The 57,671-nt window shown below is 41.1% G+C and carries 47 protein-coding genes (2 of these 47 running past the window's edge); 20 read left to right on the top strand and 27 right to left on the bottom strand.

Annotated features, from left to right (window positions below):
• The 3 genes from HWV03_RS20505 to HWV03_RS20495 all read left to right on the top strand — a co-directional run.
• Positions 1 to 932, top strand: partial view of an ABC transporter permease gene (locus HWV03_RS20505; RefSeq protein WP_255546961.1) — the 3' portion only. It extends 277 nt beyond the left edge of the window; only the last 932 of its 1,209 coding nucleotides appear in the window; the start codon falls outside the window, past its left edge; the stop codon is at positions 930 to 932.
• Positions 925 to 2,091, top strand: a complete 1,167-nt coding sequence (locus tag HWV03_RS20500) for an ABC transporter permease (protein WP_255546960.1) — start codon at positions 925 to 927, stop codon at positions 2,089 to 2,091. The genes HWV03_RS20505 and HWV03_RS20500 overlap by 8 nt, the downstream gene beginning before the upstream one ends.
• Before the next feature lie 92 nt (positions 2,092 to 2,183).
• A complete protein-coding gene (locus HWV03_RS20495; RefSeq protein ID WP_045112363.1) occupies positions 2,184 to 2,693 on the top strand; it encodes an aminoacyl-tRNA deacylase in 510 nt (169 codons plus the stop codon).
• Positions 2,694 to 2,800: 107 nt separating this feature from the next.
• On the opposite strand, the gene HWV03_RS20490 is transcribed toward HWV03_RS20495, so the two are convergent.
• From HWV03_RS20490 to HWV03_RS20470, 5 genes are all read right to left on the bottom strand, one after another.
• Positions 2,801 to 3,634: a mechanosensitive ion channel family protein gene (locus HWV03_RS20490; RefSeq protein ID WP_211677721.1), complete on the bottom strand. Its 834-nt coding sequence runs from the start codon at positions 3,632 to 3,634 to the stop codon at positions 2,801 to 2,803.
• 195 nt (positions 3,635 to 3,829) lie between these two features.
• Positions 3,830 to 4,534 (bottom strand): phosphonate utilization transcriptional regulator PhnR, encoded by a 705-nt coding sequence (gene phnR / locus HWV03_RS20485; protein ID WP_211677720.1) that lies wholly within the window; start codon positions 4,532 to 4,534, stop codon positions 3,830 to 3,832.
• Between the two features lie 103 nt (positions 4,535 to 4,637).
• Entirely contained in the window at positions 4,638 to 6,359 is a 1,722-nt protein-coding gene (locus HWV03_RS20480) for a putative 2-aminoethylphosphonate ABC transporter permease subunit (RefSeq protein WP_211677719.1), read from the bottom strand.
• Between the two features lies 1 nt (position 6,360).
• Positions 6,361 to 7,467: a putative 2-aminoethylphosphonate ABC transporter ATP-binding protein gene (locus HWV03_RS20475; protein WP_211677718.1), complete on the bottom strand. Its 1,107-nt coding sequence runs from the start codon at positions 7,465 to 7,467 to the stop codon at positions 6,361 to 6,363.
• Between the two features lie 230 nt (positions 7,468 to 7,697).
• A complete protein-coding gene (locus HWV03_RS20470; RefSeq protein ID WP_211677717.1) occupies positions 7,698 to 8,705 on the bottom strand; it encodes a putative 2-aminoethylphosphonate ABC transporter substrate-binding protein in 1,008 nt (335 codons plus the stop codon).
• A gap of 277 nt (positions 8,706 to 8,982) precedes the next feature.
• On the opposite strand from HWV03_RS20470, the gene phnW reads away from it, so the two are divergent.
• The 3 genes from phnW to HWV03_RS20455 all read left to right on the top strand — a co-directional run bounded on the left by phnW (position 8,983) and on the right by HWV03_RS20455 (position 12,665).
• A complete protein-coding gene (phnW, locus tag HWV03_RS20465; RefSeq protein ID WP_211677716.1) occupies positions 8,983 to 10,089 on the top strand; it encodes a 2-aminoethylphosphonate--pyruvate transaminase in 1,107 nt (368 codons plus the stop codon).
• Between the two features lie 150 nt (positions 10,090 to 10,239).
• Positions 10,240 to 11,082: a phosphonoacetaldehyde hydrolase gene (gene phnX / locus HWV03_RS20460; protein WP_211677715.1), complete on the top strand. Its 843-nt coding sequence runs from the start codon at positions 10,240 to 10,242 to the stop codon at positions 11,080 to 11,082.
• Positions 11,083 to 11,210: 128 nt separating this feature from the next.
• Positions 11,211 to 12,665 (top strand): FAD-dependent oxidoreductase, encoded by a 1,455-nt coding sequence (locus HWV03_RS20455; protein ID WP_211677714.1) that lies wholly within the window; start codon positions 11,211 to 11,213, stop codon positions 12,663 to 12,665.
• Positions 12,666 to 12,768: 103 nt separating this feature from the next.
• On the opposite strand, the gene HWV03_RS20450 is transcribed toward HWV03_RS20455, so the two are convergent.
• The 5 genes from HWV03_RS20450 to acs all read right to left on the bottom strand — a co-directional run bounded on the left by HWV03_RS20450 (position 12,769) and on the right by acs (position 19,624).
• Positions 12,769 to 14,424, bottom strand: a complete 1,656-nt coding sequence (locus tag HWV03_RS20450) for an immunoglobulin-like domain-containing protein (protein WP_211677713.1) — start codon at positions 14,422 to 14,424, stop codon at positions 12,769 to 12,771.
• Positions 14,425 to 14,900: 476 nt separating this feature from the next.
• Positions 14,901 to 16,259: an acetyl-CoA carboxylase biotin carboxylase subunit gene (accC, locus tag HWV03_RS20445; RefSeq protein ID WP_211677712.1), complete on the bottom strand. Its 1,359-nt coding sequence runs from the start codon at positions 16,257 to 16,259 to the stop codon at positions 14,901 to 14,903.
• Between the two features lie 14 nt (positions 16,260 to 16,273).
• Entirely contained in the window at positions 16,274 to 16,732 is a 459-nt protein-coding gene (gene accB / locus HWV03_RS20440) for an acetyl-CoA carboxylase biotin carboxyl carrier protein (RefSeq protein WP_211677711.1), read from the bottom strand.
• Positions 16,733 to 16,745: 13 nt separating this feature from the next.
• On the bottom strand, positions 16,746 to 17,204 hold the full coding sequence (gene aroQ, locus HWV03_RS20435; RefSeq protein WP_211677710.1) for a type II 3-dehydroquinate dehydratase: 459 nt from the start codon (positions 17,202 to 17,204) through the stop codon (positions 16,746 to 16,748).
• A 473-nt stretch (positions 17,205 to 17,677) separates the two neighbouring features.
• A complete protein-coding gene (acs, locus tag HWV03_RS20430) occupies positions 17,678 to 19,624 on the bottom strand; it encodes an acetate--CoA ligase (RefSeq protein WP_211677709.1) in 1,947 nt (648 codons plus the stop codon).
• Between the two features lie 297 nt (positions 19,625 to 19,921).
• On the opposite strand from acs, the gene HWV03_RS20425 reads away from it, so the two are divergent.
• A complete protein-coding gene (locus HWV03_RS20425; RefSeq protein WP_211677708.1) occupies positions 19,922 to 21,064 on the top strand; it encodes a 3-phenylpropionate MFS transporter in 1,143 nt (380 codons plus the stop codon).
• 116 nt (positions 21,065 to 21,180) lie between these two features.
• Here HWV03_RS20425 and HWV03_RS20420 read toward each other — a convergent pair whose 3' ends face one another.
• From HWV03_RS20420 to HWV03_RS20405, 4 genes are all read right to left on the bottom strand, one after another.
• On the bottom strand, positions 21,181 to 21,972 hold the full coding sequence (locus tag HWV03_RS20420; protein WP_211677707.1) for an HAD-IIB family hydrolase: 792 nt from the start codon (positions 21,970 to 21,972) through the stop codon (positions 21,181 to 21,183).
• Positions 21,973 to 21,990: 18 nt separating this feature from the next.
• On the bottom strand, positions 21,991 to 23,274 hold the full coding sequence (locus tag HWV03_RS20415; RefSeq protein WP_211677706.1) for a TRAP transporter large permease: 1,284 nt from the start codon (positions 23,272 to 23,274) through the stop codon (positions 21,991 to 21,993).
• Positions 23,275 to 23,283: 9 nt separating this feature from the next.
• The gene (locus tag HWV03_RS20410; RefSeq protein ID WP_211677705.1) at positions 23,284 to 23,763 is read right to left on the bottom strand and encodes a TRAP transporter small permease; all 480 of its coding nucleotides are present in this window, start codon (positions 23,761 to 23,763) and stop codon (positions 23,284 to 23,286) included.
• Between the two features lie 117 nt (positions 23,764 to 23,880).
• A complete protein-coding gene (locus HWV03_RS20405) occupies positions 23,881 to 24,897 on the bottom strand; it encodes a C4-dicarboxylate TRAP transporter substrate-binding protein (RefSeq protein WP_211677704.1) in 1,017 nt (338 codons plus the stop codon).
• Positions 24,898 to 25,169: 272 nt separating this feature from the next.
• Here HWV03_RS20405 and HWV03_RS20400 point away from each other — a divergent pair, with 272 nt between their 5' ends.
• Together HWV03_RS20400 and HWV03_RS20395 are read left to right on the top strand one after the other, a co-directional pair.
• Positions 25,170 to 25,880: a glycerophosphoryl diester phosphodiesterase gene (locus HWV03_RS20400; protein WP_211677703.1), complete on the top strand. Its 711-nt coding sequence runs from the start codon at positions 25,170 to 25,172 to the stop codon at positions 25,878 to 25,880.
• Between the two features lie 4 nt (positions 25,881 to 25,884).
• Complete coding sequence (locus tag HWV03_RS20395; RefSeq protein ID WP_211677702.1) at positions 25,885 to 26,634, top strand: DeoR/GlpR family DNA-binding transcription regulator; 750 nt, start codon at positions 25,885 to 25,887, stop codon at positions 26,632 to 26,634.
• Between the two features lie 15 nt (positions 26,635 to 26,649).
• On the opposite strand, the gene HWV03_RS20390 is transcribed toward HWV03_RS20395, so the two are convergent.
• The gene (locus tag HWV03_RS20390) at positions 26,650 to 27,099 is read right to left on the bottom strand and encodes a protein-disulfide reductase DsbD domain-containing protein (RefSeq protein ID WP_211677701.1); all 450 of its coding nucleotides are present in this window, start codon (positions 27,097 to 27,099) and stop codon (positions 26,650 to 26,652) included.
• Between the two features lie 211 nt (positions 27,100 to 27,310).
• Here HWV03_RS20390 and HWV03_RS20385 point away from each other — a divergent pair, with 211 nt between their 5' ends.
• Together HWV03_RS20385 and cobA are read left to right on the top strand one after the other, a co-directional pair.
• Entirely contained in the window at positions 27,311 to 27,844 is a 534-nt protein-coding gene (locus tag HWV03_RS20385; protein ID WP_211677700.1) for an FxsA family protein, read from the top strand.
• A 206-nt stretch (positions 27,845 to 28,050) separates the two neighbouring features.
• Positions 28,051 to 28,854, top strand: a complete 804-nt coding sequence (cobA, locus tag HWV03_RS20380; protein WP_211677699.1) for a uroporphyrinogen-III C-methyltransferase — start codon at positions 28,051 to 28,053, stop codon at positions 28,852 to 28,854.
• A gap of 56 nt (positions 28,855 to 28,910) precedes the next feature.
• Here cobA and HWV03_RS20375 read toward each other — a convergent pair whose 3' ends face one another.
• Positions 28,911 to 29,525: a TetR/AcrR family transcriptional regulator gene (locus HWV03_RS20375; protein ID WP_211673238.1), complete on the bottom strand. Its 615-nt coding sequence runs from the start codon at positions 29,523 to 29,525 to the stop codon at positions 28,911 to 28,913.
• A 190-nt stretch (positions 29,526 to 29,715) separates the two neighbouring features.
• On the opposite strand from HWV03_RS20375, the gene HWV03_RS20370 reads away from it, so the two are divergent.
• Entirely contained in the window at positions 29,716 to 30,912 is a 1,197-nt protein-coding gene (locus tag HWV03_RS20370) for an efflux RND transporter periplasmic adaptor subunit (protein ID WP_211677698.1), read from the top strand.
• Positions 30,909 to 34,001, top strand: a complete 3,093-nt coding sequence (locus HWV03_RS20365) for an efflux RND transporter permease subunit (RefSeq protein WP_211677697.1) — start codon at positions 30,909 to 30,911, stop codon at positions 33,999 to 34,001. Before HWV03_RS20370 ends, HWV03_RS20365 begins: the two co-directional genes overlap by 4 nt.
• A 110-nt stretch (positions 34,002 to 34,111) precedes the next feature.
• On the opposite strand, the gene aspA is transcribed toward HWV03_RS20365, so the two are convergent.
• Entirely contained in the window at positions 34,112 to 35,563 is a 1,452-nt protein-coding gene (gene aspA, locus HWV03_RS20360; RefSeq protein WP_211677696.1) for an aspartate ammonia-lyase, read from the bottom strand.
• A gap of 281 nt (positions 35,564 to 35,844) precedes the next feature.
• Positions 35,845 to 37,221 carry an MATE family efflux transporter gene (locus HWV03_RS20355; RefSeq protein WP_255546959.1) on the bottom strand — a complete coding sequence of 459 codons (1,377 nt, stop codon included), beginning with the start codon at positions 37,219 to 37,221 and terminating at the stop codon, positions 35,845 to 35,847.
• 315 nt (positions 37,222 to 37,536) lie between these two features.
• On the opposite strand from HWV03_RS20355, the gene HWV03_RS20350 reads away from it, so the two are divergent.
• From HWV03_RS20350 to HWV03_RS20340, 3 genes are all read left to right on the top strand, one after another.
• The gene (locus tag HWV03_RS20350) at positions 37,537 to 37,827 is read left to right on the top strand and encodes a co-chaperone GroES (protein WP_045108838.1); all 291 of its coding nucleotides are present in this window, start codon (positions 37,537 to 37,539) and stop codon (positions 37,825 to 37,827) included.
• A gap of 66 nt (positions 37,828 to 37,893) precedes the next feature.
• Positions 37,894 to 39,531: a chaperonin GroEL gene (gene groL / locus HWV03_RS20345; RefSeq protein ID WP_211677695.1), complete on the top strand. Its 1,638-nt coding sequence runs from the start codon at positions 37,894 to 37,896 to the stop codon at positions 39,529 to 39,531.
• Positions 39,532 to 39,768: 237 nt separating this feature from the next.
• On the top strand, positions 39,769 to 41,763 hold the full coding sequence (locus HWV03_RS20340; protein ID WP_211677694.1) for a bifunctional metallophosphatase/5'-nucleotidase: 1,995 nt from the start codon (positions 39,769 to 39,771) through the stop codon (positions 41,761 to 41,763).
• 103 nt (positions 41,764 to 41,866) lie between these two features.
• Here the strand turns inward: HWV03_RS20340 and HWV03_RS20335 are convergent, their stop codons facing one another.
• Positions 41,867 to 42,964, bottom strand: coding sequence for an alkene reductase (locus tag HWV03_RS20335; protein ID WP_211677693.1), 1,098 nt, complete (start codon positions 42,962 to 42,964; stop codon positions 41,867 to 41,869).
• Positions 42,965 to 43,176: 212 nt separating this feature from the next.
• On the opposite strand from HWV03_RS20335, the gene HWV03_RS20330 reads away from it, so the two are divergent.
• Complete coding sequence (locus HWV03_RS20330; protein ID WP_211677692.1) at positions 43,177 to 44,103, top strand: LysR family transcriptional regulator; 927 nt, start codon at positions 43,177 to 43,179, stop codon at positions 44,101 to 44,103.
• A gap of 41 nt (positions 44,104 to 44,144) precedes the next feature.
• On the opposite strand, the gene acuI is transcribed toward HWV03_RS20330, so the two are convergent.
• From acuI to HWV03_RS20310, 4 genes are all read right to left on the bottom strand, one after another.
• Positions 44,145 to 45,128, bottom strand: coding sequence for an acrylyl-CoA reductase (NADPH) (acuI, locus tag HWV03_RS20325; protein WP_211677691.1), 984 nt, complete (start codon positions 45,126 to 45,128; stop codon positions 44,145 to 44,147).
• A 120-nt stretch (positions 45,129 to 45,248) separates the two neighbouring features.
• A complete protein-coding gene (gene acuR / locus HWV03_RS20320; RefSeq protein ID WP_211677690.1) occupies positions 45,249 to 45,884 on the bottom strand; it encodes an acrylate utilization transcriptional regulator AcuR in 636 nt (211 codons plus the stop codon).
• A gap of 154 nt (positions 45,885 to 46,038) precedes the next feature.
• On the bottom strand, positions 46,039 to 47,322 hold the full coding sequence (locus HWV03_RS20315) for an OmpP1/FadL family transporter (protein WP_211677689.1): 1,284 nt from the start codon (positions 47,320 to 47,322) through the stop codon (positions 46,039 to 46,041).
• Positions 47,323 to 47,955: 633 nt separating this feature from the next.
• Positions 47,956 to 48,303: a hypothetical protein gene (locus HWV03_RS20310; RefSeq protein WP_211677688.1), complete on the bottom strand. Its 348-nt coding sequence runs from the start codon at positions 48,301 to 48,303 to the stop codon at positions 47,956 to 47,958.
• 317 nt (positions 48,304 to 48,620) lie between these two features.
• On the opposite strand from HWV03_RS20310, the gene HWV03_RS20305 reads away from it, so the two are divergent.
• Positions 48,621 to 49,916: an NAD(P)/FAD-dependent oxidoreductase gene (locus tag HWV03_RS20305; protein ID WP_211677687.1), complete on the top strand. Its 1,296-nt coding sequence runs from the start codon at positions 48,621 to 48,623 to the stop codon at positions 49,914 to 49,916.
• Between the two features lie 74 nt (positions 49,917 to 49,990).
• Here HWV03_RS20305 and epmB read toward each other — a convergent pair whose 3' ends face one another.
• Positions 49,991 to 51,004, bottom strand: a complete 1,014-nt coding sequence (epmB, locus tag HWV03_RS20300; RefSeq protein ID WP_211677686.1) for an EF-P beta-lysylation protein EpmB — start codon at positions 51,002 to 51,004, stop codon at positions 49,991 to 49,993.
• 44 nt (positions 51,005 to 51,048) lie between these two features.
• On the opposite strand from epmB, the gene efp reads away from it, so the two are divergent.
• Together efp and epmA are read left to right on the top strand one after the other, a co-directional pair.
• Positions 51,049 to 51,615: an elongation factor P gene (efp, locus tag HWV03_RS20295; RefSeq protein ID WP_211677685.1), complete on the top strand. Its 567-nt coding sequence runs from the start codon at positions 51,049 to 51,051 to the stop codon at positions 51,613 to 51,615.
• Between the two features lie 204 nt (positions 51,616 to 51,819).
• Positions 51,820 to 52,794, top strand: a complete 975-nt coding sequence (gene epmA / locus HWV03_RS20290) for an elongation factor P--(R)-beta-lysine ligase (protein ID WP_211677684.1) — start codon at positions 51,820 to 51,822, stop codon at positions 52,792 to 52,794.
• 85 nt (positions 52,795 to 52,879) lie between these two features.
• Here epmA and mscM read toward each other — a convergent pair whose 3' ends face one another.
• The 3 genes from mscM to asd all read right to left on the bottom strand — a co-directional run.
• Positions 52,880 to 56,212, bottom strand: coding sequence for a miniconductance mechanosensitive channel MscM (mscM, locus tag HWV03_RS20285; RefSeq protein ID WP_211677683.1), 3,333 nt, complete (start codon positions 56,210 to 56,212; stop codon positions 52,880 to 52,882).
• Positions 56,213 to 56,283: 71 nt separating this feature from the next.
• Positions 56,284 to 57,141: a DMT family transporter gene (locus HWV03_RS20280; protein ID WP_211677682.1), complete on the bottom strand. Its 858-nt coding sequence runs from the start codon at positions 57,139 to 57,141 to the stop codon at positions 56,284 to 56,286.
• A 227-nt stretch (positions 57,142 to 57,368) separates the two neighbouring features.
• Positions 57,369 to 57,671 carry the end of an archaetidylserine decarboxylase gene (gene asd, locus HWV03_RS20275; protein WP_211673221.1) on the bottom strand. The gene runs 558 nt beyond the window's last position, so the window shows 303 of its 861 coding nt (coding positions 559-861); its start codon lies off the right edge, out of view; the stop codon is at positions 57,369 to 57,371.

Here is a 57,671-nt window from a genome sequence, read left to right as displayed (position 1 = left end):
CACTAATGCAGCGTGGTGAGGTGTATGCTGTCGTGTATATTCCGCGTGAGTTTGAAAAGCAAATTTATCTCGCGATGACCCCAGAAGTCAGTACTTTCTACAATGCGCAGTACGTGTTAATTGGTAAGTTGGTATCGTCAAATATGGCGAAGACCTTTGCCACGTTTACAGCACAAATTGATGCGGTTAAAACATTGGCGAGTGGGGGGAACCTAGCTGTGATTAAAGGGGCTGTCGCGCCGATATCAACGCAAGTTAACCCGCTTTATAATGCGTCAACTAATTATGTACCTTTCTTGGTCACAGCCGCTATTCCTGCGCTATGGCAAATCTTTATTTTGGTGTCGGTGCTGTTGGCATTTGGGTTGGAATATAAAAACAATACCCAAAATAACTGGTTTCAGCGTGCGGATGGTGCGGTCGTTAGTGCTGTGATTGGCAAGTTACTACCCTATACCTTACTTTCTGTTGTCCATGGTTTATTATTTTTAAGTTTCTTTTACGGTTATTTAAGTTTGCCCATGCATGGCAACTGGGGTTATTTATTATTAATTCTGGTTGCGGGGGTATTAGCAGGTCAAGCGATAGCATTATTTATCTTTACATTAACGATGGACCTGACCCAAGCAATTAGTATGGGCGCGGCCTATTCAGCCCCAGCATTTGCATTTATGGGAGTGACATTTCCAGCAGAAAGTATGCCGCAGCTAGCACAAATATGGCGTTCGTTATTACCGATTACGCATTATATGCAGTTGCAAATAGGGCAGGTTAATTACGGGCAAGGCTTTATGACCTTGTTACCGCAACTCACGTCATTAGGCTTCTTTGTATTGACGCTAGTTGTGGCAATATTTCGTATTAAGCGCCATCGTGAGCTCGCCGTTTTGAATAATATAAACAAGCCAGCAATGGGGCATGAAGATGAATAAATTCTTGGCACTTGTTGTACTCGAAATAAAAAGTATTTTTGCCGACCGTAGTATTTTGTTGACTATATTTGGTGGCATTATTATGTACTCGATCTTATATCCGTTACCGTATTCTCAGCAAGTATCAAGAAATGCTGAAATAGTGGTTATTGATTATGATCGCAGTTCGATGAGTCGCGAATTAATACGCATGGTTAATGCCAGTCCTGATACCCGTATTACTGGTCAAGTTGATTCTGTCAGGGATGCTGAAGCGTTAATTGAGCAAGGAGAAATTAAAGGGTTCTTAATTATTCCTGAACATTTCCGCCGTGATTTATTGATGAAAAAAGCGGTCACCTTATCGCTAGGTGGTGATGCTACTTATTTTATGACGTATTCGACCATCGCATCGGGGATCCTGAAAGCGGGCGGAACATTATCAGCGCAGATTAAAGTGGCGAGATTAACGGTTGATAAAGAAAATATCTTGTTAGCTAAGCAACAATGGCAGCCCGCTTCGTTAAACCTACAACCTGTGTTTAATCAGGTTAATGGTTATTTGGATTACGTGGTGCCAGCGGTGTTTATTCTGATCTTGCAGCAAACGTTATTAATTGGCAGTGGTATCTTATCTGGCAGTCAAAACGAACGTTCAAGGGCGAAAGAGCAAGGTTATTGGTTAACCGCATCACCGACATTGTTGTTACTGGCGCGTAGCTGCGTGTTCCTCAGTTTGTATCTGGTATTTAGTTTGTATTACTTTGGTTTTGCATTGGATATTTATGGTGTCAACCGCCTGGCGGCAGCATGGGATATCCTTAAGCTATTGGTCCCTTTCTTGTTGGCCGTAGTGTGTCTTGGGGTGGCCTTAGGGCAATTGTATAACCAAGCTGAAACGGCGACACAGGTTATTTTATTTAGCTCAATGCCGGTATTGTTCAGTAGTGGTTTTATTTGGCCTGTGAGTGAAATTCCAACTTGGCTCGTCGCAGTATCGCAATTATTCCCAAGTACCGCCGCTATTCAAGGTTTGTTGCAATTAAATCAAATGGGCGCCGATTTTGAGATGGTAAGACACTTTCAAACTCAGTTGTTAATTCAAGGGTTTGTCTATGCACTATTAGCCATTATTTTACTGCGTTACAAACAGCGTAAATATAGAATAAGTGCAGTTTAATATCATTCATTAAATAATGCGTGATTAACTCGCGTTGTGGCGATTTAGCTTCCATACTTTGCTTGTTGAAAGAGTATTTTATGGAGGCTGAAATGAGTATGGCAACCAAAGTTGGCCAGTTTTTGGCTAGTCACAATATTGATTTTAGTTTAGTTAAGCATCGTCACACCGCAAGTTCATTTAATTCTGCACTATCTGCACACGTTCCTAGTTCACAAGTCACTAAAGCGGTCATTTTACGCGACATTGGCGGCGATTATCTCATGGCGGTAGTACCTGCAAACAAGCATGTATTAATTGGTGAGATTAATCGGCAAACAGGAAAGCAGTATTATTTATTGGCAGAGCATGAATTAGCGACGCTATTTCAAGATTGTGAACCCGGGGCGATCCCCTCACTCGGGCAGATTTATGGTATGGATATGCTGGTGGATGATACGTTGTTTGAACAGGAACAATTGTTTATTGAATCGGGTGATCACATGAATCTGATCAATTTAGATAAACGCCAGTTTGGCAAAGCGGTGGGCAGTTTACCGCATAGCCATATTAGCGGATATAGCTTTAAAGAAGGACCGTTATTTGAACGTCGTGATCTTTGAGTGTTCAAGACTGCTAAAAAGATTCATAGCAATAAAAATGGGAGCCATATTTGGCTCCCATTTTTGTTTATAGTAAAGAACCTATAAAAATTATCTATCGCTAAACATTAGCTTGCTGGTGGTGTTGGATTACCTTGTATATGCAAGTCTAATTGTGGATAAGGGATCGCAATACCAGCAGCGTCAAGTGCAAGTTTAAGCTCTTCTTGCATGCTAAAATAAGCACCCCAGTAATCGCTAGTCCTAACCCAAGGGCGTACCGCGAAGTTCACTGATGAGTCTGCTAACTCTAGGATACCTACTGTGTAATCTGGATCTTGTAGGGTAAATTCGTTGTTTTTGATAACATTAATTAAAAGCGCTTTCGTTTGCTTAATATCTGCGTCATATGATACGCCAACCACAAGGTCTAAACGACGTTGGCCTAATGCAGAATAGTTAGTAATTGTACCATCCATGATTGCGGCATTCGGTGCGATCACAACTTTGTTATCTGGTGTGATTAAGCGTGTAGAGAAGATGGTAATTTCATCAACTGTACCTGCTACACCCGCAGCTTCAATGTAATCACCGATACGACAAGGACGGAAGATGACGATAAGTACCCCCGCGGCAAAGTTGGAAAGTGAACCTTGCAAAGCTAAACCGATGGCTAAACCTGCGGCACCGACAATCGCAACCAGAGAGGCTGTTTGCACCCCAAACTGGCTAAGGGTGGCGATGATGGTAAATATAAATACCAGCGTCCATGCCATGTTACTTATAAAAGAAGCTACTGTTTTATCTATATTACGTTTAAGCAGTAATTTTGAGGTCATTTTTTTCATTACGCCAGCAAGGTATTTACCGACGATAAAAATGACTAACGCTAATAATATTTTTGTGCCGTAAATAGCGGCAATCTCAGGGGCTTGCTCTAGTAGTTTTTCAAGATATTCCATGGATAAAATTCCTATCATTTAGAGTGTTAAATATGCGTGTACTTACATAGGGCATTCAATGACTATATTAGTCGAGCTTGATTGATATGTTACATTATTTTTAATCATTGACAAAGTACAGCCTATTTTACTCTTTAAAGCGCGATGTTTGATGCTTATATACGATGAATTATTGGAATAGTCTATTACTCATGTTTATTTCTGGCGAGTCGCTTGCGCTTCAATCGTTACCGCATCATGGCGCCAATACTCCAAATCACAATCAAGTAGCTGGCCATGTTGATCATGATTCACTCGCTCTATATACATGGCTGCGCAGCCTGACGTCGCACGTAATGGGGCGGCAGTGTCGGCAACTAATGACGATGAACGGATCCGATAATGGGTGCTTTGATAAAGCGTATCATAGTGTTGTTGATAAATATCGGTTAATGACGCCGATAAATCGTGGCTGAGTAAGTTTGGTAGTCGTTCAGGTAATACATAGTTCGTCACAAGAACAACCGGACGTTCTTCTAAATAACGGATGCGATGGATACGGATGACTTCAGTCTGTGGTGTTATTTGTAATAATTGAGCGATATGTTTATCGGCTGGTACTATGCTTGCACTGAGCAATTCTGTTTTCGGAATGCGCTGTTGGCTAAGAGCGAGATTGTGAAAATTGGTGGTATTGGTTGGATCATAACGTAATGGTTCTGGGGAAATAAACCAGCCGCGACGGTCTTCACGATATACCCGACCTTCAGATTCCAATAAAGACAATGCTTCGCGTAGCGTCACGCGGGTAGTATTGAATGCCTCTGCTAATTTGCGCTCTGACGTTAACTTTTGTCCTGAGGTTAATAATCCCGATTCGATTTGCTGTAGGATTTCTTCTTTAATTTTTAGGTATTGCACAAAAGCCTCTGATGCTAGTTCATTTATTTTATGCCGAACAAGTGGGGTCGAGCGATAAGCTACCTAGCGATGTCAGTGCCAGGCAGCAATAAATGGTCTGTTATTAATTTTGTTGACGCCAAGCCTGAGTTCGTTTATTGATAAACGATGCCGCAATTAAATGAATCACTTTAGCGATCGCCGCGGTGATTAAGATCATCACAGCCATCGCTGCCGCAGAACCTGTTTGTCCGGCATCATCCATATTTAATACTGACACTGATGCTGGAATTGTATCGGTTGCATACAAGAATACAACGGCTGATGTGGTGGTCAATGCATTGATAAACAGATAAGCTGCTATATCCATGATAGCTGGCGTACAAATTGGCAGCGTAATGACAAAGAATGATTTGTACTGTGGCATTTTTATCGATGCTGAAATCGCTTCTATCTCTGCCGGTAATTGTTTTAACGCCGTTAATGCTGTCATATGACCAACCGTGTAATAATGTACCACGGTATTAACCACCAGTAAGAGCATGGTTGCATATAGGCCATTTAGTGGGTTGTTTATGTCATTAAAAAAGAAGATATAACCCAAGCCTAATACGATACCTGGTACCGCCATTGGAATAATAGTGATCATTTGTAATAGTTGACGAATTGGGCCAAAACCACGGCCTTTTTCAATCACGTAGGCACCAATAAAAATAATTATAGTACCAATAACAGCAACCCAGCTTGCTAACGTTAATGAGTTAAAATAAGGCGACCAGCCATAGGTACTCACTTCACTAAAGTTATAATTGTTAAAGCTTAAGGTTAAGTTCCATGGCCAAAATGTGACAAATGATGCATATATTGCCATGCCGATAATGGTGATAATCGCCAAGCCTATCGAACTACAGAATAAGAAACAGATACCATCTCGTAATTTATCTGGTTTGGGTGTGTAAGCGACAGAGCGTGAATCAAATAGATTTTGTTGTTTACGCTGCACGTGACGATCAATGGCAAAAGCCAGTACTGCAGGTAATAACAGTAACACACTGGTTACTGCCCCCATGGCAAAATTTTGCTGACCAACGACTTGCTTGAAGATATCCGTTGCCAGCACGTTATAGCTGCCACCAATCACTTTGGGTACACCAAAATCACACACGACTAAGGTAAACACTAAAATGAGTGTGCTAATCACGCCGTATTTTGCTGCGGGTAGGGTCACCATGAAAAATGTTTTGATCGGATGATTTTTTAATACGGTTGCCGCCTCATATAAACGGGCATCGGAAGTGCGTAATGCCGTGGTTAAAATCATTAGCGCATGAGGGAAGGTCCAGAATGTCAGGCCGATGGTTATACCGACAATACCGTAAATGGATGCACCACCGAGTAGCTCTTTGGCAATGCCTTGATTACCGAATAAGTAAATTAAACTCAGTGCTGGTAATAATGATGGCGCTAAGATCGGCGCCGAGCCAATAATTTGAAATAAAGTTTTAAATGGCATGCAGCTACGTGTTAATGCATAAGCATAACTAAAGGCTAATACCCCAACAATCGTTGTTGTTACTAATCCCACCGTGACTGTATTTGCAATCGAGTTGAGCATAGCACTGGATGCAAAATACGCGGTGAAATTTGCTAAACCAATAAAATGACCATTAATATCTTGGACGCTTTTGGCAAACATGGTGAACATCGGCGCTAAAATGAAAAAGCCCATCAGCACAGTTAAGATAATTAAAATGCTGGCAAGAATGGCGCTATCTCGGCTAAACGCCAGTGTGAGTCTTTGTATATAATTTGGCGTAATCAGCTTTTTATTGATGATCGTATCCATATTAAGCCTCTACCGCTTGTGTGTTTACTGTGGTTGATGAGTTGCTTCGTTTACGTGGGAATATATGGGTGTAATTGTCGCTATAACGAATACGACGAAATTCGCCATTGTTTAAACCGAGCGCTCTAACTTCACGAATCGGTACGTCAACTTTAATTATAGGTGCATTCATATTGCCCGTTAGTTGGCACTCTGCTCGCACATAAGTCCCTTGGAATTCCATTGCTTTAACTTGTATGGGCAAACCTTGCGGATCATCACTAAATTGAATGTCTTCAGGGCGCACAGCTAAGTCAAACATGTCACCACGGTTTAACGTCTCTTTTGGTTTTGGTAGCAGGGTTTCAGCAATACGAATTTGCTGGCTGCTGATCACTGAACTGGCAATGAAATTCATGTTACCGACAAATTCAGCGACAAAACGTGATGCGGGTTTATCGTAAATTTCTTGTGGGGTACCCACTTGTTCAATCACACCGTGATTCATGACCACGATACGGTCTGCCATCGCTAAGGCTTCTTCTTGGTCATGGGTTACCATGATAGTAGTAATACCGAGTTTACGTTGTAGGGTACGGATCTCTTCACGTAAATGAGAACGCACTTGGGCATCCAGTGCTGAAAGTGGTTCATCTAACAGTAATAATCCCGGTGATAACGCTAATGCTCGAGCCAGTGCAACGCGTTGTTGTTGGCCTCCAGATAGTTGGTTCGGGTATTTAGGCGCAGAATCAGCTAAACCAATAATCCCCAACCAATGGTTAACAATGTCCACCGCTTCGGCCACTGACTTACCTTGGTTGTGTAAACCCACACTGATATTTTCGGCAACCGTTAAGTTGGGAAACAAGGCATAAGATTGAAATACAATACCGAAATTACGTTTTTCTGGCGGTAAGAAGGTAGTGTCTTTACCGTCTTGTAAAATAGATCCCGATGTTGCTAAATCTAATCCGGCAATAGCACGAAGTAGGGTGGTTTTACCGCAACCAGAAGGACCTAAAAAGCAGATGAACTCGCCTTGATTGATCTGCAAAGAAATATCGTTTAATGCGGTGAAATCACCGAATTTTTTAACAAGGTTATTGATGTTGAGATACGTGCTCATCTGACTACTCATAAGTTATTTGGACTATACCAGTATGGTAGGCAGCGTTAGTGACAGTTTGATGACAGTTAGATGACGGTTAGAGTGTTTTTGGTAGTCTTTACAATTATTTATAGTAATTCAGGATGGGTGTTTAATATTTTTTATGTGGATAATAATTGTCCATAAACGATAAAGCTAGGCATTATAAATAACGCCTAGCTTTGATGTTTAATTAGCTCGATTAATCATTATCTCGCTTCAGATTTTGAATCGAATTTTTCTGACCATGTATGCAGTACATCTTTACGATCATTAGCCATTTTACTAAAGTCCATTGCAACCATCGCTTCTTGTACGTTTGGATAGTTCTTTACGGCTTTACTGACGTCCTTATGACCGACTAATGCATAAGATTCATTATATAATTCATTGGCTTGTTTTGAGATTGACCAATCAACAACACGCTTGGCTGTTGCAGATGGTTTAACAAGGCCAACCGCTTCTGATTCCCAACCAATACCACCGGCAGGTAAGATCACGTCAAGTGGCGCGCCTTGGGTTTTTAGTTTTGCGCCACGTAATGCCATCGATACCCCGATCGCTACTTCGCCCATGCCTGCTTGTACACAAGGCTTTGAACCTGAATGGGTGTAATGTGCAATATTGTCATCCAGTTTGGCCATATACTTCCAACCTTTATCTTCACCCATGGTTTGTAACCATGCCGATACTTGCATATAACCTGTGCCCGATGATGCTGGGTTTGGCATCGCAATATGACCCTTGTAGACAGGCTTAAGCAGGTCATCCCATGATGTCGGTTTAGGTAGGTTGTACTGTTTTGCTACGTATTCGTTAAAGCAGATGGCATTAAACCAAGCATCATTACCATACCAAGCTTTGTTTTCTTCTGGGTCAATCATGCTAGTTCGCAGGTTTTCGACGCCTTTTGGTGAATAAGGTTTCAGGATACCGGATCTTTTAAGCAGTGCCATTGATGACCCTGCCAGTCCCCAAACAACTTCTGCACGCGGGTTATTTTTTTCGGCAAGTAATTTTGCCGTCATGATACCTGTTGAATCTCGCACCCATTTTATTTCGATATCAGGGTTAGCTTTTTCAAAGGCGATTTTGTATTTCGCTAACACATCAGTTTCAAATGCGGTGTAAACCACCACTTCTTCTGCGGCAAATACTGGTGCAGTGAATAAGGCGCCTAAGGCAGCGATAGAACCTATAATCCAACGTTGTTTCATTCGTGTAACTCCAAAAATTATTAACGGTTGATTCTGGTCTGCACCAGATTTGTTGAGTTCGATGATAGAGTTGTTTTGTGACAGAAATATGATCAACTTATTTAAATTCAATTAATTAGGATGTTTCATCTCTTTTTATATTTGCGTTTTTGTCCCGGTGTTTTTCTAAAACTCGTGAGTATGAACCTTTTATGAATTCTGCTGTTGGGCTATTTACCAAGCTAGTCATCCACTGCTAGAGTTCTCATCAACTGGTATAGTCCAAATGGAAGCAGAGATGAAAAATGAATATTTATTACTAACACCGGGTCCACTTTCTACTACAGCAAGTGTACGAGAAGCCATGCTAAAAGATTGGTGTACTTGGGATGATGAATATAACAAAGACATTGTTGAAGTTATCCGCGCTAAGTTAGTTCAACTAGCAACCCAGCAAGCGGGTTATACCAGTGTATTGATGCAAGGAAGTGGCACTGCATCGGTAGAAGCGACAATCGGCAGTATTATTCCTACTGATGGCAAACTGCTGGTGGTTGATAACGGTGCTTATGGTGCCCGTATAGCCCAGATTGCAGATTATTTAAATATTGCCTGTGACGTGATTGCACCGGGTGAAACTGCGCAACCCAGTATCGCTGAAGTGGAAGCGAAATTAATCGCCGATGACAGTATTACCCACGTCGCGATTGTGCACTGCGAAACGACAACTGGCATGCTTAATCCTATTGATGATGTAATCAAAATGGCTAAACAACATGGCAAGATCGTGATCTTGGATGCGATGTCGAGCTTTGGCGGTATTCCATTGGATGTGGCTGAGTTGGGGGTTGATTTCCTGATCAGTTCAGCCAACAAGTGTATTCAAGGTGTACCGGGTTTTGGTTTTGTGATTGCACGCCAAAGTGAACTGGAAAAATGCAAAGGGCTAGCACGTTCGTTATCATTAGATCTTTATGACCAATGGCATTGTATGGAAACAAATGGTGGCAAGTGGCGCTTTACCTCACCAACCCACACTGTGCGTGCATTTTACCAAGCGTTATTGGAACTTGAAGAAGAAGGCGGTATTGCGGCGCGTCATCAACGTTACCAAGAAAACCAAACGACCTTAGTCGCAGGAATGGCGAAGCTGGGTTTTGATACGCTACTTGATGCGTCCTTACATTCACCAATTATTACCTCGTTCTACTCTCCAGCACACAGAGATTACCAATTTAAAGAATTTTACAACCGTCTGAAAGAGCAAGGCTTTGTTATCTATCCTGGTAAGGTATCAAACGCTGACTGTTTCCGTATTGGTAATATTGGTGATGTACATCCAAGTGATATCCAGCGCTTGTTAGTGGCGATGGAAACTGCTAAATATTGGGAATTGAGTGCATGAGTGAAGTGATTACTAACTTAGAGGTTAATACACCGTTGATCGCTGTCTGCATCGCAGTGTTGTCGTGCTTAACTGCATTGTTAGTAGATCAGGTGTCATGAAAAACTGTAACAAAATCATTAATAAAAGCTTACTTTGGAAAATATTATTATGTCTAACATCGTACAAGATCAATCCGTAAAACTGAGTCATGTTCAATCCGTTATTTTTGATTGGGCGGGCACTATTGTTGATTTCGGTTCATTTGCACCAACCACTATTTTTATTGCGGCATTTAAAGCGCAATATGATTTTGATATTAGTCTAGCGGAAGCGCGTGTACCTATGGGACTAGGTAAATGGGATCACATTAAAGCAGTATCTGAATTACCTGACGTTGCAGCGCGTTGGCGAGCACAGTTTGGCTCGACGATTAGTACCGCTGATATTGATGCGATTTACGAAACATTTATGCCGCTACAGATAGCGAAAGTTGGTGAACATGCCGATCCCATCCCACATGCGCTCGATGTTGTGAATGGCTTAAAACAGCAAGGCGTTAAAATTGGCTCATGTTCTGGTTACCCTCGTGTTGTTATGGACAAGCTAATTCCGGTTGCTGCAGAAAAAGGCTACGTGCCTGATTGTGTTGTCGCCACTGATGACTTACCAGCAGGCGGTCGTCCAGCACCTTATATGGTACTTAAGAATGTGATTGATATGGCTGTTACCGATGTTGGTACGTGTATTAAAGTAGATGATTCAGTTCCGGGCATTGAAGAAGGGCATAATGCAGGTATGTGGACAGTTGGTTTATTGCTATCGGGTAACGAGGCCGGTCTGACGTTAGCGGAATACCTTGCAGCAGATGAAGCCACATTACACTTGTCGCGTGAAAAAGCCCGTGATCGCTTCACGCCATTTAAGGCCCATTATCTGATCGATACCATTGCTGACCTGCCGCAAGTAGTTGCTGATATTGATGCACGTTTAGCCGCCGGCGAACGTCCATAATCGTTCATTTAGCCTTATAACCTGTCGCTTGTAACCATTAAGCCTCAGGGGTGTGGTTAAAGTTAATAGCTAGTCATAGGGCTAGCTATTTTTCGTTACATGAAAATAAAAGTACACAGAGTGTGATCATGACTAAACAGCCTGAATTTCAACCTTTTTGGTTTCAACAAGCGATGGATCTTGAAGATGACTACCGGAATAATGTGGAACCACAAACCCTAACTGCAGATACCGTCGCAGATGTATGTATTGTCGGTGGTGGTTACACAGGGTTATGGACAGCGATTCAGCTAAAACAGCAACAACCAACACTGGATGTAATGATCATAGAAAAAAGTTTCTGTGGTAGTGGCGCATCGGGTCGTAATGGTGGTTGCATGTTAACGTGGTCGACCAAGTACTTGTCGATGCGACGTTTGTATGGCGAAGCGCAGGCGGTTGAACTCGTGAAAGCGTCAGAACAAGCCGTGGATGAAATAGAAGCCTTTTGTTTAAAGTATAAAATTGATGCAGAACTGCGTCGTGATGGGACTCTATTTACCGCGACTAATACTGCGCAAAGCGGTGGTTTAGAGGCAACGTTAGCCGCGTTAGATAAACATGAATTAAACAGTTGGCAGGCGTGGGAAGCGAAGAAAGTACAGTTACATGCCGGGTCTGAATTGCATCAAGCAGGGTATTTCTCTCCTGTTGCCGCAAGTGTACAACCAGGTAAATTAGCACGTGGTTTAAAGCGCGTAGCAGAACAGCTCGGGGTACGTATTTATGAAAAAACCCCGATGTTGGCCATTAATGATAATTCGATTACGTCAACCAACAGCAATAAAAACACAAAGCATAAAATTGTGATTAATACTCCGAAAGGGACTGTTTACGCGACGAAATCTGTGATGGCTTTGAATGCGTGGATGTTAGAGCAATTCCCACAATTTAAAAATAAGATCGTAGTGGTGTCTTCAGATATGGCGATCACTAAACCAATACCAGAAAAGCTGAAAAAAATGGGTTTGGTAGACGGTAAAACCGTGCTGGATTCACGTACCTTTGTGCATTACTACCGTACTACGCCAGATGGCCGATTAATGTTAGGTAAGGGAGGTAATCATTTCTCTTATGGCAATGCAGTCAGACCTTTATTCGATAAAGCGACTCGCTATGGCAAGTTATTACGTGAGTCGTTTGATAAATTATTTCCGACGTTGGTGGATGAAGAGTTTGCGGTGACTTGGACTGGCCCTTCCGATCGTTCTGCAACTGGACTGCCGTTTTTTGGTAAAATTGAAGACGTAGGCAATATTTATTATGGCTTTGGTTATTCAGGTAGTGGCGTTGGCCAGACTTGGATCGGTGGCAAAATATTATCATCTATGTTACTTGGCCATAATGACAAATGGAGTGATAACGGCTTAACGACAGGGCCGAAAGGCGGCTTTCCACCTGAACCTGTGCGTTGGTTAGGTACCATGATGGTACGTAATGCGATTCGTCGTAAAGAACGTTGTGAAGATAACGAAGCGACACCTTTCTGGTTAGATAAACAGTTGGCTAAGTTTGCTAATGCGGCCGGTAAAGCAGATAAGTAATACACTGTTCAGTGAGTAATAAAGATCATGAAAAATCCAGTATTAACGTGTGCTAATACTGGATTTTTTTAAGTTATGTATTTATAAAGCGTTTCGTTACTTACTACTTGCGCCAAACTCCCCATTCCCCTGTCGTTCCTGGTTCTTCACCTTTTGTCCACCAATGCGCAGTCCAGGTTGAACCGTTATGAGTGACTTTGTCTCCGCGAACATAGATGGTATCAGCTTGCCAGTCACTGTCATTTATCGCATCGCTTACCACGGTAACAGTACGTTTATTCGTTATGATCTGTTGATTATCTTGACCGTAGGTTAAGGTGTAAGTTAACTCGTATTTACCTACAACATCGGTATTTACCTCTCCCGCGACAGTGATGTTACTGGTGAGATCGCCTTGGGTTGGATGGTTTGCTGTAACCCCTTGCATTGGATCAAACTGACTCCCAATAACAATCGTGGTATCTGTGATACCTTCAACGCTTGGTAATACTTCGTATACCGTTACCTTACGTACTTGGTTTTCTGTTTTATCATGACTGCTGACGCTGTACGTTAATAGATATTCACCGACTTGATTAGTATCAACATGACCTGATATCTCTATATTACCTGTGATGTCATCACCCAGGTAATCTTTAGCGGTAATTCCTGTTAAAGGATTAAAGCTAGCATTAAGTTCGATGCGTGTATCGACAATACCAGCCAAGGTTGGTGTCATATCGACGACTGGCGGTAATTGATTATGAATAAAATTGCCGTAATCTTTAATAAACTTCTGATTATAACTATTGTTCGCTGAGTCTGTACCCATATCCCAGTTTACGGACCAGGTCATGACACCACGCAGTGGCTGTCCTTGTGCTTTTAAACGATCAAACGCACGATATAAATCTTGAGGATCTTTGACATAACCAGTGGCTGCGGCATCATTACTCGAAGGTAGTCCAAACACTAGTTTATCATGTGGGATCTTGTAGAAATTACGCGTGCCGTTAATGAGAGAGTCAGCAATATAGTAAATAAAATCTTCTTTTAACTCGTCATTATTTTGTGCTATCCAGCCCACGCCTTCAATCCAGAGACCATCGCCACCCTGATTATAGAATTGTGGGTTAATAAAATCATAATAACCATCGAGCTCGGTCAGATAAGGTGTATATGCACCATTTGCAGTTAAGTATGGAAATTCGGGCGCCATGGTGATCATAAAGTTGTCTCCGGTTTTACGGTAATGATCTTTCACCATTTTTAATGCGGTCGGGATAACAAACTGATTATCTTTCGCCGTAATCGCAGCTTGCTCTAAGTCGATATCGAGACCATCAAAACCATAACGATCTGTAAGACGAATAATCTCTGCTGCGAGTGCATTTTCATCACCACGAGTTAACTCGATATGTGCATCTGCACCACCAAGGGCGAGTAGTACACTGCGTCCCTGACTGTTAAGGGTATTGATCTGCTCGATAAACTCAGCTTCACTCATACCTATCGTTAGGTCTAGCTTAAAGGTTGGGATTCGACCTTCTGCGGTATCATAAACTTTCATAAATGAAATGTTGACTACATTGTATTGTGGGTTGACTTCACTGAGGTCAATACAAGGGGCGTTACCTCCCTTATAACCACCACCGTCACACCAGTTGTGCCAGTAACCAACGACCACATTGTCGTCCTGTGAAGTGATCGTCCCTGCAATACCTGCTGTTGAAAATAAGCCGGTAAATATTGCCGCCGAAAGTATAGGTTTTAGCTTCATAATATTCCCCAAATTAACGCTGTTGACGCAATGAAATATCCTATCTCATTGTTAAAACTGATATTAAACTACAATAAAATGTATAGTGATTACGGGGTGTTTGTACATAGTACTTTTTTTAATGGTCGAAAAAAGAATGCCTATAGCAATGATGAATAAAAATTATATGCAGAATCAGGATAAATGGTCTATATGAAAGGTGTTATTCACACTGTGATGTTAAGCTGTTGTTTTTAAGGTGTTTTTTGGCGTTCGGTATTGTGCGAATATTTTTCTTAGTGTTTTTCGTTTATTTTTATAACGTGTTTTAGATATTCATCGGTAATGTGAGACGGGGAATGCAGATAAGTAGGGTGGTTATTATAGAGGTAATACCAGTTGAGTTTAGGCGTATAATAAAAAACCCAAGACGAGTAAATCGCTTGGGTTTTTTGATATTTAATGAGGTTAACTCTTATTTAGAGCAAGTTTAGAATCTATTTCGCGTTTTTCGCTTTTAGATCTAATTTCTTCTCTAGATAATGGATGTTAGTGCCACCATTCTGGAAGTTTTCATCACTTAAAATGTCTAAATGTAATGGGATATTAGTCTTAATACCATCAATCACCATCTCGCTTAATGCATTGCGCATTCTTGAGATTGCAACGTCACGATTCTCACCGTAAGTAATTAACTTACCGATCATTGAATCGTAGTGTGGTGGTACTTTATAACCCGCATATACATGTGACTCCCAACGTACGCCATAACCGCCAGCGGCATGGAAACGTTTGATCAGACCTGGACTTGGAATAAAGCTTTCCGGATCTTCAGCGTTAATGCGACATTCAATTGAGTGACCTGTTAAACGCACTTCATCTTGGGATACTGACAGCGGCATGCCCGCTGCAATACGTAACTGAGCTTTGATTAAATCAATGCCTGTTACCATTTCTGTTACGGTATGCTCAACTTGAATACGGGTATTCATTTCGATGAAGTAGAATTCGCCATTCTCATACAAGAATTCAAAAGTACCGGCACCACGGTAGTTAATATCAACACAAGCACGACTACAACGCTCACCAATGTGACGGCGTAGGTCTGCTGTAATACCTGGTGCAGGTGCTTCTTCAACTACTTTTTGGTGACGACGTTGTAGTGAACAATCACGCTCACCAAGGTAGATTGCGTTACCCTGACCGTCAGCTAGTACTTGGATCTCGATGTGACGTGGGTTTTCTAGGAATTTCTCCATGTATACCATGTCATTACCGAAGAACGAACCTGCTTCATTACGTGTGAGTGCAATAGAATCAAGTAATTCAGACTCTTCACGTACAACACGCATACCACGACCGCCACCGCCACCGGCTGCTTTAATAATGATTGGGTAACCGATACGCTTAGCAATTTTCTTATTTCGTTGTGCGTCAGTGTCAAGTGGACCATCAGAACCAGGCACGCAAGGTACTCCAGCTTTTTTCATTGCCGCAATCGCAGACACTTTATCGCCCATTAGACGAATAGTTTCAGCTTTAGGGCCGATGAAAATAAAACCAGAATGTTCAACCTGTTCAGCAAAATCAGCGTTTTCAGCTAAGAAACCATAACCAGGGTGAACAGCAACTGCTCCCGTGATCTCTGCTGCGCTTAAGATTGCAGGCACATTTAGGTAACTGTCTACTGCTGCTGGCTTACCAATACAAACCGTTTCGTCAGCAAGTAATACATGCTTAAGTTCACGATCTGCTGTTGAGTGAACAGCAACTGTTTTAATGCCTAATTCTTTACAAGCACGAAGAATACGTAGTGCGATTTCGCCGCGATTGGCGATAACAACTTTATCCAACATTGTAAACTCCGTTGTTATTCAATGATGAAAAGTGGTTCATCAAACTCAATAGCTTGACCATCTGTTGCTAGAATAGCTTTTACTACACCGGCTTTATCTGATTCGATTTGATTCATCATTTTCATTGCTTCTAGGATACACAGTGTATCGCCAACCTGAACTTTTTGACCAATTGCTACAAACGGTGCTGCACCAGGAGATGCTGCATTATAGAAAGTACCAACCATCGGAGAGCGAACTTGATGTCCTGCCACTTCTGCTGGAGCTGCAACTTCTGCTGTCGCAGGAGTCGGCGCCGCCACAGGAGCTACAGGAGCGGGTGCTGCCGCTGCTGCTGCCGTGTATTGTACTTGTGGTGCCACGCTGCTAAAACGATTGATTCGAACTGACTCTTCGCCTTCAGAAATCTCTAATTCTGCAATGCCAGATTCTTCAACAAGTTCAATCAGTTTTTTAATTTTACGGATATCCATAATAATCTCTTTCTTATTTGTTGTTAGTTTGCTTTAGCTGTTTGACAGCAGAAAGCAGTGCAAATTCATAGCCATCAGCACCTAATCCACAAATAACGCCTTTGGCGACATCTGACAGATAAGAGTGATGACGAAATTGTTCTCGTGCGTGTACATTAGAGAGGTGTACTTCGATGAAGGGGATTGAAACCCCTAATAATGCATCTCTAATTGCGACACTTGTATGCGTATATGCAGCTGGGTTGATAATGATAAAATCAGTATTTCCCATTGCCGCATGAATATGATTAATGAGCTCGTGTTCTGCGTTAGACTGTTCGTGGCGCAGAGCAATATCGTGCTGAGTTGCAACATCGTTTAAATGTTCTACAATGTCATTAAGTGTTTGATAGCCGTAAGTCTCAGGTTCTCTTTTACCTAAAAGATTTAGATTCGGTCCGTTGAGTAACAATATTCTTAGTTTGTTCGACATATTGCTTCCATTGTCTGGTAAAATGACGCTAACGTCGATAAGAACGTTGTCTTTGCTAGCTCTTCTGAAAACCTCAATCGTAAATAAATATAAAGTACGATTGTTGCTAATTCACTACACACTATATGATTTTCGTAGAATATAACAGCATTTAACTGGTCTTATCTGATATTTTATTAAAGTTTACACTCTAAGTTTTATCTCGCTCACATTGCTTATTTAAGGGAGGGGAGGCCGGTTATTGATGCGATTATCTATAATTTTGATCGAGTAACAGTTTGATCAGCTAGAATAATTTGTGCATGACTTATTTAACGGTGTAAATAGGGCATGATGCAGAGATGATTGAATATGAATACTGAGGTTGTTCGTTGGTATCAGAAATAAAAAATCGATGTAACAAGGCGAGGGTTACACCGATAAGTTGATTATGATCGCTAGCGAATTAGTGATAGGGCTAGCGCTGATGGTCGTTATGCGTTTTGCTTTTCGGTTATTAGAGTATCAACAACGCTTGGATCTGCTAGCGTGGATGTATCTCCTAACGAATCAGTATCATTGGTTGCTACCTTTCGCAGAATACGACGCATGATCTTTCCTGAACGTGTCTTTGGTAATGCGTCTGTCCAATGTAACGTATCTGGTGTAGCAATCGCACCAATTTCGCTACGTACCCATTGTTTTACTTCGGCCATTAATGCGTCATCCGCTTTTTCTCCGGCATTCAGTGTGACGTATGCGTAAATACCTTGTCCTTTAATATCGTGTGGCACTCCGACGACAGCTGCTTCTGCAATTTTACTGTGTGCAACTAATGCACTTTCAATTTCTGCGGTGCCCATACGGTGACCTGAGACATTCAGGACATCATCTACACGGCCTGTGATCCAGTAATAACCGTCAGCATCACGTTTGGCACCATCACCCGTGCAGTACATGTTCGGGAATGTTGAAAAATAAGCTTCTTCAAAACGACTTTCGTCACCATAAATACCGCGCATTTGTCCTGGCCAAGAATCTAAGATGACTAAGTTACCTTCATTTTCGCCTTCTAATAAGTGACCTTCATTGTCGACCAACGCAGGGCTAATGCCAAAGAATGGGCGTGTTGCAGAGCCTGGTTTTAGTGCCGTAGCGCCAGGTAGAGGGGTAATTAAGATCCCGCCAGTTTCTGTTTGCCACCAAGTATCAACAATCGGTGTTGATGAGTTGCCAATCTTGTCGTAATACCATTGCCATGCTTCTGGATTGATCGGTTCACCCACCGAACCCATTAGTCGAAGCGAGGTACGTTTAGTGTCAGTAATGGCATCATCGCCTTTGGCCATCAGTGCCCGAATTGCAGTCGGTGCAGTATAAAGTGTGGTGACTTGGTGTTTATCAATAACCTGACTCATGCGGGCAGTATCAGGATAGTTTGGAACACCTTCAAATAATACCGTGGTAGCGGCATTCGCAAGCGGCCCATACACCAAATAACTGTGACCCGTGATCCAACCTACATCGGCAGTACACCAGAATACGTCATTGTCTTGGTGATCAAAGACGTACTTAAAGGTCATAGTTGCATAAACAAGGTAGCCACCTGTGGTATGCAATACACCTTTGGGTTTACCAGTTGAACCTGAAGTATAAAGGATGAATAATGGGTCTTCGGCGTTCATCGCTTCAGGTTCGCATTCGCTTGGCTGGTCTTTTACGACATCATGCCACCATAGGTCGCGCCCCTCATGCCAAGTAATATCTGCGTTGGTTCGTGCAAATACGATGACATTTTCAACGCTGGTTACTTGTGGTTTGGCTAAGGCATTATCAACGCAATCCTTGAGGCGGGTGATACGTCCTGCACGTAGACTTTCATCGGCGGTGATCACTAATTTAGCCCCGCAGTTATCAATACGATCGGCCAGTGCTTCAGCAGAGAAGCCTGCAAATACAATCGTGTGTACTGCACCAATACGTGTACAAGCAAGCATTGCGATAGCGGCTTCTGGCACCATTGGCATATACAGGCAAACTACGTCACCTTTTTTAATGCCTTGGGCTTTTAATGCATTTGAAAACTGACAGACTTTTTCATAGACTTCTTGATAAGTAAGTTTTGCTGAATCTTTGGGATCATCGCCTTCCCAAATGATTGCGGTTTTGTTGGCGTTATCTTTTAAGTGACGATCAAGACAGTTAGCTGAGACATTGAGCTTACCGTCTTGGAACCATTTAATATCGACACTACCAGGTTGGAAACTGGTGCTTTTGACTTGGCTATAAGGCTTGATCCAATCAACTATTTGCCCTTGTTCACGCCAGAATGCTTCCGGGTCGGTAATTGAATGCTTATACATAGCTTGATAAGCACTGTCATTTAATAAACTGTTTTGCGCAAATTCAGCTGGTACCGGATATAGTTTAGTGTCGCTCATTATTCTTCCTTAATGGTATTTAATTCCTTTTTATTTTGGATGTTATATCGCTATGTCGCTTGCGGTTATGCACATCTCTTGTGAATAAAAATGACACGGCGGTAAACTTCTATCAATACGACTTTAGTATTAGCACTGAGTTTTTGTGATAGTTTGACTTATATAGTTAATATGTGATTTTAAAAATGTTACTTCACGCAACTTTTTAATTTATTTTTCTTAATGATTTATTCATGATAAAAGCGCAAGATAGCTGCACTTATTACAGTGTTATTTACTAATAATTAGAGGGTTAACATGCCATACTCACTGCCATCTACCTTATGGATGGGTTTATATTACCTTGGATTCTTTGGTGTCTATGGTGTTCTGCTGCCATTTTGGGCGTTGTGGTTAAAAGGCGAAGGTATGTCTACTGAGATGATCGGGACTATGCTTGCTTTTGCCTTGATAGCACGTTCTGCAGGTGCTTTATTGTTAACCCGTAATTTAACGACAACGGTTTCATTATTGCAGGCGATGCGCCGCTTAACGCTAACCAGTATTATTACCTTTGCTGGTTTTTACTTGAGCAATAATGTGTATGTGGTTTTTCTGCTGGTGGTGCTCACCAACTTTGTCTTTTCACCGTTAATGGCGTTAGGTGAAGCGATGGCGGCAAAGCTCGTTCGCTATAGTAATATGGATTACGGCAAGACGCGCTTGTGGGGCTCAATAGGCTTTATGCTTGCGAGTGCTCTGACAGGATTACTTGTTGAATCATTTGATCATAAAGTTATTTTATTAACCATTATTGTTGGCTTATCAGCATTATTATTATTAACGGTGACCCCTACGCGTAATATGCCGCAAGATACTACGACTAGTAGTAAGCGTAGCAGTAGTTTTATTACTATTTTAAGTCGTCCAAGTTTTTGGCCATTTTTGTTAATTACTGCATTATTGCAAGGCGCACATGCTGCCTATTATGGCTTTGGTGCAGTGTATTGGCAGGACATTGGTATTAGCGAAACCTACATTGGTTATTTTTGGAGTATGGGCGTTGTCGGTGAGATCTTCTTTTTAGCGATTGGCCGTCGATTGTTTGCCAATACGAGTATGGCGACGATGTTTGTGATTGCGGCATTAGGCAGTATTGTGCGTTGGTTAACGTTAAGTTATGCGACGGATGTGAGTGTCATTATGTTGTCGCAATTATTACATGGTGTGACCTTTGGTATCGCGCATTTGGCGGCGATGCGTTATATAGCTGAAAATGTTGCAGATGAAGACACCATGACAGTGCAAGCTATTTATGCGGCTATTCCGTTTAGTTTGGCTATTGCGCTGCTGACGTTTGTATCGGGTTTATTCTATCCAGAGTTTAAAGAAAATATCTTTATCTTCATGGCGATTGCAGTGGTGCCGGTATTCGTTTTGGTTCGTAGTAAGTATATTTAACGCTCGCTAAGTAAGTCTAAATATATTTATAGCAATGATAAATTTGGCTTTGACCATGACCATAAACAGATAATGCAGTATCTGTTTATGGTTGGCTGTATTTTTGAAATGGTTAATTAGTTACGTTTAATATCGAGTAACTGTTTGGTAAATTCTGCAAACCCGAAACCACCGGGTTGGCTCATGACTATTTTGGGATGATGACTGAGCTTGTGCCAATATTTTTCTATGTTCGCGACACCGACAGTCTTCGGCAGTGCTTCAAACATCAATTGATCATTCATTGAATCACCAACGTAACAAGATTGATTTAAAATGGCTTGTGGTGATAAGCCTTTTTCGGCCAAAAATTGTAACGATGTCGCTTTCTTCGAATGTTCGCCATACCATGCATTAATATGAATTGAGCTGGCTGTTGCATGTGCGCCTAATGCATGGATTTTAGCAACAACTTCAGCAATAATATCGTCATCAACACGCGCTCTATTCTGGCCAATATCAATCGCGACTTCACATAATCGATATGACTGATCGAGCGTTAAATTTAGATCTGGATAATCCGCTAAAATCGCTTTTACTTGCTGTTTTAATATTGCTTGTTGTTGGGCAATATCATCCATAGAACGATTGGCCCGTAGGGTTAAATAACCATTTTCCTTTTCCATAATGAACGCGCCATTTTCACCAAGCACGGCATCAACAGGCCATAGCTGAGCTATATGATCACACCAACCCGCGCAGGCGCCTGTTACGGCAACTACTTTTATACCTGCTTGCTGTAATTCAGCCAGTGAAATTAAGGTTTCTGGTGGTAACTTTCCTTGCCAAGTAAGCGTGTCATCCACATCAGTTAGCACCCATTCCACATGTTTCCAGTCTGGCGTTAATTCGTTTGGTACCGAATTCATTTTATACATCCTTCATAATTAGAGTAAATTCGGCAAAAACATCACCAAGCTTTCTGAATAAGTTAAAATCATTAACACCGTGAGTAATGCAAGTAATAGCGGTAAAACCTCACGGACAAAGTCGATCATTTTTACTTTTAAAATAGAACAAACTGTAAACATCATCGAACCAAATGGCGGTGTTACACCACCTATCATAATATTAACGATCACGATGATACCGAAATGTACGGGGTTAACACCAAGGTTAAGTACCGCTGGCAGCAATAGTGGGGTCAGAATAATCATGGCTGCACCACCTTCAATGAACATACCGACAACTAATAGCAGTACATTTATTAATAACAATAAAACTAGCTTGTTATCGGTGAGCTCAATCAAAGCCGATGCCACATTTTGTGGTATTTGTTCTAACGTCATGTAGTAGCCAAATACCATCGCACCAATGATGATAAACATGACACTACTGGTGCCCTGTACCGTTTCTTGCAAGATATATTTGAAATGACGGAGCTTTAAGACTCGATAAACAAATAAGCCAATGATAGAACAAAGTAATACCGCTATTGCGCCAGCTTCAGTTGGGGTAAATAAACCAAAACGCATGCCTAAAATAATGCCGAAAGGAATACATAATGCAGGAATAGCTTGAGCGAAACAGTGTAAACGTTCTTTAGCGGGAGCTGGAACTGAACGTGAAGGTTTGTAATTACGACGTCGAGCAATAAAAGCGATTGTTACCATCAGCGATAACGCCATCATGAATGCGGGCACATAACCGGCAATGAACATCTGGTGAACTGATACGTTCGCTAGTAATGCGTAGATAATCAAGTTAATACCGGGCGGGATCACTGGACTAATACTGGATGATGCAGCGGTTACAGCGGCTGTAAATGGTAAATCGTATCCACGCTTGGTCATCTCTGGGGCTAAGATTTTGGATTGCATGGCGGCATCCGCATTCGCTGAGCCTGAAATGCCACCCATTAAAGTACTTAACGCGACATTAACGTGAGCGAGACCACCCGTTTTATGGCCAATCAGCGAATCTGCGAAGGCCAGTAGGCTGCGGCTAATACCCGCGTAATTCATCACGGATCCAACCATAATAAAAAAGGGAATTGCCAATAGTGGAAACGATTCAGTCGACGAGATAAAGCGTTGCATTACTAAGCTAACGGGAATTGAATCATTGATAAATAAAAAGTACACCATTGCTGATGATATCAACGAGAAGGCAATGGGAATATTTAATAAGAATAATAGAAATAAAATAATAATAGGAATATAGCTTTCCACAATTGTCACCTATTTACGTGTATCTAATCGCTTCTCTCGAAGCTGTGTTACATCATCTTTAATAAACTTCACTGTGTGAATCGTCATTAAAGAAAAACAAAGAAATAGCACACCGTTTATCGTGAAATAAGACATTCCCATCACCGGTGTTACCTTGTTAGATAGCATCATGTAGTCGTAACTTAGGTAAGCCATAAGTACGTTGATTACCAGTAAAAAGCTCGATACAACAAGCCTAAACGGACATTTCATCGACTCTGGTAATAATGATACAACGACGTCAACACCCATATGCAGTTTGTGTTTGTAACATGAGCTAATGCCTAGGTAGACTGCCCAAATAAAACAAATAACCGAGAGTTCTTCACTCCACGGAACCACAAAACCAAAACCATAGCGTAAGAACACATTGATAATAACGACAAGTATCGTGATAGAAATAGCAATGGATGCCAGTATTTCTTCAATATTTTTTAGTATAAAGCGCATTACTTCTCCTGTGATTTACTGAAACAGCGAGTAAACCAACAATAAACGTGACTACTCAACAATGAGCAGAGAAGTCACGCGATAACTATTTATTATTTTTACTTACATTATTCGCGATTATTGAGCGGCGCGAATTTTTTCTAGTTCTTTCATGATAGTGCTATGAATATCGTTACTCCATGCTGGGAACTGGTTATAAACATCAGCGGTCAATTGAGTAAATTCAGCGGTATTTACACTATTAAATGTAACGCCTAATTCTTCAAGTTTCTGTGTATATTCTGCATCTAGTTTAATCAGCTCTGCGGTATTCGACGCAGCACCGGCTTCAAGTTCTTCCGCCACGATTCGCTGTTGTTCTGGCGTGAATTTATCCCATAATGTTGGAGAGATGTAGATGCCGACTGTGCCTAAGAAGTGCTTAGTCAGAGACATATTCTTCGCAACTTCATAAATCTTAGTTGAATACATAGTTAAGATAGAACCTTCCAGTCCATCAACCACACCTTGTTGAACACCTGCATAGGTTTCAGGGAAAGGCAGTGCCGCAGGTGATGCGCCCATCGAATCAAGCGTGCTAATGAATAACTGACTGCCTGGAACGCGAATACGCATGCCCTTCATATCCGCTGCATTTTTGATTTCTTTGTTGGTGATCATATGACGGAAGCCAAACATGTAATCAGCGCTCAGTACTTTAATGCCTTTTTGTTCAACTTGGTCTTTTAGGTCGGCAACGAAGTCGGTTTGCATCATGGCCAGATATTCGTCATATGAGTTGTAAAGCATAGGGCCAGCGAGTGCGGCAAAGTCAGGCACGTAATCGCCTAAGTAGCTAAGATCTTCAACCGCGATCCAGTTAGCACCATTGACTACTTGTTCAAGATTGTCTTTGTAAACAGGCAGCTGACCACCAGGGAAGACTTTTATATTTATAGAACCATCGGAACGTTGTCTAATTTTATCGCTCACTTTAATTAATTCTTGGGTAAGCAGTTCGTTTTGAGTGAAGACTAAACTCATATTGATATCAATCGGTTTGATTGCTGTAGCGGAAACCGATTCATCACCTTGTTTACCACAACCGACGAGAAGTACTGCGGCTGTTAGCATTGTTCCTACTAGCTTTTTCATTTATTAAACCCTCTTTATCAATATGATTAGATTTCATTATTCAAGACTGTCTGTATAAACTCGCCTTGGAGTATTTCTTAAGTCTAAGTGAACAATGTTACATTCATATGAACATGCAGGTTGATCGTGTGAATCATACTTAACTATCTATATATTTATTAATTGCGCCTTGGTTATTAATGTGTTGCAGCGCCTGTTCTATTTTCATATTTCTGTAACTTTAACCTTTTATAGTGATTGGATATTCAAATGAACATTTATCGGGTAGTCATATGATCACAGGTCACCGTGGTGCGGCAGCGCTAGCACCAGAGAATACGCTTGCCAGCATTCAAAAAGCAGCTGAGTCAGGCATTAAATGGATCGAAATAGATACACAGTTAAGTGCAGACAATATCCCTGTCATTATTCATGACCAAACTGTGCAGCGTTGTACCAATGGCAAGGGGTTAGTCGGAGAGCTGACGCTTGCTGAGCTTAAAGGGTTAGATGCAGGTAGTTGGTTTGCAAGTGAATTTACAGGTGAAACCATACCGACATTAAAAGAAGCACTGCTTGTTTGCCAAGAAAATGACTTGAATATGAATCTTGAAATAAAGATTTATAGCGAGGATGAAATAAAATCTTTGGTGGAAAGGGTTGTCGAAACGGTAAAAGTGCTGAATTTCCCTATCGATAAATTGCTATTTTCAAGCTTCTCTCAGACCGCGTTAAAGCACTGCCAAGCCTTATACCCTGGAGTACGACGCGGTTTTATTACAAAAAATAAACCATCGGATATGCTGGTGTCGATTAAGCCGCTTGCGCTGTATAGTCTGCATATCGATCATCGCATACTAAATGAAACTTTGGCCGAATCGATTAAAGAGGCTGGGTTAACCTTAATGATTTGGACCCTAAACGATCCCAAGCAAATTGATAAATATACGGCATGGGGTGTTGATAACATTATTACAGATAAGCCCCACAAGTTTAATAGGTAGTTTTATGGAATTAAACCAACGTCAGCAACAAATATTACAGCGCTTAAAGCAAGTTGAGGGGATTCAAATTGATGAGCTAGCGGCTTATTTTGATGTCACCACTCAAACAATACGCCGAGACGTAAATCAGTTATGCGAACAAGGGATTGCACGGCGGATACACGGTGGTGTCAGTTTACCTGCTTTGCTCACTAATACGACTTATCAATTTCGTGCTGATGTTGAAACAGGGATTAAAGATAAGCTCGCAAAAGAAGTTGCGAATGCTATTCCTGATGGCTCTACGGTGATGATGGGAATAGGTACAACGATTACACGTATTGCGCATTACCTGCTACATAAAAAATCGCTACGTGTTATCACCAATAATTTGCAAGTGGCTCGAATTTTAGAGTTAAACAAATATGCTGAAGTCTATATTGCGGGAGGGCTGTTCAGAAGTGAACATCAAGATATCGTCGGTAATAGTGTATTAGCATTTTTCGGTGGTTTTGAAGCGGATATAGGTATTGTCAGTTGTGGCTCTATTACTAAAAGTCAGGCTGCGATGGAGCATGAAACCCAAGAAGCCGAGCTGTCTCGTTGTATTTTGGATAACGCTCGCCAAGGTTGGCTCGTTGCTGATACCAGTAAATGGTCTCGCTTTGCATCCGTTAAGGTGAGAAAATTGAATGAGTTTGATCGTATATACACCAATAAAACAGGGCTACCAGCCGAGTTACCAATTCATGTGATAGAAAATGAATCGCGGTAACTCTTGCTCGCTGATTTATTGGGTAATAAATGTTTTTGTCATGGGTGGGTAACATAGTCCCGCCACTGCACAACCTTGGTAATGAATCGTTATTTTACTCGCTGGTGCTAACGTTGAAACGGGGACTGACAACATCAATTCATATTCGAAAATTTCGACATCACCAAAATACTCATCATGATAGTCTTTACCTTCTGGTAGCCCGACTATCGTGTGCTCATTACCGTTTATTGTTACGCGCAGCTTATTCTTATATAAATAATAGCCCTCGGTAATTTGCCAGAATACATTTAAGTTGTCGGCTTGTTGCAGCTGAGAAAAAACAAATGCATCTTCGACGGGTAAAAATGCAGGGGCGCTCTGTTGTTTATTTGCAAATGGACTAACATTAATATTTGCATACACTGGCATTACGCTTTGGATCACAAAGCTACTTGCGAGTAATAGGGTTAATTTTACTTTCATTTTTCCAACTTTATTACGTTTTAGTTGTCTTAATTGTGACGTCAGTTACTTAGCATTATGGACTATCTACTAGACTAGAGCTTGAAAACTAGGTTGATTACCCCTATGTTACTTTATATTCTGATCGTTTTGTGCGGATTTTTAGATAACTTAGTGACAAATATATACTCAGCTAAGTCGTCTACTATAACTATATTTTTGAGAGGTTAATGTGTTAGGTCGTTTATTTTTCTTATTTACTGCGATGACATTAATCGAAGTGTATGTACTGATGTCGATAGGTTCGTTATTAGGTGCAGAGCTGACGATTGGTATTATTATTTTAACGGCGTTTGCTGGTTCGTATTTGGTGCGGAGCCAAGGCATACAAACGGTGCAAAAATTACAAGCGCGTTTAGCTGCAGGTGAAGCACCTGGACAAGAAATAGTAGAAGGCATTATGCTGCTGGTATGTGGTGTGCTACTTGTAACACCGGGCTTTGTTACTGATGCGTTAGGTTTATTGGTGCTTACACCACAAATTCGTGGTCGTTTAGCCAAAGCGATTATTGCCCAATACAAAGATCGTATTATTCCACAACCGACGTTTACGGGTAATGCGCAAGGTTTCCATTATTCGTCACACTCGTCAACACACTCGTCGCCATTTCAACAACAGCCAGGTGCTGATAATAAGTCCAAAAATGACGGTGTTATTGAAGGTGATTTTGTTGAAGTAGACAAAGATGACAACAAGCTTAATTAATAAGCGATAGACAAATAAATACCAAAAGGCGTGTTCGAAAGTTCACGCCTTTTTTGATCTTGCTTCGCTTGATATAACTTATACTACTCCGCTATTGGTAAGCCTTGCACAGCTATGGTATTTATTAGTGATGTAAAAGCAGTGACAAATAGCGCTGTGAATAGTTGCTAGCCATGAACGGCTGGCGTAGTAGCTAAGGATATAGAATGACTGGACAAGCAGTATCAACAACAGTGAATGAGCTACAGGCCATAAGTCATACAGGGAAAGTAATTTTAGTCGGTTCGGGTCCAGGCGACCCCGATTTATTAACCGTTAAAGCATTACGTTTATTGCAACAAGCCGAAGTTGTAGTACATGACCGTTTAGTGTCCGATGAAATTATCGCCTTGATTCACCCACAAGCAGAACGTTTTTTTGTTGGAAAAAAGGCGGGAAACCATTGTGTACCACAAAGCGGCATTAACCAATTATTGGTGGAACTTGCACTGCAGGGTAAGCAGGTGATCCGCCTTAAAGGCGGCGATCCGTTTATTTTTGGCCGTGGTGGTGAAGAGCTTGAAGCCTTATTACCTTTTAACATACCTTTTGAAGTTGTGCCGGGTATTACCGCTGCTTCTGGATGTGCTGCATACGCAGGGATCCCGTTGACTCATCGTGATTATACCCAAGGTGTACAATTTATTACTGGGCATTTAAAAGATGATTCGAATCAGTTGAATTGGCCGCTATTGGGTAAGGCTACGCATACATTGGTGTTCTACATGGGGTTAACACAGAGTGGTGGTATTGCACATAACCTGATTAAACACGGAATGAGTGCAGACATGCCTGTGGCTATTGTGGAAAGAGGCACCAGTCAACAGCAGCGTACATTGCAAGGATCGTTAAAAGATCTGAGTGATCTTGCCGCGCAAGCTGAAAGCCCTTCGCTGATTATCATTGGTCTGGTTACCCAGTTAGCCGCTAAGCTTGATTGGTTTAGCGCCACACTCGCAACGGCTGAATAGCATCGTTCAAACTACAATAAACAGGGTTATATGAAGATCATATAACCCTGATCGTTTTAGCTTAACGTCTGGTATCCACGGATAAATAAACGCACAGAACTTTGTAAGTAGTGCTTAATTTCCTGTTCAGATAATGATTCCTCAATATTAAACTCTAACCGTGTCCATTGCTCACCTTTTATTAATGACAATAATTGGATTGCCGCTTGGCGGCAATCGTTTATATCCAGCTCTCCACGGCGGTGATATTCAGCTAAGCAATTAGCTAGCTTGTCGATAACAAAAAGTGGACCAGCCTCAAAGAATAAACGTGATAAATGTGGATGAGCAAGGCACTCCGCGGCACAAACTCGGTGCACAGCCATTGAGTCAACCGACGTTATCATAGCAAAGAAACGCTGTGCAAATAATGTTAAAACAGATTCAACGGGTCCTAGATTTTCTGGTAGTAGTTCTGCTATTCCTGCCAATTCGCACTTATAGGTGATGGCGGTAATAAATAATTCATCTTTATTACCGAAATGGCTATAGACAGTCTGTTTTGATACACCTGCTAATTTCGCTATGTGATCCATACTCGTAGCGGCGTAGCCATGTTGGGTAAATTGTATTGTTGCCGCATCAAGTATTTGATTTCGCTTTAATTCACTTTTTGCTCTGGGTTTATTCATCTATCTACACCGCTAATAATTGAGTACACATTATCGCATTAAATGTTGTGCTAGCGTTAATTAATATTAAAGTGGACTGTACCGTCCAGTCTACATTTGATATTATCCAGACTGGACTCTGGAGTCCACTTTGTGTGAGCTCTGAAATAAAGCGTTGAGTTGAGTTGAACGTAAATAAAGGATAATGATTATGTCTAAAAAGAATCACCTCTCTGTGTTGTATGTAAAACGAGCACAGTGGTTAAGTATATTGCTAATTATGCTTGCATTGCAAGCTTGTAGTGATGTCGTTGCGAATGAAACGCAGGTTGCGTCGCAGTATTTACAAGCAAGCAGTGGGCACTTAACCAAACAAACGAGTTACCAAGTCGAGAATAAGTTTGTTGGTAAGGTGATTGCTAAGCAAGATGCTAATTTAGGTTTTGAATTCGCAGGCATTATCAAGACGCTACATGTGATTGAAGGTCAGCAGGTTGTTAAAGGTCAATTGCTGGCAGAGCTAGACATACAGTTACTATTAATTGAACGTACTAAGCTCGAAGCACAATTGCAGCAAGCGCAAGCGGAATTTGATCTGATTGAAGCAAATCTAAAGCGGTTAAGTTCGCTCATTTCACGTGGATTTACTTCTGAGCAAAATATTGATGAGTTATCGTCGCAAAAGCGAGTTATTGCCGCGAAGATCCGCAGTACGTTATCTGCATTGGATGCAAGCCAGTATCATATTGATAAGTCTAAACTGTTAGCGCCATTTGATGGTATTGTTAGCAGCCGCCAAATTGCCGAAGGCGAAGTGGTTGCTGCTGGTACTACGGCATTTAGATTATTACAAACAGGTGCGTCCGAGGTCACGATTGGTGTGCCAGCAAGTTTTATTCCTCAGCTGCAAGGCAAGAATCATCAAGTCGAAATTGCTGGTGTTAATTACGCCGTTCGTTTACTCAGCATGGGTAACGAAGTGGATAAGGTGACCCGAACGATAAGTTTGCGCTTCACATTGGTTGATAACAGTCCTGTTTATAATGGCCAATTAGCTTATTTGTCTTTGTCGCAGGAATACCAACAACCGGGTTACTGGATCCCATTAAGTGCCATTACTGATGGCGTGCGCGGTATGTGGAATATTTATACCTTAGAGCACGACAGACTACAGAAGGATCTTGAGGATCATTCGGCAGATGAAGTTTTTCAGTTAAAAAGCACTACAGTCACAATATTACATGCCACTGAAACAGCTGCATATGTACAAGGTGATCTACAGAGTAATCAGGCGTATGTGAATACCGGTATTCATCGTTTCGTGCCGGGGCAAAAAGTAAGGGTTAATCATCAGCAAGCGTTTGCAAATAAAGCGTCATATTCTGCAACTACGGAGAATGAAATATGATTAAGGCGTTTACTGAAAATAATCGTCTGATAGCACTGCTGATTACTTTATTAATTGTCGCTGGATTAGGCTCATTATCAACACTGCCACGTACGGAAGATCCTAGGATCACGAACCGTAATGCCAGTGTGTTGACTATACTGCCTGGCGCGAGTGCTGAGCGTGTTGAAGCTATGGTAACTGAAAAAATTGAACAGAAGTTACGTAAACTTGCTGATATTAAGCATATTACGTCGACATCTCGAGCGGGAATTTCAATTGTACAGTTAGAATTACACGATACTAACTATGATCCTGTACCAGTGTGGTCTCGAGTTAGAGATCTGCTTAATGACGTAACAAGTGAGTTACCGCCAGCAGCAATTGCACCACGTTTAGAAGACGATAGGGGCTATGCCTATACGCAATTAATTGCAGTTAAATGGCAAGGAAATAGCGCTGTTGATTTGACTACATTAGGTCGTTACGGTAAAGAATTACAGAGTCAGTTAAAGGTGATTTCGGGGACTGATATTGTCAGTTTGTTTGGTCGTGGTGAAGAGCAAATATTGGTAGAAATAGATAAGCATTTAGCGGCTAATTTGTCGTTATCGACACAAGCTATTTCGAATATTATTTTAGCTGCTGATGCTAAGGTATCTGCGGGTTACATCATCAATGACTATAATCAAATGCAGATTGAAGTGGCTGGATCGTTCGACTCTGTCGATCGGATCCGTCACATTCCTCTGCTAAATGACAGTAAAGGCGGTGTGGTTCGTTTAGGTGATATTGCCAACGTTAGTAAAAAATTACAATGGCCAGCTCAAGAGGTTGCATTGGTTGATGGTCAATATGCCGTCGTTGTATCGACTCGTATGTTACCTAACTTACGAATTGATAAGTGGAGTGAAAAAGTTGATGAGGTCGTGGCTGGATTTACTCAAAGACTGCCAACTTCATTAACTACTGAAGTACTTTTTGATCAATCCACATATACAGAAGATAGGCTGCAAGACCTGGTGAGTAATATCCTCATTGGTTTTTCGATCATTGCAGTGGTGCTGTTAGTGACTTTAGGCTGGCGCGCGGCATTAATCGTTACTTTATCTCTCCCTTTAACTGTATTGTTTACTTTGACCGTGATGAATTATTACGGATTACCTATTCATCAAATGTCTGTTACTGGCTTAGTTGTTGCTTTGGGCATTATGGTTGATAACGCGATTGTAATGGCTGATACCATCCAAAAACGTCGTCAACAGGGGTTGGCTGCCAGCGTTGCGGTGCAAGGTGCGATTAAGCATTTATGGTTACCTTTACTCGGCTCTACACTAACGACTATATTGGCTTTTATGCCAATTGTGATGATGCCTGGTCCTAGCGGTGAGTTTGTCGGTGGCATTGCGCTGAGTGTGATCTTTGCCTTAATCGGCTCGTATATCGTTTCACATACTATCGTTGCTGGTTTATCTGGTCGTTTTATTGCTAGCAATGGGAAAAATGGCGAGAGACGAAGTTCTACTTGGTATAATGATGGTATTGAGTTAAATGGTTTAGCAAAGGCTTTTCGCAAGTCATTAGTCTTGGTACTCGCGAGGCCTAAACTTAGTATTGCTTTGGTATTTATCTTACCTTTGAGTGGTTTTATGTTGGCTAAACAGTTGGATGAACAGTTTTTTCCAGCGTCGGATCGTGACATGTTCCATATTGAATTATTCATGCCTGTGCAAACCAGTATTGTTGCCACCGAGGCCATGACGAGAACGATCAGTGATTTGTTAGCGCAACAGCAAGGTATCAGTAAGGTTCGCTGGTTTATTGGTAATAATGCCCCGTCTTTTTACTATAACTTGATGCCGAATAAAGATGGTGCGCAGTATTATGCCCAAGCTATGATTACTGGTGATAGTTTCCAACGTGTTAATGAGCTGATCCCTGAATTACAAATTTTGCTTGATGATGCGATCCCTGAAGCACAAATATTAGTGCGTAAATTAGAGCAAGGCCCTCCGTTTAAAGCCCCTATCGAATTACGCTTGTTTGGCCCTAATTTAGATACCTTGAAAGCCCTAGGGGATGAAGCAAGGCGGATCTTAATTGGTACCAAAAATGTGATCCACACGCGTGCAACAATCCAACCAGGGTTACCAAAAGTATGGTTAAAGATTAACGAAGATGTCAGTCAGTTAGCTGGTTTAACATTGACAGATGTAGCAATACAATTACAGTCGACATTACATGGTACAGTAAATGGCTCTATTATCGAAGCTACGGAGTCTATTCCAGTTCGCGTACGTATTGCTAATGATCAGCGCAGTAGTTTGTCTGAGCTTGCTAACATTAGTCTTAGTTCTCCACAATCACACAGCAGCATTCCACTGGTTGCACTTACGGAGCTGGCGTTAGAACCGAGCCGTGGTGCTATTCCACATCGAGATGGTGTTCGGGTTAATACCGTCGAAGGTTACTTAGTCGCGGGTACGCTACCGTCGACTGTGCTTAGTGATTTTTCGGCGCGTCTAGCGAGCGAAGACTTTGTATTACCACCTGGTTATAGCATGGAGTTTGGTGGCGAGTCAGCTAAACGTAATGAGGCTGTGGGTAAACTTTTAGCGAGTGTTGGCGTTATCATGATGTTACTTATTATTATTGTGGTACTGTCATTTAACTCGTTCCGTTTGGGTGGTGTGATTGTATTATCCGCTATTCAATCGGTGGGACTGGGCTTACTCAGTGTGTACGTATTTAATTACCCGTTTGGTTTCACTGTTATTATTGGTTTACTTGGCTTGATGGGATTAGCGATTAATGCCGCAATTGTAATTTTGGCTGAATTAAAATCAGATCCGAAAGCGGTCGCTGGCGATACCGATGCCATTATTAATGCTATCACCAGCTGTACTCGCCATATTACTTCAACGACGATCACTACGGTGGGGGGATTCTTACCATTAATCTTAGCGGGTGGTGGTTTCTGGCCTCCGTTTGCCATTGCCATCGCGGGTGGGACGGTATTAACGACTTTATTATCGTTTTATTTTGTACCTGCGATTTTCGTATTAATGAGTCGTAAAAGGCCCTTTGAGGTAACGGCTGTCGCAGCTTAGTCGTAACTATAGAAAAGATAACTATCCACGTTAGTTGAGACATAAAAATCCCCGTTACTGTTGTTGCTGTAATGGGGATTTTTATTTAAGCGGTTTATTCAGGCCATTAATTAAACTGCTGTAGCGAAACGTTGCGCTGTGTATTTTGGATTCATCAAGTTTTCGATAGAGAAGATTTCATCTAACTCAGCTTCTGACAATAAGCCGCGCTCTAATACTACTTCACGTACACTCTTACCTGTTTCAGCACAGATTCGACCGATAGTATCGCCTTCATGATGACCAATGAATGGGTTTAAGTAAGTGATGATACCAATTGAATTGAGGACGAAGTCTTGGCATACCTTACGGTTAGCGGTAATGCCTTTGACACATTTATCTTGTAGTGAGAAACAGGCATTTTCTAATAATGTCAGTGATTCAAATAGGCATTGACCAATCACAGGTTCCATGACGTTTAATTGTAATTGACCGGCTTCTGCAGCCATAGTGATGGTTATGTCGTTACCACACACTTTAAATGCTACTTGGTTAACCACTTCAGGGATCACTGGGTTTACTTTTGCTGGCATGATTGAAGAACCAGCTTGCATTTCGGGTAGGTTAATTTCATTTAAACCAGTACGTGGACCAGAAGACAGTAAACGTAGGTCGTTACAAATCTTCGATAATTTCACTGCGAAACGTTTTAATGCACTTGATAACATCACATAAGCGCCACAGTCTGATGTTGCTTCTACTAAATCTTCTGCTGGCACAAATGGGTGACCGGTAATTTCAGCTAATTTTGCAATAGCTAACTCTGAATAACCTACTGGTGTATTTAAACCAGTACCAATTGCAGTTGCGCCTAGGTTAATTTCGAGCAGTAATTCTTGGCAACGTTTAATGCTTTTTATTTCTTCTCTGAGGGTAATGCCAAAAGCACGGAACTCTTGACCTAATGTCATCGGTACCGCGTCTTGTAATTGGGTACGACCCATTTTTAATACGTCATTAAACTCTTCGGCTTTCGTTAGGAATGTTTCGCTTAATGAAGTTAGTGCGGCTAATACAGCATTACTACGTTCAAACAAAGCAACACGGAAGCCAGTAGGATAGGCATCGTTGGTACTTTGACTTTTATTGACGTGATCATTTGGGTTAATGTGGCTGTAAGCGCCTTTAGCATGTCCCATTTGCTCTAGCGCAATATTAGCTAATACTTCGTTGGTATTCATGTTTACAGATGTACCTGCGCCACCTTGGAATGCATCAATCGGGAATTGAGCGTAAAATTTATCAGTCGCCAGCAAAGTGTCACAAGCATTTACGATCGCGTCACTAATGTGTGGTGGGATAGTGCCTAAAATACCATTGGCTAATGCTGCTGCTTTCTTAGTTTTTACCATGCCACGTACAAATTCAGGACAGTCACCGATCTTCTCACTACTGATATGGAAGTTTTCCATCGCTCTTAATGTGTGAATACCGTAATAAGCTTTCGCTGGTATTTTTTTAACACCTAATAAGTCAGTTTCTAAACGGGTTTCTTGAGTAAAATCGGTTGCTAATACAGTCATGAGTACACTCTGCTATGTGATAAAACGTAGGAAGGAAAACAAAATTAATGCGTGGATAATACGTTGTATTATTGTTAATAAAGTGGGCTTAGATCACCTTTTTCAACAAAGTTTTAAGAATGCTAAATATATTTTATTTTGGCCTAAGAAACAGCAAGTTTGTTGGATTATTAGTGAATATTAGTGCTGTAAATTTAGTGTTTATGGTTTGATTCATTAACACGGGGAAATTGGTGAACATGTATGCTGTTTAGCTGATTTCTATTGTCTTATTCACAACATTACTTTAGCTGAAATTCATTCTCTAACTTATCGCCTAATTCATTACGCAGCTCGATGCGTAATTGCTGGGCGTAATATAAAGCTAATAAACCGATTAAAACATTGGCGCTAGCGATACCAAAGAAAATCCCTTTTTCACCATAATAAAAACCACCAAGACTCGATAGGCTAATGATTAGCAGAGAGCGCAGCACGCTAAGACTCAGTGCTGGCATAGGTCGATTTAAGCCGTTTAAACTAGACGCGACCGCCATCATAATACCCTGCATAGTAAAAGTCGCAGGAATAATATAAAGGTATAAAGATAAGTGGCTGATCACCGCTACATCATCACTGAATAACGTCGCTATATAAGGGGCAGCTAAGGCAATGATTAGATAAATGCTTAATTGTGAAATTAGCGAGTAACGGATCGCCAGTTTGATCGCGGTTAAGCAACGCTGTGGATTCTTCGCTGACGAGTTTTGAGCGATGAAAGGCGCGAGCATCGAGCTTACCGCGATCATGCCGATTAATAAAATCGCTTCCAGCCGCGTTCCTGCCCCATAAGCAGCCACCGCTGTGGTGCTAAACGCCGCTAATTGCCACATCACAAAGGCATTGTTCACTGGACTTAACATATTGGTCAAAGAGGCTGGCAACCCTATCGCCGCAATCTTACGCCAATTTTTTAACATCTTGGCTAGGTTTGGTTTGGTTAATAGCAATAACTGTTCACGATAACGCAATAAGTAAATCGCCACTGCAAAGGTAATTAACCAGGATAAACCAGACGCAATAGCAGCGCCTTTTACACCGAGTTCAGGAAAAGGACCTATGCCAAAAATAAGTAATGGGTCGAGTATGCCATTCATAAAACCAGCAATGATCATGACTCTGCTTGGGGTTTTTGTATCACCAGTGGCGCGAATAGCGGCATTGCCAACCATAGGGATAACGAGGAAGGGGATCGCGACATACCAATAGAACATATAATCTTGAATGTAGACCATTAAAGTATCTGTCGCACCCAGCAACCGAAATAATGGTTCTATGCTGTTAATACCAATAACAGCGACGGTTAATACAGTAGTAAGTGCTAACAATAGTCCGTCAGAGGTTAATCGTGCCGCATCTTGGTGCAGACCTTGACCTAATAAACGCGCTAAGCAAGCAGATAAACCCGTGCCTAAGCCCATGGCTAATGCGGAAACAAAAAAAGTGACTGGGAAGGTAAAACTAATCGCGGCTAAGGCTTGTGTACCCAGCAAGCTAACAAAGTAAGTGTCCACTAAGCTAAAGCCAAGTACAGCTAATAAACCATAGGCCATAGGTACTGCCATTTTTGTCATTACCTGAGAGACGGGTGCCGAGAGAAGGCCGTGTTTATCTTTCAATACTGATTACCTAAAATGTTTGCTAACGTGATGGCTAAAAAGTCACTGAGAAGGTTTATGGACTAAATTTAGTTCGGGCTATATTACGCGTTTCTTCGTCAACAAAAAGTTTTGTTTTATACTTTTACCTGACATTTACATTTATATTTATAGAAACAACCTAAAAACGCTATGTAAGGCGTGAATTTATTAACTATTTTTCGCTTTTCCCTTGAGTTGGAAAGCAGTTGCCCCGATATATTACTCCATAGTCATGGTGTCGGTAAATAATCGGCCATTGATATTCGCAACATGTATTCTTTAGGAGATCTTTAAATGACAATTCGTCCACTACACGATCGCGTGATCGTTCGTCGCCAAGAACAAGAAACTAAATCAGCAGGCGGTATCGTACTTACTGGTGCATCTGCGACATTATCGACACGCGGTGAAGTTATTGCTGTTGGTAACGGCCGTTTATTAGATAGCGGTGAAGTACGCCCACTGGCTGTTAACGTTGGCGATACTGTTATTTTTAGTGAAGGCTATGGCGTTAAAACTGAAAAGCTAGAAGGCAAAGAAGTTTTAATCATGAGTGAAGCTGATATTTTAGCTATCGTTGAATAAATTTAAACATTTATTTTTGATAGACCTAATACCAAAAAATTAAAAGATTTTAAAAGGACAATTAAGATGGCTAAAGACGTAAAATTCGGCTTAGACGCACGCGATAAAATGCTTAACGGCGTAAACATTCTTGCGAATGCAGTTAGAGTAACATTGGGCCCTAAAGGTCGTAACGTAGTAATCGATAAAAGCTTCGGCGCACCATTAATCACTAAAGATGGTGTTACTGTTGCGAAAGAAATCGAGTTAGAAGACAAATTCGAAAATATGGGCGCACAAATGCTGAAAGAAGTTGCTTCTCAAGCAAATGAAGCGGCTGGTGACGGTACAACTACAGCAACAGTGCTTGCACAAGCAATCGTTAATGAAGGCCTAAAAGCCGTTGCTGCGGGCATGAACCCAATGGATCTGAAACGCGGTATTGACCAAGCGGTTAAAGCTGCAGTGACAGAACTAAAAGAACTGTCAGTACCTTGTTCAGATACGAAAGCAGTTGAACAAGTTGGTACTATCTCGGCAAACTCTGACGCAAGTGTAGGTAAAATCATTGCTGAAGCAATGGATCGTGTTGGTAAAGAAGGTGTTATTACGGTTGAAGACGGCCAAGCACTGGAAGACGAACTAGATGTTGTTGAAGGTATGCAGTTCGACCGTGGTTACCTATCACCTTACTTCGTAACAAACCAAGAAACGGGTAGCGTTGAATTAGAATCACCATTTATCTTATTAGTCGATAAGAAAGTATCTAACATTCGTGAACTACTACCTGTACTTGAAGGCGTAGCTAAAGCATCTAAACCATTATTAATCATTGCTGAAGACCTTGAAGGCGAAGCACTGGCTACATTAGTAGTGAACAACATGCGTGGTATTGTTAAAGTTGCAGCTGTTAAAGCACCTGGCTTTGGCGACCGTCGTAAAGCAATGTTACAAGATATTGCAATGCTAACTGCTGGTACTGTTATCTCTGAAGAGATCGGTATGGAGCTAGAAAAAGCGACTGTTGCAGAACTTGGCCAAGCAAAACGTATCATCATCACGAAAGATGAAACAACGATCATTGATGGTATCGGTGACGAAGCGACTATCCAAGGTCGTGTCGCTCAAATCCGTAAGCAAATCGAAGATTCGTCTTCAGATTACGATAAAGAGAAACTACAAGAGCGTGTTGCTAAACTTTCTGGCGGTGTTGCGGTAATTAAAGTTGGCGCAGCAACTGAAATCGAAATGAAAGAGAAAAAAGCCCGCGTTGATGATGCATTACATGCAACTCGCGCAGCGGTTGAAGAAGGCGTTGTAGCTGGTGGTGGTGTTGCACTTGTTCGCGCTGCTGCAGCAATCCAAGGTCTTGAAGGTGATAACCAAGATCAAACAGTCGGTATTAAAGTTGCACTAAGAGCAATGGAAGCACCATTACGTCAAATCGTGCAAAATGCTGGTGATGAAGCATCTGTTGTGGCAAACAACGTTCGTGAAGGCGAAGGTAGCTACGGTTACAACGCTGGTTCTGGTGAATATGGCGACATGATTGCGATGGGCATCTTAGATCCAACTAAAGTAACACGTTCAGCACTACAGTTTGCTGCATCTGTTGCGGGTCTTATGATCACGACTGAAGCAATGATCACTGACGTACCTGTTGATGCATCAGCTCCTTCTATGCCTGATATGGGCGGAATGGGTGGAATGGGCGGTATGATGTAATCGTAAGTTACGATTATATCTCTGTCTTTAGTGGTTAAACGCTAAGCCTCAGAAGAATAAAAAAGCCTTAATCGGATATGTTATATCGTGATTAAGGCTTTTTTTGTGACTATGATTCAGAAATATTACCTAGCTTAGTGGTATCCATCGGTCTATACATTGCTTGATACATTATTATTGGTATAGTGCAGTTCATTCAACGCACTTAATCTTAATCCCTGACCGTAAAGGAATATCATGACGTTTTCAAAACCGTTTACCGCACGCTTAACCTCTGTTTCTGTCGCGTTATTATTAGCGGGCTGTGCTCAAACATCACAACCTGACGATGTATTTAACCTGACAGTTGCCCATATCAATGATACCCATTCCAACTTCGATCCTGTGAAGTCGAGTTTTACTGCGAATGGCGACAGGGTTTATAACGAATTTGGTGGCCATCCTCGTTTAAAAACCATGTCTGATGAGTATAAGCAGGAAGCAGAGCAAAATGATGAAAGCTTTTTGTTCTTACATGGCGGTGATGCGTGGCAGGGCAGTGCGTATTTCAAGTTAAATGAAGGCGCGATGAATGCAGACATCTTAAGTATGTTTGGTATCGATGCAATGGCATTAGGTAATCATGAATTCGATCTTAACAATGCGAAACTTAATCAATTCATCAGTGACATTAATTTTCCGGTATTAGCAGCAAATGTCGATACTAGTGAGGATGCAGATTTAAAAGACCAAACCAATTTACGTCCTTTCATGGTGTATGCGTTTGATGGTAATAAAAAGACGGCGTTGACGGATTTAGATAACCTACCTACAGATAAAGACTTGGTGGCGGTATTTGGTTTAGCACTGGATAACATGGCTAATATTGCACCGAATACGGGTGATGTTAAATTCTTAAATATGGTGACTTCTGCACAAGCGACCGTTGATATGTTGAAAGCGAAAGGCGTGAACAATATTATCGCCTTAACGCACATTGGCAATGCGGTAGACGTCGATGTAGCAAGTAAAGTAAACGGCATTGACTTGATAGTGGGTGGTCACTCACATACGTTGTTAGGTGATTTCACTAACCTTGGGTTACACAATAACGGCACGTATGCGCAGATGGTGAAAAACCCAGATAATATGGGTCAAACCTGTGTGGTACAAGCGGGTGAATATGCACAAGCAATTGGTCGTTTACAAGTAAGTTTTAATCAACAAGGTGACATAGTTAACTGTAATGGCCATAACGTATTACTGAGCAATGATGAATTCTATTCACAGCCATCACGACAAGCGAGTGAAAAGTTTGATACAGCGGCGACGCAAGGTGTGGTTGAGTTTATTGATCAAGCAGACAACATCACGATCACCGCTGAAGAAGCGGCAATGCGTAAACGTATTGATGTGAACTACAAGCCAGCTGTTGATAACGCTTACGGTAAAACTATTGCTCAAGTACCAGTAGAATTAAAACATGAACGTCGTCCTGGCGATCGTGGCAGTGATAAACATGGTTCTGATGTAGCGCCTATTTTAGCTGAAGGCCAGTACTTCTGGGCAAATACAGCCGAAGTTCAAAAAGTAACAGGGATGAAAGTTGATTTTGCTTTAATCGGTGCTGGTGGTATTCGTACTAACATTGAAGCGGGTGAGTACCGTGCGGGCAACGTGTCGTTAGAAATGCTGCCATTTTCTAATTTTATGTCTGTAGTACCTGTGTCGGGTAAAGTGATTAAAACATTAATTAACGACACGGTCACTGCAACACTTGCTGCAGGTTCACACGCAGGTAAATTCCCTTATGGCGGTCACATCCGTTATAGCTACACAGAAACAGTCGCTAACAAAGCGGGTAAAGTTGATTTTGTGGAAGTGATGAGTGGTACAACTGATGCGCCATCATGGACTGCGATTGAAGATAGCAAAACTTATAATGTTGCGTTAAACAACTACAACGCGACGGGTAACGATGGTTGGACTCCGTTCTATGAAGCACAAAAGAACAGCTCTAAGCGTGTTGATTTAGCGTACGTTGATGGCAAGCTAACTGGTTTTAAAGTGAAGAATATTGCAAAGTTTGGTAAGAAATACAAAGTAAATTACCAAGGTGAAGCGCCAAACTGTAAAGCGGCGAACACTGTGTGTAATACCGATGCACAAGCGGTCATTGATTACATCAGTAGTGAACGTAATACATTAACGCCACTTAACTATGAAGTAGTGACGTTTAATCGCGCACAGTAGTGTACTAATAGCGACAGTTTAAGCAAACTGAATAGTCCTGCAAATTAATCGAATCCTCAGCCTTATTGACGAGACTGAGGATTTTTTATCTTCAATGGTGCAATTAAAGAGCATCGAGAGTTGGATAATCAGTGTAACCAAGTGTGTTACCACCAAACAGCGTCGCGCCGTCTAAGTCAGCGAGTTCATTGTTGTTTTTTAAACGTGAAACCAAGTCTGGATTTGACACGAATGGACGACCGAAGGCTACTAGGTCTGCGTAATCTTGGTTTAGTATTTCATCTGCACGTTCTTGCGTGTAGCTACCCGCGACAATGATGGTGTTAGTGAAAATTTGTCGCAACTCAATACGAAAGCTCTCAGGGATCACGGGTGCATCATCCCAATCCGCTTCTGATAAGTGCATGTAAGCGATATCACGCGCTTGTAATGCTTTTGATGCATTAAGGATTGTTGGAACGATATCTGGGCAGTCCATATCTTTAAATGTGATGAATGGCGCAAGGCGAACCCCCACCTTATCTGCACCGATTGCTTCAATTACAGCATCAACAACTTCAAGCAAGAAGCGGAGACGGTTCTCACGCGTGCCGCCATAGCGGTCTGCTCGCTTGTTTGAGTTTGTGCGAAGGAATTGGTCGATCAGATAGCCATTACCACCGTGGATCTCAACCCCATCAAAACCCGCTTCTACAGCACGTTTTGCAGCGTAAGCAAAATCGCTAATAACGCGATTTATGTCGGCTTGATTCATCGCTCGGGGTTGAATGCAATCAACCATGTTGCCGTTACCTTGGTCATCAGAAATCCAAACTTTAGTTTCAACTGGTGCTAGGGCTGAAGGTGCGATAGGTAGTTCACCTTTCTGAAATGTAGGGTGAGAAACGCGACCCACATGCCATAGTTGGCAAAACATAGCGGCACCTTGGTCGTGTGCAGCTTTAGTTATTGGTTGCCAGCCTTTTACTTGTTCGTCGGTGTAAACACCTGGAGTGAATGAGTAACCCTGAGAATCATCTGAAATTTGAGTCGCTTCAGAAATGATTAAACCAGCAGTTGCACGTTGCTTGTAGTATGTTGCCATCATTTCATTTGGTATGTTACCTGGTTGACTTGTGCGAGCGCGGGTCATTGGAGCCATGACCACTCGGTTTTGTAAATCCAAATTTTTTAAGTTTGTTTTCTGAAATAATTTACTCATCGGTGTTTCCATGATTTTTCCTTAGTAAGTCGAAATGACTATTAATGATTAAGGCGAGTTAAGTTGGAGGACAGCGGCTGCAGCGTAAAGGAACATGCCTGGACCCGTATTGCTTCCGTTAATGATTGTTATTATATTCCTTCGTTTAATTTTGATAATTGGATAAAATGTGAAATCATTATTCGGATAAACTGAATAATAGGGGGGGGGAAATGGATAAATTTTCTGATATGACCATGTTTGTGAGCATTGTTAAACACCATGGGCTTGCTGCAGCGGGTCGTGAGCTAGGTCTTTCTCCTGCGACAATGACTGCTAGACTTCAGGCTCTTGAAGAAAGGTATGGTGTGAAGCTGCTTAACCGAAGCACAAGGCATGTGTCGTTGACGGACTCTGGTGAGCTTTATCATAAAGCCTGTATTGAGATATTAGAGAATGTAAGTGAAGCCGAAAACCTTATCCTAAATGGTGTAAAAGAAGTGAAAGGTTCACTAAAAATCTCTGCGCCAAAGGACATAGGCAAGCAATACATTCTGCCTATATTGTCTGAGTTCTGTAAGCAATATCCAGATGTGGTGCCGTATCTATATCTGAAGGATGATGTTTCTAATATTGCAGAATCCGGTATCGATATTGTTATTCGGTATGGAGAGCTTGCAGACAGTAGTTTGATATCTCGACGACTATCATCCAGCCAACGAGTGCTATGCGCATCGCCAGAATACCTCGCAAAGCATGGCACGCCATTAACGCCACAGGATTTGGTTAATCATGATTGTCTCGCAATGATCCGCAGTCATGAGGAACTGAAAACATGGCACTTTCAAGATCAAGATAAAAAGAACGCGATCACAGTTATTCCTAAGCGATTCTCAGATGATGGTGAAGTTATTCGATATTGGGCATTAGAGGGGGCGGGGATAGCGCTTAAATCTATTCTAGATGTACAAGATGATATTCATCATTTACGCCTTGTTACCGTGCTTAATGGCTATATGACGAATTTTAATGCATCAACTTCAGTATCAAGCGCAGATTTAAATGTGGTGTATATTAGTAAGAAGTACCAACCGAAACGAATTAGACTATTTTTGGACTTTTTGTTTGATAGATTCAGCGGGATGACTAAAAAGCAGTAGGTACGGATCCTACTGCTATGCCATGTTGATTTAATGACAAATTATTGTTGTAAATTAACCATTACACGACCGCGCACTTTACCTGCCATTAGATCATGCGCTGTTGCTACAGCGTCATCTAAGCTGATCTCTGTGCCAATAGACGTAAAGTCACCGTCTGTTAATAAATCGGCTAAACGTGCCCATGCTTCTTCTCTGTCTGCAAGTGGACGCATAACACTGTCGATCCCCGCTAACGTAATACCACGTAAAATAAAGGGTGCTACGCTTGCAGGAAAATCCATGCCTTGTGCTAAGCCACAGGCTGTCACCACACCACCGTATTTAAGACCTGCACATACATTGGTAAGTGTATGACTACCAACAGAGTCAATCGCAGCTGCCCAACGCTCTTTAACCATTGGACGGCCTGGTTCTGACAGTGTATTACGATCGATGATCTCAGCTGCGCCTAATGCCTTTAGGTAATCGGCTTCTTCTGGACGACCGGTCGATGCAATAACGCGATAACCCAGTTTTGCTAATAAGGTAATAGCAAAGCTACCAACACCACCATTTGCGCCTGTTACTAAAACATCGCCTTGTTCGGGCGTAATACCGTGACGCTCTAATGCAATAACAGATAACATGGCTGTATAACCTGCTGTTCCGATCGCCATTGCTTGCTTTGCAGATAGTCCTGCAGGCAGTTTGATTAACCAATCACTCTTGAGACGAGCTTTTTCGGCAAGGCCACCCCAATGTTTTTCGCCCACACCGAAACCATTCAGTAATACTTGATCGCCAGCTTGGAATTTATCGCTATCGCTTTGGGTGACAGTACCGACTAAATCGATACCCGGTACCATAGGGAAGCTACGTACGACAGGACCTTTACCTGTGATTGCTAAACCGTCTTTAAAGTTAAGTGTGCTGTAAGCCACATCAATACTCACATCACCTTCAGGCAGTTTTGATTCATCAATTGATTGTACTGACGCTGTATATTGATCGTTATTTTTTTCGATTAAGATACCTTTAAACATGGTCCACTCCTAATATAGACTGATCGTCTATTTAAATATAAAAAATTTTTATAACATTGAAATTGTATTGGAAATTAATGCCTTGATCGTTATTTTAGAATAAAGGCACATATGATTATTCTAGCTGGTGGCAATACTGGTAATAAACGTCGCGATATATAAATCCAACGGTTGCACTGACTGTACGAGTCGCGCACGCATCACTGCGCCTTCCCAGCCAATCCAAAAGTACTCAGCTTGCTGTACGCAATTGATGTTCTGCTTGATGTCGCCTTGTTGCTGGGCAGTTTCTAAACACGCTTGCATCTTGGTTTGCCAAACAGCAAAAATGTCTTGCAGCACTAAGCGATAGCTTTGCGGTAAAATAGCCACTTCTTGGCCTAAATTACCAACCAAACAACCACGTTTAAACTCAAATTTAACAATGCCTTGTTTGGCTTCATCTGCGAATTTAACAATGCGTTGTAACGGTGCGATTGATTCATCAAGCAGGCATTTATCAAGTTTTGCAGCGAAGTAGCTGGCGTAGTTATCAATGACCGCCTGACCAAAATCTTCTTTACTTTTAAAGTAATAATAAAAAGATCCTTTTGGTACACCGACTTTTTTTAAGATGCCATCGATCCCTGCTGCTGCAAAGCCACTTTCCGTTAATACTTCGACGCCACTGCGAATTAGCAGGGCACGGGTATCACTGTTTTCACGAGTTACTTTGGGTGGCCGACCTCGACGAGGTTTGGGCTTATTACTTGTCATATTTTCCATAACTTCATTATAGACCGACCGTCTATTTAATTGCAATGCGTAGATATAAAAAAGATCCTTAAATAGGATCTTTATTGATTTTGATCAGAAAACAAAAAAGACAGCCGAAGCTGTCTTTTTAATGCAAAGTTGAATTAAGCTTGAATTAGAAGCTGTAGTTCATTTGTGCTGAGTAGATGTAAGCATCGCCACTTGATCTGAAGGCTGCGTTAGAGCCTGCAAGCGGTACTTCTTCTTTAAATGTGATGTCTTTACCTGAGACGAAGGCTGCTGCAAGGTCAAATGATAGTGCTTGTGATGCTTTATATGTAACACCTGCTGTATACCATTGACGATCTGTATCAGGAATACTTAGTGTTGCTTCACCTGCTTGTTCATCGTAAGCATAACCTGCACGCAATGTAACAACTTCTGAAAGGTAGTATTCACCACCTACTGCGTAGCGACTAGAGTTATTAAAATCTTCTTTTTTCTCTAGACAAACACCAGCGCCTGCTGTTGATGTACAGTCTGTTGGATTGTCACTTTTCGCAATAATATCACCAAAATCAGACCATGTTGTATACATCCAGCTATAGGATACTGCAAATTTATCCGTTAACTTGTGGTAACCAGATACCTCTAAGATAGAAGGAAGGTTAATATCCAAGTTACCATCAACTGTTTTTTGTGGAGATAAAGGTGAGGCTGGGTTATTAGCTGATGCCATCCCCGTAAATTCACCTTTTAATTCAGTTTTAACTTTTGATTTATAGCTAATACCGAGACGGTTATTTTCATTCACTTCATATAAAGCACCTAGGTTCCAGCCATAGCCATAACCATCACCTTCCATTTTTGCAATGTTGGCATCTTTTGGAAGAGTAAAACCATTAGCGCCCGCATGTCTTTGTAATTCTGCAGTTGCATATACAACACTAACACCAGCACCTAAGCTAAGTTGTTCGTTTACACGGTATGATACATTTGGGTTAAAGTTTACAGACATTATGCTGGTATTACCTGCAGCGGATCCTGCTGCGTAGTTAGTATCATATTCAGTACCTGTACCGTAATTTGAATAGATAGCTAAACCAGCTGCAAACTTATCGTTAATAGGTTGAATATAATACATTGCAGGTACAACTTGTGCAGGTGCAACATCATTAGCATCAAGATCTGATGCCGATCCAATTGGATTACTGACACCTTTAACATCAACATCTGGTGATACATAAGAAGCCACAACAGATAGTTGTGCTTTATCAAAAGTTGCCATCAACGCTGGGTTACGTGCAAGTGATGCTGCGTCGTCGCCGATTGCTGCTTCACCAGCGAATGCGCGGCCTAGGCCAGACGCTGAATGTTCACTAACCTGGAAACCAGCAGCCTGAACTTGGCTTGCTGCAAGTAATGCTGTAACTGCTAGAGCAACTTTATTAATTCTCATGTAAACCACCATATAAAATTTGAATTTATGAATGCGATATGTCTGTTCAAAAAAAATGAACTTTTTAAATACCCTTAAAACGTGTACTGAAATCTAATTCTTTCGTATTAGATCGTAAAGGTATTTTATCAATCTTTATGACAGCTTGTTGGTTTATCTAATACCTTTTCAACTTAACAATAATTTAACTTTACGTTACTTTACGTTACATTTCGTGGTTAAGTTGTTGTTATTAATGGTTAAGTATGGAGTTGTTAGTCATTTTCAAGTCATGAAAAAAAACACATCTGATCTGTTTGCAAATATTGAAATTATTACTATGTAATACTCCATGTCGTAGAGCTAAGACTCTATAAAATAGCGGTTTTTTTGGTCGTTATAACAAAAAAGTATATATTTAGAGGTATTTATATTGTTTATTATTGATCTTTTTAACTCTATATTTTATTTATGGCATCTTTATTTGAAGATATCACTTGTTCTAGATAGGATTTTTAGCTTTTATTTGGCTGGTTCTATTGAGGTTAGTCTTTATGCTAGAGGTGGGGGGGTCAAGTCGAGGATAATTTTACTTTGTTTTACAGCGCTAAAAAGCGGCTGATGCCGCTTTTGGTTTTAGAGGATGTGATGTAGCTACTCTCCAATATTACTTGGTGTGCTTTTCTTCTCTTTTAATTGCTCAGAGAATTGACCAAGTACATTATGCATTTGCTGTAATTTACCTAGGAATGCAGCGATAGCTACGTCAAACCCTTCTTCATCTGTTTTTGGTAACGCTTGCTGATCTTCAACTAATTCTTCCATATAAGGTAAGAATCGGTTTGAATTCGCTTTGAAGCCACTGTCTGAAGCAAAGATAGCGCTAAACTTTCCCATTTTTCGTTTGCTTAATAACGTTAAAAATTCATCTGCCTCGATAGCTGGGTGGTAAAAGCTTTTTAGCTGTGCAGTTAGCTGTTCATGAAGTTCTTGATTTGTCATAGCGCCGGTATTCTTATCGATAAAAGGGTCGGTATTATATACCTAAGTCACTTAAAGATGCTATATCAGAGACTCGCTTGAATATAGGCATCTTAACTCGATTGGGGGTTATATTTTTCTGTTGATGAAATTAGGTTATGCTAGTTAATTGATATTCTAAATATGATCTAGCTCAATTTAGCTAGATTTAGAACTGAAAATCATGCTTTAATACTCGGCCAACGGAATGATTTAGCAAGAGTCACATCTGCTTAGTTGTATCAGTTAACTGCTGTGCTGACAGTTGTTAACTGATACATTTATGAGGACGTAATAAGATGAAAAAAATTCTTGTGATCGGAGGCGGTGCTGGTGGTCTTGAGCTTGCTACGCAACTGGGTCGTAAATTGGGTAAAAAAGGGAAAGCGAGCATTACGCTGGTGGACCGTAACAAAACCCATTTATGGAAACCGCTATTACATGAAGTGGCGACTGGTTCACTTGATACCGGTATTGATGCGCTTAGTTATGCTGCACATGCGAAGAACCAAGGTTTTGATTTTCAATTAGGTAATTTTTCAGGTTTAGACCGTGACACGAAAACAGTCACAATTGCACCTTTATATAATGATAGTGATGAATTACTGATTGCTGAGCGTACCTTGCAATACGATTACTTAGTATTAGCTATTGGTAGTATGTGTAATGACTTTAATACTAAAGGTGTTAAAGAGAACTGTATTTTCTTAGACAGTCCTGATCAAGCACATCGTTTTCACAAAGCATTATTAAATCAATTTTTATTACATGGCGCAAGCAAAGCTAAAGATGCAAAAGTAAATATTGCAATTGTGGGTGCTGGTGCGACTGGTGTTGAACTTTCTGCTGAGTTACACAATACCGCATCGCAATTATCGGCTTATGGTTTTACTAATGTAAATCAAGAATCGTTAAATGTAACCTTAGTTGAAGCGGGTAAGAGTATTTTACCTGCATTACCGTCACGTATTTCTGCTGCAGCACATCATGAGCTAACTAAAATTGGTGTTGATGTACGTACCGAAACGATGGTGACGGAAGCGAATAGTGAAGGCTTGGTAACGAAAGATGGTGACACTATTCCTGCATCATTGATGGTATGGGCTGCAGGTATTAAAGCGCCTGATTTTATGAAAGACATTGCTGGGCTAGAAACGAATCGTATTAATCAGATCGTGGTTAAAGATAGTTTACAAGCAAGCCGTGATGACAGTATTTTTGTTATTGGTGATTTAGCCTCTTGTGCACAAGCCGATGGTTCATTTGTACCGCCGCGTGCCCAAGCCGCACATCAAATGGCAACGATTGCGTTTAAAAATATCATGGTGTTAATACAGGGTGGATCAACGTTAAAACCTTTCGTTTATCATGATCATGGTTCATTGGTATCGTTAAGTAGCTTTAGTACTGTGGGTAGCTTAATGGGAAACCTGACTAAAGGTAGCATGATGGTCGAAGGTCGTATTGCGAGAATGGTGTATATTTCGTTGTACCGCATGCATCAAATTGCGTTGCACGGTTATGTTAAAACCGGACTGATGATGTTGGTTGGTAGTTTGAACCGGGTATTACGTCCAACGTTGAAACTGCATTAATCGCGACTAGACTAAGGTTTAGAGAGTTAAAAGGAATGGCCTAGTGGTCATTCCTTTTTTATTGTCTGGTTTAATTAAATAGAAATCGGTGTTTTACTTTTCTCGCCACCTATTTCACGAACTAACTTCGGCACTAAAAAACCCGGTAAACGTAATAACAGTTGGTTCATTATCTCGACTGCTTTTTCTTCAGGCACATCAAAATGAGTAGCCCCTTCGACTTTATCGAGCAGATGTAAATAGTATGGCTGAATTCGATTATCAAAAAGGCGTTCGTGTAATTCCACTAAATCATCAGCATTGTCATTAATGTCCGCTAATAACACCGCTTGGTTATATAAACTGATGCCAGCAGTGGTGAGTTTAGCTAACGCTGCGGGCAATTCAGCAGCTAATTCATTGGGGTGGTTAATGTGCAATACTACACTGCAACGCAAACTCGATTTTTTTAGCAGCGTAACGAACTCATCGGTAACACGGCTGGGCATCACCACGGGTAAACGTGTATGTATGCGTAGACGTTTAAGATGTGGGATCTGCTCTAATTGTTCAACCAACCAGCCCAGTTGCTCATCGCTCGCCATAAGCGGGTCGCCGCCACTAAAAATAACCTCGATGATCTCAGGTTTAGAACGGATATAGTCAATCGCTTGTTGCCATTCGTGTTTGTTATTACTATTGTCTTGATAAGGAAAGTGACGACGGAAACAATAGCGACAGTTGATCGCGCAACCGCCACGGACAATAAAGAGTACACGGTTTGTGTATTTATGCAGTAACCCAGGCACCACAGATTCATGCTCATCAAGGGGGTCTTTAATGAATCCAGTCTTTTGAATGAATTCTTGTTGTTTTGGCATTACTTGCAGAAATAGCGGGTCTTTTGGGTTACCTTTTTCCATGCGATCTACAAATGATTGCGGTACGCGCATAGGAAATAACTGCCTTGCCGCAAAATCAGCCTGGAAAGCTTCTTCGGGAAGTTCTAGTATAAAAAGTAGCTTTCTGGGATCTGAAATGGCACTTGCTAAGTCTTTTTTCCAATTTTCCTGCATCTTTGCTCCATTTCGGGTTATCATTTGCGGCATTATTGAACTCTAATTATTGAAATCTATTTTTTCATGAGGATAACATGGCAACATACAAAACCAGTGACTTTAAAGGCGGCTTAAAATTCATGCTTGATAATGAGCCTTGCTCTATCATCGAACATGATCATGTAAAACCAGGCAAAGGCCAAGCATTTCACCGCGTTAAAGTTCGTCGTTTAATTTCTGGTAAAATTTTAGAAAAAACATTTAAGTCTGGTGAAACTGTTGAAGCAGCAGACGTAATGGAATCAGAATTAGCGTATCTATATAACGATGGTGAATACTTCCATTTTATGAACAATGACTCGTTTGAGCAAGTTGAAGCTGACGTAAAAGCGGTTGGTGATACGGCTAAATGGCTTGTTGAACAAGATATCTGCGTTATTACTACGTGGAATGATAACCCAATTGCTGTTACACCACCAAACTTTGTTGAATTGGAAGTAACAGAAACAGATCCTGGCCTAAAAGGCGATACACAGGGTACGGGTGGTAAACCTGCAACATTAACTACAGGTGCCGTTGTGCGTGTACCTTTATTCATCCAAATCGGTGAAGTAGTGAAAGTTGATACACGTACTGGCGAATATGTTGGCCGTGTAAAATAAGTTGATTTTACGCTAACCTAATTAGCGTTTAGGAACGATAAAATGCCAGTCTTTGACTGGCATTTTAGTTTTTGGCAAACCAGTAAATAATGATTCAGATACATAGCGTTATAATATTAATTAAAGTAAGTCGGCCATTTTTAATTAGTATTATACAGATGATAAATAGCTTTAACGTTTTAGGTAATGACAACCGGAGTAAATATGAGTGACGTAAATTGGCAACCTAGTGCAAGTTTTACTGCCCTGCGTGCGCGAGCGAAAGTATTAAATACTATCCGTGAGTTTTTTACGCAACGAGATGTGTTAGAAGTGGATACACCAGCAATGAGTCAAGCCGCTGTTACCGATGTACATTTAGATGCATTTAGCACGGTATTTGTTGGTCCTGGTTACAGCCAAGGTCTGACCTTATATTTACAAACATCACCTGAATTTCACATGAAAAGATTGCTAGCAGCAGGCAGTGGTTGTATCTATCAAATAAGTAAATCGTTTCGTAATGAAGAAGCTGGCCGTCACCATAATCCCGAATTCAGCATGCTAGAGTGGTATCGTATTGATTTTGACCATTTTCAATTGATGGATGAAATGTCTGAGCTACTAACCCTAGTATTAGGTTCTGGTAAAGAGCAGCGCTTCACTTATCAAAATGCATTTAAGCAATTCTTACAGTTAGATCCGTTAACCGCGTCGATGGATGAATTACGTCAAGCGGCAAAACCGTACGGGGTTTATGACGTGTTAGAGAATGAACCTGATCGAGATACGATCTTACAGTTATTATTCTATGTGGGCGTAGAGAGCCAAATTGGTCAGGATGTACCGTGTTTTATTTATGACTTCCCTGCATCGCAGGCGGCATTGGCCCGTATCAGCCCACAAGACACTCGTGTAGCAGAGCGTTTTGAAGTGTATTTCAAAGGTATTGAGCTTGCGAATGGATTCCATGAGTTAGCGGATGCAAAAGAACAGTTATCGCGTTTTACTGCAGACAATAACAAGCGTAAAACGATGGATTTACCAGAACAGCCTATCGACCATTATTTAATTGATGCACTCACCGCTGGTTTTCCTGACTGCGCAGGCGTCGCATTAGGTATTGATAGGTTAGTGATGTTAGCGACAGATGCGAATAGCCTTAATGACGTAATCGCTTTTCCAACACCGCGCGCATAATTTGTGTTTAAAAGCTGAAAGGGTGAGTCGTTCTATTGTTTGAATTTAAGAAACATTCACTCACTCTTTCAACGGTAGATTAAGCCTATCTTAAGCTACCTTTTTTCATACTCATTATATGGCCGCTATCACTTACTTTTATGCCATTTTTTACATTCAGGTCCAATTGTTGTAGCGCAATGCGAATATTATGCTCTTTGAACACTTGATTGATACGGGTATTAAGTGCGTGCGTCATCGTTAAACGATGGCCCATTTCGGCGACATAACAGCGTACTTCAAAGCATAATGAATGTTGCCCAAACTCAATAAAGAATACTTCTGGCCCTGGATTTTCAAGACTTAAACTATTTTCTTCGGCACAATCTAATAGCAGTTTGGTGACCAGTTCAATATCCGAATTAAATTCCACCCCAATATTAATGATCACACGGGTAATAGAATCGGACAGTGACCAGTTAATAAATTGTTCAGTAATAAAGGCTTTATTCGGTACGATAATTTCCTTTCTATCCCAATCGACAATCGTTGTTGCTCGGGTCTGAATTTTACTGATACTGCCGGTTAATTCACGGATTGTGACGGTATCACCAATACGGATCGGTTTTTCAAATAAGATAATCAGACCGGATACGAAGTTGGCAAAAATTTCTTGTAAACCAAAACCCAAACCGACGGTTAGTGCTGCCACTAACCATTGTGTTTTTGCCCAATCGACACCTAAAAAGTTAAAGCCGACGACAAAACCAATTGAGATCGTCATATATTTGGCTAACGTGGTGATCGCAAAACCTGTACCTGGGCTAAGATCGAGATGTTGCAAAATAAGTAGTTCTAGCGCACCGGATAAATTACGTACCAATACCAGCGTTAGTACAAAAATAGTGATGGCTAATAGGCAGCTCTTTAAGGTAATCGGATCGATATATTCAACCCCGTTTAGGGTATTGGCTGCGTCCCAAAGCGTGATGGTATCAAGGAAGGTAAAGGCACTTTGAATTTCAGACCAAAATAGTGCATTTAGTGCGATGAATAATAAAGTTAACAAAGTACGTAATAAGCCGAGTGATTGTGCACTGATTTGATCCAGATCGATCTCGGGTTCTTCGATATCAAAATGGCTTTCTTGACTGGAATTTTGCTCACCCTTTTCAACTTCTTTCGCACGTTGTGCAATAATATCGATACGTTTGGCTTTCGCTCGCTCAAAGGCCAGGCGACGTTTTTGTAAGTGCATACCGCGGCGGATCAAATAATAAGTGAGTAAGAAGAACACCCCCATTAATAAGGATGACTCCATCTGTTTTAACAATACTTGCGCCGTATAGAGGTAGCCCATGAGTGCGATGATGGCTGACGCGATTGGTGCCATGATAAAGACAGTCCAAATAGAGTGGTGGACAATGTGCGGTTTGCCATTATTTTTTTTCTTATACGTTAGCGGTAACTTTTCGCGATATAAGCGGTAGTAGAACTGCGTTAATGCACAGCAAGTAATGATAAAGGCAAGACGACCTAGCGATCCATCATAGGCTTGTTCTGGATACTGATAACAAAGCACTTGGATGATGTAAGAAGGCCAAGAAATAAAAAATAGTACCTGATAATAACCCCAAATTTTGACGATTAGTGCTTTATCTATTTTAAGGTGAATTTGCAGTAAGCCCTTATGGCGGGTGAGGTTGCGCATAAACAGGTATATCACTAACAAAAATAGCGAGTCTTGTAATGCGTGGCCAATATTGACTGCAAAGGGGAATTCCCATGCGCTAATGAGCAGCTCTGTAATAATAAACAGTGAAAGTGGCAAGAGCAGTGCATCGGCGAATGAATACGCGAGATTCCGTAAGGTATAAGAAAACTTATCCTTTGTTACTTTACCAACTTTTGGATATATTTCGGCTATATGTTTGGTAAAATATTTATTCAGAGGAGCGTGTAAATAAATGAGACCGAGAATGAATAACAGCGCCAAACTTAACGTTGCTAAAGGTACAGAGAGTATGGCTTGTGGGATTGTGATACTGTTATCGATCGAGGCGATCCAAAGCATACTCGCCAAAAGTTCTGAAATTGTTTGAGTATTTATGAATGGAGAGCTCGGTACCCAGAATAAATGCTCATCAGCCTGCTGTTTAATTTGTACTAATGTGCTATTCATCTTGCTGTAACTGACTTTTAATTTCGTTTGCTCGTAGATGTGGTTATCTGAACTTGAAATAAGTTGGCTGAGTAACAGCCGACGTAATTCAATAAATCGTAATAAACTCTTATGTTCTACAGGTGTGAGTGTTTTTGTTGTTAGCGGTAGACTGTCTAATTGTGTTAGCATTTTTTTATAGCGAAAGCGTGCTAGGCGGCTTTCAACAATTTCATTTTCGAGTTTTGCTAGTGGTGGCTCACTCGGTAAGCTACTTACTTGAGCCCGTAAGTTTTCACCAAACGCAGAGCTGATTTTTAACCATTCTACTTGCTCATTAAAATTAGTGAGCGTTGTAGTGAGTGCATCTACTTGCTGTGTGATTGCTTGCTGTTTACGTTGAATAATTTCATTTTTAGCTGAAACGGTTGCAAGTTCTTTAGATAGCTCTTGATTTATTTCGAGTTGCAGCTGCAAAAATGGAGAACTGATCTGTGATGAGTCATTGATTTGTTTGCTACGCGCAATTGCGTCTTCGGTTTCTTTACGTAATATACTGTTACGTATATCTGTCAGCGTGGATAGGTACTTACTTACATCTTTTTGCTTCAGCCTAATCAAACGACGATTGAGTTGTGCTAATTCACTGCGATTACTGGCACTGAGTTGTTCAAGCTCTAACATCTGAATTTGCGTTGATAGCGATGATTCTTTGATTTGTAGTGAAATGCGTAGTGCTTCTTGATCACTATTTAAATTGCTGGGACCAGTACTAATAAGCTTATCAGATTCTTTTTGCGTATTGGTTAATTTTCTACGTAAGTGCTCGATATCAGTCTGAAATGAACTGATCCTAATTCCGATGGTAGTGAGCTCGCTACTACGCGTCTGTTGTTGTTGTTTTAAATCGGTAAGATTGGAATTTTGTTTGGCAATTGCTTGTTCGACTTTATTTAATGACCAGTCGCTTGGATCGGTAAATGTTGCGGGTATATGGTCTGCAATTCGAGCTTTTAATGTTTGTGAAGTCACTGGAAAGTCATCAATGATTTTTTGATAACTAACGGCTGTTTGACGGGCATCGGTATCTTCGGTGAGATCTTTTAAGGCTTGTTGATAGTATTTGAGCTGTAATTTAACCGAAGGTGTAGGCTCTAGTTCTTCAAGCTGAGATATGGTGTTGTTAAGCTGAGCCTCACCATAACTAAGTTGTGCATAAACTGGAGTAATAAATAATGAAAATAGAATAAGTAAAATTACATAATTTTTAGTCATCATAATATTTCATAAGCACAATTAATAATGTCATTTAATCTCGGTTTATCCGTTTTTACACTATATTAACTGGCCTATTTCTTTCCTGCATTCCATGTTTCAAAGAGGGCGGCTGAGACTACTAATACTCCTCCCGTGATGGTTGCAGCATTGGGAATTTCACCTAAAAAAGGGATCGCGAGCAAACTACCGTAAAGCGGTTGCAAACAGGAGATAAGGCCAACTGTTTTTGCTTTAAGGTAACGTAATGCTGTCACTAGCAGTGTGTGTGGCATTGCTGTGAAGCAAACTCCTAACACAACTAATAACGTCCAACTGTCATTATTTATATCCGCTAAGTCTACACTCAAAAATGGTGAAAGCATACATGCGGTTAATAATGTTTGATAAAACATTGTGTGAGGGCCACTGTAATGCGATAGCTTACGCTTGTAGAGAATATTTCTTAAAGTAAACAGAAATGCAGAGCTAATACCGCTAATAATACCGAGTGTTACATCGTTCTCTAAAGACAGTTCTGGGACTAATAAGCTGATCCCGATTAATACAATCAATGCTGATATTATATCGTGACTTTGTATTTTCTCTCGATTAAACAAAGGTTCTAAAAACACCGTCATTACAGGATAAGTGTAGAAGGCAATAAGGCCTATCGCAATGGTCGACAATTGCATGCCTAAAAAGAATGTTACCCAGTGAGCGCCCACTAGTGCGGCTAATAATACTGCCCAGCCATAATCACTTAACTTATTTAATCGCAATGGTTGCTTGGTGATTTTTAATAATAAACACAGAACCATACTGGCAATAACGCAGCGAATAATGGTGATATCAAGTGCACTTAATGAAATGAGCTTAGAAAATAATGTGGTGCCGCCAAGTAATAGCGTTGCTGAATGCAGAGCCCAAAGCCCTCGTTTACCTTGTTCCATTAAATGCTTACATCCTTGTCATGGTTCGCCAGATCAATTGGCATCGTTAATCTTGATTTAGTGATCATAGCCTTTGTATAGAGATAATAATGGCATCGCAGTGCAGTGCTTATTAAAAAGGTATTGAATATACAGGGTTAGGTTTGTTATTGAGGGGAAATGTTACTCATTAAAATTATTATGTTTATAATGAGTAACATTATCCTAGCTATTACGCTTAGGTTATCTTATTTGCTTTTGATACGGGCAAATGCTTCACCCATTACTGTTGCTGTTGTTGGTTGTAGTTCATCAACAAATTCAACGGCATCTTTGGCAAATACTGCAACGATCGTTGAGCCGAGTTTAAAACGACCCATTTCTTCGCCTTTTTCGATAACAATTGGCGCTTGATTTTCATATGTCCAACGTACGATCTCTTTATTCTTTGATGGTGCGATGGTGCCGTGCCAAATTGTTTCAATTGAGGCCACGATTGTTGCGCCAACTAATACCATTGCGAATGGACCCACCTCGGTATCAAAGATAGC

The sequence above is a fragment of the Moritella sp. 36 genome (assembly GCF_018219415.1).
Lineage (GTDB): Bacteria > Pseudomonadota > Gammaproteobacteria > Enterobacterales > Moritellaceae > Moritella.
The sequence above is the reverse complement of the archived record's forward strand: the minus strand, read 5'-3'. Positions and strand labels throughout refer to the sequence as shown.

Bases quoted from the DNA above. Each gene is read 5' to 3' on its own strand.
- HWV03_RS20450 (WP_211677713.1), bottom strand. From the start codon at position 14,424: ATGAAGCTAAAACCTATACTTTCGGCGGCAATATTTACCGGCTTATTT.
- epmB (WP_211677686.1), bottom strand. From the start codon at position 51,004: ATGCCGCAAATGATAACCCGAAATGGAGCAAAGATGCAGGAAAATTGG.
- phnX (WP_211677715.1), top strand. From the start codon at position 10,240: ATGTCTAACATCGTACAAGATCAATCCGTAAAACTGAGTCATGTTCAA.
- HWV03_RS20375 (WP_211673238.1), bottom strand. From the start codon at position 29,525: ATGAATAAACCCAGAGCAAAAAGTGAATTAAAGCGAAATCAAATACTT.
- HWV03_RS20370 (WP_211677698.1), top strand. From the start codon at position 29,716: ATGTCTAAAAAGAATCACCTCTCTGTGTTGTATGTAAAACGAGCACAG.
- acs (WP_211677709.1), bottom strand. From the start codon at position 19,624: ATGAGCGACACTAAACTATATCCGGTACCAGCTGAATTTGCGCAAAAC.
- efp (WP_211677685.1), top strand. From the start codon at position 51,049: ATGGCAACATACAAAACCAGTGACTTTAAAGGCGGCTTAAAATTCATG.
- HWV03_RS20310 (WP_211677688.1), bottom strand. From the start codon at position 48,303: ATGACAAATCAAGAACTTCATGAACAGCTAACTGCACAGCTAAAAAGC.
- HWV03_RS20305 (WP_211677687.1), top strand. From the start codon at position 48,621: ATGAAAAAAATTCTTGTGATCGGAGGCGGTGCTGGTGGTCTTGAGCTT.
- aroQ (WP_211677710.1), bottom strand. From the start codon at position 17,204: ATGTCGAACAAACTAAGAATATTGTTACTCAACGGACCGAATCTAAAT.
- HWV03_RS20475 (WP_211677718.1), bottom strand. From the start codon at position 7,467: ATGAGCACGTATCTCAACATCAATAACCTTGTTAAAAAATTCGGTGAT.
- epmA (WP_211677684.1), top strand. From the start codon at position 51,820: ATGAGTGACGTAAATTGGCAACCTAGTGCAAGTTTTACTGCCCTGCGT.
- accB (WP_211677711.1), bottom strand. From the start codon at position 16,732: ATGGATATCCGTAAAATTAAAAAACTGATTGAACTTGTTGAAGAATCT.
- HWV03_RS20405 (WP_211677704.1), bottom strand. From the start codon at position 24,897: ATGAAAAAGCTAGTAGGAACAATGCTAACAGCCGCAGTACTTCTCGTC.
- HWV03_RS20340 (WP_211677694.1), top strand. From the start codon at position 39,769: ATGACGTTTTCAAAACCGTTTACCGCACGCTTAACCTCTGTTTCTGTC.
- cobA (WP_211677699.1), top strand. From the start codon at position 28,051: ATGACTGGACAAGCAGTATCAACAACAGTGAATGAGCTACAGGCCATA.
- HWV03_RS20480 (WP_211677719.1), bottom strand. From the start codon at position 6,359: ATGGATACGATCATCAATAAAAAGCTGATTACGCCAAATTATATACAA.
- mscM (WP_211677683.1), bottom strand. From the start codon at position 56,212: ATGATGACTAAAAATTATGTAATTTTACTTATTCTATTTTCATTATTT.
- aspA (WP_211677696.1), bottom strand. From the start codon at position 35,563: ATGACTGTATTAGCAACCGATTTTACTCAAGAAACCCGTTTAGAAACT.
- acuR (WP_211677690.1), bottom strand. From the start codon at position 45,884: ATGACAAGTAATAAGCCCAAACCTCGTCGAGGTCGGCCACCCAAAGTA.
- groL (WP_211677695.1), top strand. From the start codon at position 37,894: ATGGCTAAAGACGTAAAATTCGGCTTAGACGCACGCGATAAAATGCTT.
- HWV03_RS20350 (WP_045108838.1), top strand. From the start codon at position 37,537: ATGACAATTCGTCCACTACACGATCGCGTGATCGTTCGTCGCCAAGAA.
- HWV03_RS20410 (WP_211677705.1), bottom strand. From the start codon at position 23,763: ATGCGCTTTATACTAAAAAATATTGAAGAAATACTGGCATCCATTGCT.
- acuI (WP_211677691.1), bottom strand. From the start codon at position 45,128: ATGTTTAAAGGTATCTTAATCGAAAAAAATAACGATCAATATACAGCG.
- HWV03_RS20495 (WP_045112363.1), top strand. From the start codon at position 2,184: ATGAGTATGGCAACCAAAGTTGGCCAGTTTTTGGCTAGTCACAATATT.
- HWV03_RS20455 (WP_211677714.1), top strand. From the start codon at position 11,211: ATGACTAAACAGCCTGAATTTCAACCTTTTTGGTTTCAACAAGCGATG.
- HWV03_RS20390 (WP_211677701.1), bottom strand. From the start codon at position 27,099: ATGAAAGTAAAATTAACCCTATTACTCGCAAGTAGCTTTGTGATCCAA.
- HWV03_RS20420 (WP_211677707.1), bottom strand. From the start codon at position 21,972: ATGAATTCGGTACCAAACGAATTAACGCCAGACTGGAAACATGTGGAA.
- HWV03_RS20280 (WP_211677682.1), bottom strand. From the start codon at position 57,141: ATGGAACAAGGTAAACGAGGGCTTTGGGCTCTGCATTCAGCAACGCTA.
- HWV03_RS20500 (WP_255546960.1), top strand. From the start codon at position 925: ATGAATAAATTCTTGGCACTTGTTGTACTCGAAATAAAAAGTATTTTT.
- HWV03_RS20330 (WP_211677692.1), top strand. From the start codon at position 43,177: ATGGATAAATTTTCTGATATGACCATGTTTGTGAGCATTGTTAAACAC.
- accC (WP_211677712.1), bottom strand. From the start codon at position 16,259: ATGTTGGATAAAGTTGTTATCGCCAATCGCGGCGAAATCGCACTACGT.
- HWV03_RS20395 (WP_211677702.1), top strand. From the start codon at position 25,885: ATGGAATTAAACCAACGTCAGCAACAAATATTACAGCGCTTAAAGCAA.
- HWV03_RS20425 (WP_211677708.1), top strand. From the start codon at position 19,922: ATGCCATACTCACTGCCATCTACCTTATGGATGGGTTTATATTACCTT.
- HWV03_RS20315 (WP_211677689.1), bottom strand. From the start codon at position 47,322: ATGAGAATTAATAAAGTTGCTCTAGCAGTTACAGCATTACTTGCAGCA.
- HWV03_RS20470 (WP_211677717.1), bottom strand. From the start codon at position 8,705: ATGAAACAACGTTGGATTATAGGTTCTATCGCTGCCTTAGGCGCCTTA.
- HWV03_RS20400 (WP_211677703.1), top strand. From the start codon at position 25,170: ATGATCACAGGTCACCGTGGTGCGGCAGCGCTAGCACCAGAGAATACG.
- HWV03_RS20335 (WP_211677693.1), bottom strand. From the start codon at position 42,964: ATGAGTAAATTATTTCAGAAAACAAACTTAAAAAATTTGGATTTACAA.
- HWV03_RS20365 (WP_211677697.1), top strand. From the start codon at position 30,909: ATGATTAAGGCGTTTACTGAAAATAATCGTCTGATAGCACTGCTGATT.
- phnW (WP_211677716.1), top strand. From the start codon at position 8,983: ATGAAAAATGAATATTTATTACTAACACCGGGTCCACTTTCTACTACA.
- HWV03_RS20490 (WP_211677721.1), bottom strand. From the start codon at position 3,634: ATGGAATATCTTGAAAAACTACTAGAGCAAGCCCCTGAGATTGCCGCT.